Annotated in this window: 65 protein-coding genes, 1 tRNA gene and 1 riboswitch (2 of these 67 running past the window's edge); of the genes, 41 read left to right on the plus strand and 25 right to left on the minus strand. The window is 47.6% G+C overall.

Going from position 1 to position 55,701, the window contains the following annotated elements:
* From flgK to EP073_RS02235, 10 genes are all read right to left on the minus strand, one after another.
* On the minus strand, positions 1–290 hold the start of the coding sequence (gene flgK / locus EP073_RS02190) for a flagellar hook-associated protein FlgK (protein ID WP_128465533.1). 1,468 nt of this gene lie to the left of the window's left edge; only the first 290 of its 1,758 coding nucleotides appear in the window; it begins with the start codon at positions 288–290; the stop codon falls past the left edge of the window.
* A 9-nt stretch (positions 291–299) separates the two neighbouring features.
* Positions 300–779, minus strand: coding sequence for a flagella synthesis protein FlgN (locus EP073_RS02195; RefSeq protein WP_128465534.1), 480 nt, complete (start codon positions 777–779; stop codon positions 300–302).
* 48 nt (positions 780–827) lie between these two features.
* Positions 828–1,124 (minus strand): flagellar biosynthesis anti-sigma factor FlgM, encoded by a 297-nt coding sequence (gene flgM / locus EP073_RS02200; protein ID WP_128465535.1) that lies wholly within the window; start codon positions 1,122–1,124, stop codon positions 828–830.
* A gap of 111 nt (positions 1,125–1,235) precedes the next feature.
* Positions 1,236–1,640, minus strand: a complete 405-nt coding sequence (locus EP073_RS02205) for a rod-binding protein (protein WP_128465536.1) — start codon at positions 1,638–1,640, stop codon at positions 1,236–1,238.
* Positions 1,640–2,725 carry a flagellar basal body P-ring protein FlgI gene (locus tag EP073_RS02210; RefSeq protein WP_128465537.1) on the minus strand — a complete coding sequence of 362 codons (1,086 nt, stop codon included), beginning with the start codon at positions 2,723–2,725 and terminating at the stop codon, positions 1,640–1,642. Before EP073_RS02210 ends, EP073_RS02205 begins: the two co-directional genes overlap by 1 nt.
* Before the next feature lie 11 nt (positions 2,726–2,736).
* Positions 2,737–3,471, minus strand: coding sequence for a flagellar basal body L-ring protein FlgH (locus tag EP073_RS02215; protein ID WP_128465538.1), 735 nt, complete (start codon positions 3,469–3,471; stop codon positions 2,737–2,739).
* A 557-nt stretch (positions 3,472–4,028) separates the two neighbouring features.
* Positions 4,029–4,895 carry a flagellar basal body P-ring formation chaperone FlgA gene (flgA, locus tag EP073_RS02220; protein WP_128465539.1) on the minus strand — a complete coding sequence of 289 codons (867 nt, stop codon included), beginning with the start codon at positions 4,893–4,895 and terminating at the stop codon, positions 4,029–4,031.
* Positions 4,896–4,910: 15 nt separating this feature from the next.
* Positions 4,911–5,699 (minus strand): flagellar basal-body rod protein FlgG, encoded by a 789-nt coding sequence (gene flgG, locus EP073_RS02225; RefSeq protein ID WP_128465540.1) that lies wholly within the window; start codon positions 5,697–5,699, stop codon positions 4,911–4,913.
* 12 nt (positions 5,700–5,711) lie between these two features.
* On the minus strand, positions 5,712–6,476 hold the full coding sequence (flgF, locus tag EP073_RS02230; RefSeq protein WP_128465541.1) for a flagellar basal-body rod protein FlgF: 765 nt from the start codon (positions 6,474–6,476) through the stop codon (positions 5,712–5,714).
* A 3-nt stretch (positions 6,477–6,479) separates the two neighbouring features.
* Positions 6,480–7,337, minus strand: a complete 858-nt coding sequence (locus EP073_RS02235; protein ID WP_128465542.1) for a hypothetical protein — start codon at positions 7,335–7,337, stop codon at positions 6,480–6,482.
* Positions 7,338–7,400: 63 nt separating this feature from the next.
* Between EP073_RS02235 and EP073_RS02240 the strand changes: the two genes are divergently transcribed.
* Complete coding sequence (locus tag EP073_RS02240; RefSeq protein ID WP_128465543.1) at positions 7,401–8,222, plus strand: nitroreductase family protein; 822 nt, start codon at positions 7,401–7,403, stop codon at positions 8,220–8,222.
* Between the two features lie 23 nt (positions 8,223–8,245).
* On the opposite strand, the gene EP073_RS02245 is transcribed toward EP073_RS02240, so the two are convergent.
* The 3 genes from EP073_RS02245 to EP073_RS02255 form a co-directional block, all read right to left on the minus strand.
* Entirely contained in the window at positions 8,246–8,617 is a 372-nt protein-coding gene (locus EP073_RS02245; protein WP_128465544.1) for a PilZ domain-containing protein, read from the minus strand.
* A 149-nt stretch (positions 8,618–8,766) separates the two neighbouring features.
* The gene (locus EP073_RS02250; protein WP_128465545.1) at positions 8,767–9,039 is read right to left on the minus strand and encodes a type II toxin-antitoxin system RelE/ParE family toxin; all 273 of its coding nucleotides are present in this window, start codon (positions 9,037–9,039) and stop codon (positions 8,767–8,769) included.
* Positions 9,029–9,319: a type II toxin-antitoxin system RelB/DinJ family antitoxin gene (locus tag EP073_RS02255; protein WP_128465546.1), complete on the minus strand. Its 291-nt coding sequence runs from the start codon at positions 9,317–9,319 to the stop codon at positions 9,029–9,031. The genes EP073_RS02250 and EP073_RS02255 overlap by 11 nt, the downstream gene beginning before the upstream one ends.
* A 140-nt stretch (positions 9,320–9,459) precedes the next feature.
* Between EP073_RS02255 and EP073_RS02260 the strand changes: the two genes are divergently transcribed.
* Positions 9,460–10,068, plus strand: coding sequence for a hypothetical protein (locus EP073_RS02260; RefSeq protein ID WP_128465547.1), 609 nt, complete (start codon positions 9,460–9,462; stop codon positions 10,066–10,068).
* 112 nt (positions 10,069–10,180) lie between these two features.
* Here the strand turns inward: EP073_RS02260 and EP073_RS02265 are convergent, their stop codons facing one another.
* Complete coding sequence (locus EP073_RS02265) at positions 10,181–10,495, minus strand: helix-turn-helix domain-containing protein (protein WP_128465548.1); 315 nt, start codon at positions 10,493–10,495, stop codon at positions 10,181–10,183.
* Between the two features lie 456 nt (positions 10,496–10,951).
* Here EP073_RS02265 and EP073_RS02270 point away from each other — a divergent pair, with 456 nt between their 5' ends.
* From EP073_RS02270 to EP073_RS02300, 7 genes are all read left to right on the plus strand, one after another.
* The gene (locus tag EP073_RS02270) at positions 10,952–11,341 is read left to right on the plus strand and encodes a hypothetical protein (protein ID WP_128465549.1); all 390 of its coding nucleotides are present in this window, start codon (positions 10,952–10,954) and stop codon (positions 11,339–11,341) included.
* Between the two features lie 28 nt (positions 11,342–11,369).
* Complete coding sequence (locus EP073_RS02275; protein ID WP_128465550.1) at positions 11,370–11,654, plus strand: hypothetical protein; 285 nt, start codon at positions 11,370–11,372, stop codon at positions 11,652–11,654.
* Between the two features lie 74 nt (positions 11,655–11,728).
* On the plus strand, positions 11,729–12,388 hold the full coding sequence (locus tag EP073_RS02280; protein WP_128465551.1) for an HAD hydrolase-like protein: 660 nt from the start codon (positions 11,729–11,731) through the stop codon (positions 12,386–12,388).
* A complete protein-coding gene (locus tag EP073_RS02285; protein WP_128465552.1) occupies positions 12,381–13,004 on the plus strand; it encodes an amidophosphoribosyltransferase in 624 nt (207 codons plus the stop codon). Before EP073_RS02280 ends, EP073_RS02285 begins: the two co-directional genes overlap by 8 nt.
* 55 nt (positions 13,005–13,059) lie before the next feature.
* Entirely contained in the window at positions 13,060–13,956 is an 897-nt protein-coding gene (locus tag EP073_RS02290) for a DNA-processing protein DprA (protein WP_206617488.1), read from the plus strand.
* Between the two features lie 312 nt (positions 13,957–14,268).
* A complete protein-coding gene (locus tag EP073_RS02295) occupies positions 14,269–14,550 on the plus strand; it encodes a type II toxin-antitoxin system RelE/ParE family toxin (RefSeq protein ID WP_128465554.1) in 282 nt (93 codons plus the stop codon).
* Between the two features lie 12 nt (positions 14,551–14,562).
* A complete protein-coding gene (locus EP073_RS02300) occupies positions 14,563–14,874 on the plus strand; it encodes a HigA family addiction module antitoxin (protein WP_128465555.1) in 312 nt (103 codons plus the stop codon).
* 82 nt (positions 14,875–14,956) lie between these two features.
* Here EP073_RS02300 and EP073_RS02305 read toward each other — a convergent pair.
* From EP073_RS02305 to EP073_RS02330, 6 genes are all read right to left on the minus strand, one after another.
* A tRNA-Met gene (locus EP073_RS02305) sits at positions 14,957–15,030 on the minus strand.
* A gap of 72 nt (positions 15,031–15,102) precedes the next feature.
* The gene (locus EP073_RS02310) at positions 15,103–15,579 is read right to left on the minus strand and encodes a Crp/Fnr family transcriptional regulator (protein WP_128465556.1); all 477 of its coding nucleotides are present in this window, start codon (positions 15,577–15,579) and stop codon (positions 15,103–15,105) included.
* Positions 15,580–15,589: 10 nt separating this feature from the next.
* Positions 15,590–16,417 (minus strand): SIR2 family NAD-dependent protein deacylase, encoded by an 828-nt coding sequence (locus tag EP073_RS02315; protein WP_128465557.1) that lies wholly within the window; start codon positions 16,415–16,417, stop codon positions 15,590–15,592.
* Between the two features lie 44 nt (positions 16,418–16,461).
* Entirely contained in the window at positions 16,462–16,929 is a 468-nt protein-coding gene (locus EP073_RS02320) for a methylated-DNA--[protein]-cysteine S-methyltransferase (protein WP_128465558.1), read from the minus strand.
* A gap of 1 nt (position 16,930) precedes the next feature.
* Positions 16,931–18,046 (minus strand): 2-iminoacetate synthase ThiH, encoded by a 1,116-nt coding sequence (gene thiH, locus EP073_RS02325; RefSeq protein ID WP_128465559.1) that lies wholly within the window; start codon positions 18,044–18,046, stop codon positions 16,931–16,933.
* 1 nt (position 18,047) lies between these two features.
* Positions 18,048–18,824, minus strand: coding sequence for a thiazole synthase (locus EP073_RS02330; RefSeq protein WP_128465560.1), 777 nt, complete (start codon positions 18,822–18,824; stop codon positions 18,048–18,050).
* Positions 18,825–19,029: 205 nt separating this feature from the next.
* On the opposite strand from EP073_RS02330, the gene EP073_RS02335 reads away from it, so the two are divergent.
* The 24 genes from EP073_RS02335 to truA all read left to right on the plus strand — a co-directional run bounded on the left by EP073_RS02335 (position 19,030) and on the right by truA (position 46,717).
* Positions 19,030–20,154, plus strand: coding sequence for a DegT/DnrJ/EryC1/StrS family aminotransferase (locus tag EP073_RS02335; RefSeq protein WP_128465561.1), 1,125 nt, complete (start codon positions 19,030–19,032; stop codon positions 20,152–20,154).
* 189 nt (positions 20,155–20,343) lie between these two features.
* Entirely contained in the window at positions 20,344–21,678 is a 1,335-nt protein-coding gene (locus tag EP073_RS02340) for an RsmB/NOP family class I SAM-dependent RNA methyltransferase (protein WP_128465562.1), read from the plus strand.
* Positions 21,668–22,939 carry a L,D-transpeptidase family protein gene (locus EP073_RS02345; RefSeq protein WP_164885244.1) on the plus strand — a complete coding sequence of 424 codons (1,272 nt, stop codon included), beginning with the start codon at positions 21,668–21,670 and terminating at the stop codon, positions 22,937–22,939. The genes EP073_RS02340 and EP073_RS02345 overlap by 11 nt, the downstream gene beginning before the upstream one ends.
* On the plus strand, positions 22,936–24,426 hold the full coding sequence (locus tag EP073_RS02350; RefSeq protein WP_128465564.1) for a M99 family carboxypeptidase catalytic domain-containing protein: 1,491 nt from the start codon (positions 22,936–22,938) through the stop codon (positions 24,424–24,426). Before EP073_RS02345 ends, EP073_RS02350 begins: the two co-directional genes overlap by 4 nt.
* Positions 24,426–24,698: an acylphosphatase gene (locus EP073_RS02355; RefSeq protein WP_128465565.1), complete on the plus strand. Its 273-nt coding sequence runs from the start codon at positions 24,426–24,428 to the stop codon at positions 24,696–24,698. The genes EP073_RS02350 and EP073_RS02355 overlap by 1 nt, the downstream gene beginning before the upstream one ends.
* Before the next feature lie 2 nt (positions 24,699–24,700).
* Positions 24,701–25,351 (plus strand): HAD family hydrolase, encoded by a 651-nt coding sequence (locus EP073_RS02360; protein ID WP_128465566.1) that lies wholly within the window; start codon positions 24,701–24,703, stop codon positions 25,349–25,351.
* Between the two features lie 29 nt (positions 25,352–25,380).
* Positions 25,381–26,286 (plus strand): DNA adenine methylase, encoded by a 906-nt coding sequence (locus tag EP073_RS02365; protein WP_206617489.1) that lies wholly within the window; start codon positions 25,381–25,383, stop codon positions 26,284–26,286.
* Positions 26,287–26,499: 213 nt separating this feature from the next.
* Positions 26,500–26,811, plus strand: coding sequence for a Fic family protein (locus EP073_RS02370; protein ID WP_128465568.1), 312 nt, complete (start codon positions 26,500–26,502; stop codon positions 26,809–26,811).
* A 165-nt stretch (positions 26,812–26,976) separates the two neighbouring features.
* Positions 26,977–27,079: riboswitch (TPP riboswitch) on the plus strand.
* A gap of 99 nt (positions 27,080–27,178) precedes the next feature.
* On the plus strand, positions 27,179–28,456 hold the full coding sequence (gene thiC / locus EP073_RS02375) for a phosphomethylpyrimidine synthase ThiC (RefSeq protein WP_128465569.1): 1,278 nt from the start codon (positions 27,179–27,181) through the stop codon (positions 28,454–28,456).
* Positions 28,417–29,061 carry a thiamine phosphate synthase gene (thiE, locus tag EP073_RS02380; protein ID WP_128465570.1) on the plus strand — a complete coding sequence of 215 codons (645 nt, stop codon included), beginning with the start codon at positions 28,417–28,419 and terminating at the stop codon, positions 29,059–29,061. The genes thiC and thiE overlap by 40 nt, the downstream gene beginning before the upstream one ends.
* Positions 29,058–29,921 (plus strand): thiamine-phosphate kinase, encoded by an 864-nt coding sequence (thiL, locus tag EP073_RS02385; protein WP_128465571.1) that lies wholly within the window; start codon positions 29,058–29,060, stop codon positions 29,919–29,921. The genes thiE and thiL overlap by 4 nt, the downstream gene beginning before the upstream one ends.
* A gap of 246 nt (positions 29,922–30,167) precedes the next feature.
* Positions 30,168–31,454, plus strand: a complete 1,287-nt coding sequence (locus tag EP073_RS02390) for an AAA family ATPase (RefSeq protein WP_128465572.1) — start codon at positions 30,168–30,170, stop codon at positions 31,452–31,454.
* Entirely contained in the window at positions 31,451–32,053 is a 603-nt protein-coding gene (locus tag EP073_RS02395) for an HNH endonuclease family protein (RefSeq protein ID WP_128465573.1), read from the plus strand. Before EP073_RS02390 ends, EP073_RS02395 begins: the two co-directional genes overlap by 4 nt.
* A 109-nt stretch (positions 32,054–32,162) precedes the next feature.
* On the plus strand, positions 32,163–33,803 hold the full coding sequence (locus EP073_RS02400) for a ribonuclease J (RefSeq protein ID WP_128465574.1): 1,641 nt from the start codon (positions 32,163–32,165) through the stop codon (positions 33,801–33,803).
* The gene (locus EP073_RS02405) at positions 33,804–34,595 is read left to right on the plus strand and encodes an undecaprenyl-diphosphate phosphatase (RefSeq protein WP_128465575.1); all 792 of its coding nucleotides are present in this window, start codon (positions 33,804–33,806) and stop codon (positions 34,593–34,595) included. It abuts the gene before it with no gap.
* A complete protein-coding gene (locus EP073_RS02410; protein WP_128465576.1) occupies positions 34,586–36,832 on the plus strand; it encodes an FtsK/SpoIIIE family DNA translocase in 2,247 nt (748 codons plus the stop codon). Before EP073_RS02405 ends, EP073_RS02410 begins: the two co-directional genes overlap by 10 nt.
* A gap of 505 nt (positions 36,833–37,337) precedes the next feature.
* On the plus strand, positions 37,338–38,318 hold the full coding sequence (locus EP073_RS02415) for a dihydroorotate dehydrogenase-like protein (protein WP_128465577.1): 981 nt from the start codon (positions 37,338–37,340) through the stop codon (positions 38,316–38,318).
* A gap of 9 nt (positions 38,319–38,327) precedes the next feature.
* The gene (gene trkA / locus EP073_RS02420) at positions 38,328–39,668 is read left to right on the plus strand and encodes a Trk system potassium transporter TrkA (protein ID WP_128465578.1); all 1,341 of its coding nucleotides are present in this window, start codon (positions 38,328–38,330) and stop codon (positions 39,666–39,668) included.
* Positions 39,669–39,670: 2 nt separating this feature from the next.
* The gene (locus tag EP073_RS02425) at positions 39,671–41,122 is read left to right on the plus strand and encodes a TrkH family potassium uptake protein (RefSeq protein ID WP_206617490.1); all 1,452 of its coding nucleotides are present in this window, start codon (positions 39,671–39,673) and stop codon (positions 41,120–41,122) included.
* On the plus strand, positions 41,119–43,347 hold the full coding sequence (gene hypF / locus EP073_RS02430) for a carbamoyltransferase HypF (RefSeq protein ID WP_128465580.1): 2,229 nt from the start codon (positions 41,119–41,121) through the stop codon (positions 43,345–43,347). The genes EP073_RS02425 and hypF overlap by 4 nt, the downstream gene beginning before the upstream one ends.
* Positions 43,348–43,541: 194 nt before the next feature.
* A complete protein-coding gene (lnt, locus tag EP073_RS02435; RefSeq protein ID WP_164885245.1) occupies positions 43,542–45,017 on the plus strand; it encodes an apolipoprotein N-acyltransferase in 1,476 nt (491 codons plus the stop codon).
* 49 nt (positions 45,018–45,066) lie between these two features.
* Positions 45,067–45,273: a twin-arginine translocase TatA/TatE family subunit gene (gene tatA / locus EP073_RS02440; protein WP_128465582.1), complete on the plus strand. Its 207-nt coding sequence runs from the start codon at positions 45,067–45,069 to the stop codon at positions 45,271–45,273.
* 33 nt (positions 45,274–45,306) lie between these two features.
* Positions 45,307–45,990: an energy-coupling factor transporter transmembrane component T family protein gene (locus EP073_RS02445; RefSeq protein WP_128465583.1), complete on the plus strand. Its 684-nt coding sequence runs from the start codon at positions 45,307–45,309 to the stop codon at positions 45,988–45,990.
* Positions 45,983–46,717 carry a tRNA pseudouridine(38-40) synthase TruA gene (truA, locus tag EP073_RS02450; protein WP_128465584.1) on the plus strand — a complete coding sequence of 245 codons (735 nt, stop codon included), beginning with the start codon at positions 45,983–45,985 and terminating at the stop codon, positions 46,715–46,717. The genes EP073_RS02445 and truA overlap by 8 nt, the downstream gene beginning before the upstream one ends.
* A gap of 402 nt (positions 46,718–47,119) precedes the next feature.
* On the opposite strand, the gene EP073_RS02455 is transcribed toward truA, so the two are convergent.
* Together EP073_RS02455 and EP073_RS02460 are read right to left on the minus strand one after the other, a co-directional pair.
* Complete coding sequence (locus EP073_RS02455; RefSeq protein WP_128465585.1) at positions 47,120–47,686, minus strand: hypothetical protein; 567 nt, start codon at positions 47,684–47,686, stop codon at positions 47,120–47,122.
* Positions 47,687–47,698: 12 nt separating this feature from the next.
* On the minus strand, positions 47,699–47,932 hold the full coding sequence (locus EP073_RS02460; protein WP_128465586.1) for a hypothetical protein: 234 nt from the start codon (positions 47,930–47,932) through the stop codon (positions 47,699–47,701).
* Positions 47,933–48,046: 114 nt separating this feature from the next.
* Between EP073_RS02460 and EP073_RS02465 the strand changes: the two genes are divergently transcribed.
* From EP073_RS02465 to EP073_RS02500, 8 genes are all read left to right on the plus strand, one after another.
* Complete coding sequence (locus EP073_RS02465; RefSeq protein ID WP_128465587.1) at positions 48,047–48,886, plus strand: zinc dependent phospholipase C family protein; 840 nt, start codon at positions 48,047–48,049, stop codon at positions 48,884–48,886.
* Positions 48,887–49,109: 223 nt separating this feature from the next.
* Entirely contained in the window at positions 49,110–49,853 is a 744-nt protein-coding gene (locus tag EP073_RS02470; protein WP_206617491.1) for an HNH endonuclease, read from the plus strand.
* Between the two features lie 169 nt (positions 49,854–50,022).
* Positions 50,023–50,832 (plus strand): sulfite exporter TauE/SafE family protein, encoded by an 810-nt coding sequence (locus EP073_RS02475; RefSeq protein WP_164885246.1) that lies wholly within the window; start codon positions 50,023–50,025, stop codon positions 50,830–50,832.
* Positions 50,833–50,837: 5 nt separating this feature from the next.
* Positions 50,838–51,155 (plus strand): DUF1634 domain-containing protein, encoded by a 318-nt coding sequence (locus EP073_RS02480; protein WP_128465589.1) that lies wholly within the window; start codon positions 50,838–50,840, stop codon positions 51,153–51,155.
* Between the two features lie 2 nt (positions 51,156–51,157).
* Positions 51,158–51,940, plus strand: coding sequence for an enoyl-CoA hydratase/isomerase family protein (locus tag EP073_RS02485; RefSeq protein WP_128465590.1), 783 nt, complete (start codon positions 51,158–51,160; stop codon positions 51,938–51,940).
* Complete coding sequence (locus EP073_RS02490) at positions 51,940–52,587, plus strand: enoyl-CoA hydratase/isomerase family protein (RefSeq protein WP_128465591.1); 648 nt, start codon at positions 51,940–51,942, stop codon at positions 52,585–52,587. The genes EP073_RS02485 and EP073_RS02490 overlap by 1 nt, the downstream gene beginning before the upstream one ends.
* A 210-nt stretch (positions 52,588–52,797) precedes the next feature.
* Positions 52,798–53,172 carry a hypothetical protein gene (locus EP073_RS02495; protein WP_128465592.1) on the plus strand — a complete coding sequence of 125 codons (375 nt, stop codon included), beginning with the start codon at positions 52,798–52,800 and terminating at the stop codon, positions 53,170–53,172.
* A gap of 69 nt (positions 53,173–53,241) precedes the next feature.
* Positions 53,242–53,919 carry a TrmH family RNA methyltransferase gene (locus tag EP073_RS02500; protein ID WP_128465593.1) on the plus strand — a complete coding sequence of 226 codons (678 nt, stop codon included), beginning with the start codon at positions 53,242–53,244 and terminating at the stop codon, positions 53,917–53,919.
* Here the strand turns inward: EP073_RS02500 and EP073_RS02505 are convergent, their stop codons facing one another.
* From EP073_RS02505 to EP073_RS02515, 3 genes are all read right to left on the minus strand, one after another.
* Positions 53,920–54,435, minus strand: a complete 516-nt coding sequence (locus EP073_RS02505) for a hypothetical protein (RefSeq protein WP_128465594.1) — start codon at positions 54,433–54,435, stop codon at positions 53,920–53,922.
* 124 nt (positions 54,436–54,559) lie between these two features.
* A complete protein-coding gene (locus EP073_RS02510; protein ID WP_128465595.1) occupies positions 54,560–55,225 on the minus strand; it encodes a cytochrome c biogenesis protein in 666 nt (221 codons plus the stop codon).
* Positions 55,226–55,228: 3 nt separating this feature from the next.
* Positions 55,229–55,701 carry the 3' portion of a heme exporter protein CcmB gene (locus EP073_RS02515; protein WP_128465596.1) on the minus strand. 205 nt of this gene lie beyond the right edge of the window, so the window shows 473 of its 678 coding nt (coding positions 206–678); the start codon falls outside the window, past its right edge — the gene reads right to left on this strand; its stop codon occupies positions 55,229–55,231.

Genomic DNA, 55,701 nt, shown 5'->3' on the forward strand with positions numbered 1-55,701 from the left:
TTTGAAAGCGTCGTCTGGACTGAGGAGTAGAAGCTGAGCTGAGATTCTTCGTTACGGATGCTTTCCGCCAGAATCTCGTCATATACCCTTGTGATTGACGTTATCTGAACGCCTCTTCCGTATACCTGTGAGCCGGATATATTGGGAGTCTGGGTGGTGAGGCTCACTGTCTGTCTGGAATAGCCTGCGGTATTGACATTGGCTATGTTGTGCCCTGTCACGTCTATGCCCGCCTGAGAAGCCATGAGACCGGAAACACCGCTGTTGAAAATGCCGAAAATATTGGACATGGCGTCCTCCTATCCTCTTTTGTCGAGCAGGGAATTAACGCCTCTGGACTTGCCGTGCGTGCCGTAAGTGCTGCCTGCGGTGATGCCCAGTCTGTCGAAAAAGTCGTTAACGAGACCTATGTTTGTCCTGTAGAGGATTTTGAGGGCGAGGTTTTCGTCATTAAGCCTGTGCATTACGTTTTTCAGGTCAGTGCGCACCTGATTGAATTCCCGCTTAAGTCCGTCCTCGTCCATGAGGGCTATAATATCGGTCAGAGACATGTCATCCCTGCCTTCATCCATGCTGATTTTTTTGATTATTGTGCGTCTGGCTTCTTCAAGGAGTTTCTCCTTGTACACAAGGGTATCCTTACGCTTGGTGAGCTCCAGCGTGTCATCGACATTCCATCTGGCTACGGTTTCTTTCTCAATAGCCATAACGGACGCAAGCTCAGAATAAAGCTCGCACTGCGACTTCAGTATATCAAGAAGGTTTCTGAATCTGTCCATCCCTTGCCTCCATATGCGGGGGTTTGAGATGTGCGGGAAAGGGCTTGTTTAGAAAATATCGTCTATGGCAGCATTGACGACTTTTTCCGCGACCTGCTTGCCGGAGACCTCATAGGTTCCGTTTTCGATTTTGCCGCGGATTTCGTTCACAAGGTCAATGCGTATGTCGGAAGCCGCCTTAAGCTTCTTGGAAACGGCAACTGCTTCTTTGGCGCCGGAGGATAAGGAGACACTGTCAGTTTCGGCAGACTTTTTTACAGAGGAAGATTCGCTCTTCTTTGTTTTTGTCTGTTCAGACTGTTCTGTCTTTTTCAGCGAGAGGCTGATTTTGTCTTCGATCCTCATGATAATGCTCCTCCGATGTCTTATATATCGGCAGATTACATTCCGACTTTAGCAGTATTTGCCTTCAGTTTCCACTGAAACTTGCCTTTCACGCAATCTCGTTCGTATTTATTAAATAGCAACGTTTATGCCATTGCCTTTCCTGTTGTTGATCAGCGTGTTTGCGCCGTTATAGGGGCTTTTGAGATCAGTTTTCTTTTCCCCGTGGTAATTGTTTCCCTGATCCGATCCGGGAATATATTTCTTCATTTGTTCAAAAAGCATGTCGCCTATGCCGCCCTTGGACTCTTCCGCGGCTTTTTTGGACATCTCGGTATCGAGCATCTCGGTGAAGTATTTTTCGCCTGCGCTCTTTTTGATCAGGTCTGATTCCATTGTGGCTTTTCTCATGGTTTTGTAGATCATGTCATAGAACATAGCCTCAAAGTCCTGACAAACCTCTTTCAGTCTTTTCTCCTGATCTATGGTTGTGTAGCCGTCAAAGCTGCGGGCTTCCCTTACTGTCTCTGCGAACATTACATCACCTCAAGCTCGCCGTGCAGAGCGCCGGCGGAGTTGATTGCCTGAAGAACGGATATTAAGTCTCTGGGGGTTACACCTATGGAATTCAGCGCCTTCACAAGGTCGCTTATGCTTATACCTTCGGGAACAACCATCAGCTTATTAGGCTCTTCCTCAACCTGAATATTCGTGGTTTCCGTTGTTGTCTCCTCAAAGGGGTTGAAGAGGTTGCGCTCGGTGTCAACTGTGCTGCTTATGGTTATGGTGAGGTTTCCGTGAGATACGGCGACAGTGCTTATTCTCACATCCGCGCCCATAACGATTGTTCCCGTGCGCTCATCAACAACAACTTTCGCTTTTCCGGCGGGTTCAACAGGCACGCTGAGAACCGAGTCCATGAAGTCATAGAAGTTGGTGCGGAAAACATCCGGTATATCAACTTTGATGCTGGTGGGTGAGGTGATTGACGCAACTTCTGAACCTATATAGGCGTTGATGGCGTCTTTTGCTCTTACCACGTTTGTCATGTTGTATGTGTTAAAGGCTATTTCAAAGAAGTTGGTATTCATCTGGAAATCTATTTCACGCTCGACAAGCGCCCCGTTGGGGATCATGCCTACAGTCGGGTGGTTTTTTATCGCTCCAGCTCCGCCGGAGGAAACATTCATGCCGCCCACGGATATGGGTCCCTGCGCAACGGCGTAGGTCTGCCCGTTTGCCGCTGAAAGTGGAGTCATAAGAAGTGTTCCTCCCTCAAGACTTTTCGCGTCCCCGATGGAGGAGACTACAACATCAGTCTTGCTGCCGTTTTTAGCGAAGGCGGGAAGCTTGGCGGTGACCATGACCGCGGCGACGTTTTTCACCTTAACGTCATCCTTGTTTACCGTAATGCCCATTCTCTCAAGCATGTTTACGAGAGACTGAATGGTGAACTCCGTTCCGGTTTTATCTCCTGTTCCGTTAAGCCCCACAACGAGACCGTAACCGATGAGCTGGTTGTCTCTGATCCCTTTTACGTTTACAAGGTCACGGATTTTGACATTTGCTGAAGCCTGAAGACTTATGAAAAAAACAAGCAGAATTACGGTAAATTTCTTCATTCCATCAGCTCCTAGAACGGCCATACCCAGCCGAGAACCGTTCCCAGCCAGCCTTTTTTGTTGGAATCGGATAATATGCCCTTGCCGCTGTAAGATATGCGGGCATCGGCTATGGCTGTGGAGGCTACGGTGTTTTCCGCGCTTATATCCTTCTGCCTTATTATCCCTGTGAGTTTTATTATCTGTTTTTCCTGATCGACTATTATCTCGCGGTTGCCCTCTATGACGAGGTTGCCGCTGGGAAGAATCTCTATCACCCTTGCGGCTATTGTAGCGCTCACTGTGTCGGATTTACTTTTGCTGCCGTTGCCAGCGAAGGATTCGGATGTATTTGTGCCTATGGTCGGGTTAAATTCGTTGCCCGTGCCGAGGAAGTTGTTCATGCCGAGGTTAAGAGGAAGCCCGAGAGCGGCGGTTACTGAGGAGTTGTTGCTGCCGGATTTGCTGGTCTGTGTGGAGTTGGAGTTGCTGGCGGAGGATGATTCCACAATGTTCACCACGATGAGGTCGCCGACCTGACGTGCTTTGTAATCCAGAAACAGAGTTCCGCGCACGCCTGAATCCGCCCAGAGGGAGGCAGTCGGAACCTTTTCTCTCTGCTGCTTGGCGTAGAGTTCAAGGTCTTCTTTATAGCTCGGCGCATACGCTTCAGGTTCAAAGTCGTATTGCTTCGCGCAGCCTGAGAATATGAAAAGGGCAGTGAGAACCAAGACCGCCGTGAAAAATTTTCTCTTCTTTGTGCTCATAGGACACCTCTGTTAAGGATTCAGTGATGTAATAGAAAGAAACGTGCCAAAGATGTTAAATTCATGGTTATCAGGTGTTTAAGATATAAGGTGATTGGAAGGGGGAATATATTTCCCTGTTTTAATGAGACGCTGAGAGACCGCTTCACCCCCGAGGGTTCGCTGTGATGCTTTTCAGAGCATGCGGGTATATCAATAAATCCCCCTCAGTCCCCCTTTAATAAAGGGGGAAGCTGTTGTTAAAACTAAAGCCTCCGTGTGGGAGTTTACCGCGAACGTGTACATTAAGTCAGAACTCCCAAGGACGGGAGTTCGCCGTGCGGAGCGAAGGCGGGTTTATCCCGCCGTGAGCGTGTATCCAAAATTTCCAAGGATGGCAAATTTTGGATGTAAAGACAGGATGTGCGGTTTGATGTTATTAAGTCAGAACTCCCAAGGACGGGAGTTCGCCGTGCGGAGCGAAGGCGGGTTTATCCCGCCGTGAGCGTGTATCCAAAATTTCCAAGGATGGCAAATTTTGGATGTAAAGACAGGATGTGCGGTTTGATGTTATTAAGTCAGAAATTAACCAGCGCCGTTCTGCCGCCCTGATACTTTGCGGTGACTATTTTACCCGAGTCGGCGTTTTTGACTTTAACCACATTGCCGGAGAAGGCGTTTTCCTGAAGTATTCCTCTTGTCTCAAGCTGCATTCCGCTTCCCTTATAAACCAGTTTCACCGCTGCGCCTTCGGGCAGATCCGGCTGCTCTGAGACGAACTCACCGGTCAAAGGAACGCCCGCGCCGATGCCTCGTGTCGCGATCAGTCCCTCAGGATTTGTTATAGGCTCACCACGTAATCTTGAAAGCTCAACCTTTTCTGTTTTTATGTAGTTCTCCACAGTGTCGCCCTTTCTGATTCTGTCTGTGGTAACAAAGACTTCCATATAGCCCTTCACATAAACAGTGAAGCCTGTATCCTTGAACCCGTTGTTCAGTCTGCCGTACATGCCGCCGATTCTGGGGTTTGATATATCAATGCTGAATTTTCCGTCTTCTGCTGTGTATATGTCGCTCTGTATGCGGATTTTGTCTATCTGAAGCTCCGCATGGGGGTAAATCTGCGAGAGTCTTTCATATATTTTCGCCTCTATCTCTGTCTGCTCTATTTTTCTGCCCTTGCGGTTGAAGTATGCCTCACCCGGGGCTGCCTTGATGTTGTATTTATTGATGATATGCGTGGCGAGCTGAACGCTGAGCTTTCTTGTTTCACCATAATCAAGACCGCAGAAAACCTGATCCTTTATGCCTATGTTCGGGAAAATGTCCTCCACGGTTACGCATTCATTTTCAATAGAAATGACATTTGCCGCATGTGCGGAAAAAGATGCCGCCGCCGTAAGCACGGAAAAAAGGAAAAGGGTCATAATTGTCTTGGCTTTCATATCATACTCCGTTTACTAACGTTTTAGGTTGTTGACTATCTGGAGCATATCATCTCCGGTCTGAACCGCTTTTGAGTTGATTTCGTACGCTCTCTGTCCGGTAATCATCGCCACCATCTCTTCCACAAGGCTTACGTTGCTCATTTCCAGAATATTCTGCGCGAGAACACCGAAGCCGTCCTCTCCGGGCACACCAACCTGAGGATCGCCGCTGGAGCCTGTAACAAGGTACAGGTTTTTACCCATTGCGTGCAGACCTGAGGGGTTTATGAAGCGGGCGAGCTCTATGGCGCCTATCTCAGTCGGTTCTTCATCCCCCGGGAGAACAACGCTCACCGTGCCGTCTTCGGCGAAGGAGATTTCCGTGGAATCCTCGGGAACAACTATAGCAGGCTCAAGGAGATAGCCGTTCGGTGTGGTCAGGTTGCCGTTTCCGTCTATCTGGAATGCTCCCGCGCGGGTGTAGGCTATGTTGCCGTCAGGCAGCGCTATCTGGAAATATCCGTCGCCTTCTATTGCCACATCCATGTTATTGCCGGTGTACTGGAAGGAACCCTGAGAGTGTATTTTCTGTATTGCGGTAACTTTTGTACCGAGACCGATTTCTATGCCGGTGGGGTGTTCAAGCCCTGCTGCCGTGATGGCACCCGCGCGTCTGACCTCCTGATACATCAGGTCGTCAAACAGCACTCTGGATTTTTTGAAACCCACGTTGTTTACGTTTGAGAGGTTGTTGGCGATTGTGTCCACGTTTGTCTGCTGAGCCGTCATGCCTGTGGCGGCTGTCCAGAGAGTCCGCATCATGTTATATGCTCCTTACACCGATTTGCCGACGGTGTTGATTGCTGTACCGTTGATTGAGTCTATACTCTGTATTACTTTCTGGTAGGTTTCAAAACCGCGCATGGCGTCTATCATGCGCACCATTTCCATTACCGAGTTAACGTTGCTTCCTTCTATGTAGCCTGCCGTAACACCGGGGTTTTCCGCCTGTTCGGGGATTACGTCCACTGCTGCGTAGAGGTTATGACCGACTTTCTGAAGGTTGTCGGTATCCTCAAAATACGCAATGCCGAGCTGATCCTGCGCTTCTCCCTCCACCAGAATAACGCCCGTTTCGCTTACCGTATAGTTATCCGGCAGAACGATGGGCTGCGGGTTGTCATCATCTATATTGGAGAGTACGGGGTAGCCCTCAGCAGTTACAAGCTCGTTATTTTCGTTTATTGTGAACGCCCCGTCACGGGTGTAACGGATGCCGAAAGGAGTGTCCACTGTGAAAAAGGTGTTGGGGTCGGTGAGAGCGAAGTCAAGTTTGTTGCCTGTCTCCCGAAGGTAGCCAATAGAAAAATCCGTTTTGTTTTCAGACATTTTCACTGTGGAGTTCATCGCCTTGTTGTAATCCGTGGTGCGTATGAAATTCTGCGGGAACTCCTTCTCCGTGGGGAAATACTCTGTGAACACGGGCACATCTTTTTTGTAGCCTGCTGTGTTCACGTTGGCGAGGTTGTTTGCTATGTTTTCCACCCGCCTGCTCTGCATCATGAGCCCGCTGGTGGCTACATAAAGTCCGTTCAGCATATTCTATTCCTCCTCTGAGGATGTTGTATCGTTATCAAGACTTTTAAGATATTCATCAAATTCCTTCTGCCACTGTTCCTCTTTTCTTATTGCTTCCCCTTTTTCTTCAAGCTCACGGATCTCCTGCTGCTCGGTTTCGGCGGCTTTGCCTGCCTTCTTCGCTTCCGCCCGTTCTTTCATACGTTTTTCAAACTTCTCCATCTTGGTCACTGGAATGCCGTAAGCTCTGGGGAGGGCAACGGCGAACATCTGTCCCATCGCTTTCATGGAGAGCGTGCTGGAGGGGATAGCCTGTTTCGTGGGGTAGTACCAGAAGTTTGCGTCTGCCTTGCTTTCGAGTGTTATCACGCTTGAAAAAACGGGAATGTCGCTCTTGGTCATTATGCTGAGCACAACTGTGCTGGTGTTTTTGTCGTAGCTTCTTTGAACGGATTCGTTCATGCGGGAAACTATAATATAGTCTGCCTGCTGAATTTTGTCGGTCACTCTGCCCAGTTTGGAAAGCTGAAAATAGTTCCGCATCATTCTTCCGGTTTCTTCGTCGTAGTATGTTTTACCTTCCCTTGTGATTCTGGCGGGGAGGATGTAGTATGTCTTTCCGATGGGGAGCGTCTCATGCGCCTGCGCATAGAAGGTTGTGACCTTCTCCTTTGTTTTGTCAAAAATGAGGGAGGATATGTTTGAATTTGCCTCAAGGCTTATGAGAACAAACAGAACGCCGGAATCCAGACGGGTTGTCAGTTCTATAACCTCGGTCAATGTATCGTCAATGCTTGAAGCCAGCTTGCCGGGGTTTGTCACCTTTGAGGAACAGCCGACAAATAAGGCAAGCGCAAGCAGCAGGGGAAATATTTTCTTCATCCGATCCTCCGTCATTGGGTTATAATCAAGAAGCGTGCCAATATCCTGTTAGTGAGGTGATTTATGCTAGAATTTGTCATTGACCGCAAAAAATGCAGACGATGTTCTCTCTGTGTGGAGGATTGCCCTGTTGGGATTATAGAGAAGGATCGCGATGGCTTCCCTGTCATATCTGAAGAAAAGGAGACTGTCTGCATCCGCTGTCAGCACTGTCTGGCTATCTGTCCTGACGCGGCTTTGTCGATACTCGGCAAAAAACCGGAGGACAGCATGCCCGCCTCAGACATGCCCACAGCGAGGCAGGTTGAGGCGCTTATCCGCAACAGACGCTCCGTGAGGCATTTCAAAAAGTACGACGTGGAATTTGAGACGATCCGTTCACTGCTCTGCGTTACGGCAAACTGCCCCACTGGGGAGAACAGGCGGGAGCTCACTTTTACCATAATAGACAACCGCGCGGACATGGATAAATTTGTCGAGAAGGCATACGCTCTCCTTGAGAAAAGGGTGGATGAAGGCACTCTGCCCGATGAGTTCAGATTTTACGCAACTCTTCTCAAAAGATACAAAAACGGCAGGGATATTATTTTCAGGGGCGCTCCGCACCTCATAGTCGCCTCCGCCCCCAAAGGAGAGGGAACGCCCGCAGCGGACTGTTATATCGCTCTCAGCTATTTTGAGCTTTACGCATACAGCCTCAAGGTGGGCACTGTGTGGCTGGGTTTTCTGGCGTTTATGTTTGAGTTCATGCCGGAGATAAAGGATGTTCTGGGAATCCCCGCTGACCACGAAGCGCCTTATGCCCTCCTTTTCGGCAAGGCGAAATATAAATATCCCCGAGGTGTTCAGAGGGACGATTTCAGGATAAGCAGACCGGAGTTTTGAGGCAGGTATAGCTGCCTCTGTCTTTATTTATACGGAACATTTTCCTCATAGTCTTTGAGAAATTCATCTATAAGATGCTTGTCGACATCGGAAATTTTTGTGAACTGGAAGGCGACGAAGCGTTTTTTAGCGCTGATTTCATCTTTGTTCGCCTCAATACGCCAGACCACGGCGTGGGCGTGGATAACATCCTTCACTCCGTGGTTGGGGAACTGTATCTTCGCTTCGTAATCGTCATATATTTCAAACGATATGCCCGTGTTGGAGAGAAAACCGCCGATGCTGATGTCTAATAGCTCAATAAAAGTGTATTCCCCGTCCTTTTTCAAATAAAGCTTGAGAGGCACACCGCTGTACCGTTTGTGCCTGCGGCGTTCCTGTTTCTTTTTATACATGGTTAATCCCCTGATAAAAATTGTGTAATAATAATTATGACATCTAAAGGATAAACTTTCCAGAACAATTGTATAGAGGATGGGAAATTAATTATGAACATCTATGAGGAGAGTGTGATTAATTCAATTCTGTTTATGGGTTTGATTTTTTAAGGCCATTGCTGCCTGCTATGAAGAATGCGCAGAATATCTATTATATTATCTTTTTCTGCATAAATTAATATGTAGCTGGGATGAATGATTAGTTCACGTGTATTTTTGACCCGTCCTTCTTTATACATTTGAGGATAAAGGAGCAATCCGTTTACTTTTTCATCTATCAACTCTTTCAGTGCCTGAGAGGCTTCTGTACTATCATCAGCAATATATGCAAGTATGGTCAGCAAATCCTCAACAGCCTTGTCTTTCCACTCAATACGCACATTTTTTCCGGTTTATTAAGATCTGGGCTTTATTCATTACTTCTTTATGCTCTTCTGACTTTGTACTTTCAAGAGCTTCCCTCACTTTTGCATGAAACCAGAGATCATACGCTTCCGGATCACTTGTCAATCCGATCGGCAGTGCTCCTTCTTTAACAATGCGTGTCAAGAGGATTCTTACGGCATCTGAAACAGTTAGCCCGAAATTGGCGAGCGTTTCAGCAGCCTCGGCTTTTAAATCTTCTTCAATTCTGACATGCAGCATGGATGTTTTAGGCATAAGAACCTCTTTATATTATCTTGTATCTCGTTTGAGATACTGTCAAGGGCTCTTTTATCGCATACTGTTATAAGTCATTTTTCAATTGCGGGTCTCAGTTTTTTTGAAGTATATTATTTCTGAGTTTTCAGGAAGGTGTTATGGCTTCAAATCGGAAAGTATTTGATTCTAAAATGTTTATGGATAATTTAAATATTTTTATTAATTCTCATTATGAATTTAAATGCAACAGCAAATATAAGGGTTTTTTCGGAAGGATTAAGGCTCAATTAGACAGAACAGAGGCAGAGGAAAAGGAATCAAGAAAATCAGGCGAGTCATGGATAGACGATCCTGTTATCTACTTTTCTGATCCTTTAAGTGAAGAAGAGTACCGGAGACACATTGAGCTCAGTCTTGCCAAAACACTTGAAAAGTCTTTCTCTGCAACACTTATGAAGATTATTGAAGCAAAAGATCAAAACCACATAGACATTTATAAAAAAGCAAATATTGACCGTAAGCTTTTTTCAAAAATTCGCAACGAAAAGCGATACATACCCAGTAAACGAACGGCTATAGCTTTGGCGGTGGCTCTAGAGCTTTCTCTCAGCGAAACGCAGGATCTTCTGAAACGAGCGGGTTTTACCCTTTCACGCAGTATTTTATTTGATGTAATTATCGAATACTTCATAACACAGGGCAATTATGACATCTACCAGATAAATGATGCGCTTCATTCCCATAAGCAACCCATTTTAGGCGGTTGACACAGCATGCTCTAAAATATCAAAAAAACTTTCTTTTGTCGCTTTCAGGGCGACCACTTATCCTTTTCTTGGTGGTATGTTCTTTTTCATCGGTATTTGTGCAGATGAGCAGCTATAGCTGTTCCTGCAGCAAACCCTTGATATAGGCTGTTACCTTGTCTTTTTGCGGCTGAGACAGGCGTGACCAGTTTTTCAGGAGTTCATTCTGCTCTTCTGTCAGCGTTGAGCTTGTGACATCTGAGAAAAATTGAGCAAGTGATATACCGAAGGCATCGCATAGGGCACTTAAAGTGGCAATAGTGGGAGAATTTTCACGGCTGTAAAGATTTGAAAGCGTGGATTGAGGGATATTAGCATTTTTTGCGAGTTTGTATGAGCTCCATCCCCGTTCATTTTTTAGCTGTGTGATTTTTTCCAATATGTCCATAGCATCTCATTCTTTTCAGTAATGTACTACACAAATGAGATGCGCATTACATCAATTAAGAGTTGTATTTAGTTCACAAAAGAGATATAAAGTTGTATAAAAAAACAATAGTTCAGGAGGGCTTTATGAAAAAGCTTTTAATAGTAATGCTTTTATTGATGTTTTCAGTGTCTGCTTTTGCAGCAGTTCTTATGTCGCAATGGACTGAAGGACTGAATAGGTACTGTAAATATAGTGACGGGATAATAATCACTATAAAGTCTTATTCTCTTTGTCCCTTGTCAAAATAAAATGCTGGAATTTGTCCTTATATTAGCAATTTTGCCTTTTGCGCTTTATGGGGCAGTTTTGCTTGTTATGGCAGCACTTGGTATCACAGGCGGCGTTTTAAGTCTGATTGCCAGCCTGTTCAAGTCTAAAGACAATTATTAATTTATTAAATTTAAGGGGTTAAACATGAAAAATTTTTTAGCAATATTGGCAGTAATATTTATTTTGTCTGCTTGCGGCGGGAGCAATGGCGGGGGAGAACTGCAGGGTGACGAATTTCCTCTCAGTAATCTTGAATGCAGCGGGACTATCGCTGGTGTTGACAGCGGCAGTTTTGAGCTGGACTATTTCTATGAAACAGAAACTATCGCTGTTTCAACTAATACAAAGAATCTTGGTGCAAGAACTTTTCAGGGAACAATAGACTACAATGGCGGTGTTTACATTTGGCAGACAAATCTCCATATAGGGAAAGTAGCATTTAATGAAGATAGTTACTCAATAACCGGAACTTGGAAAAACACTAATGACGGCGCAACAGGCACAATGAAAGGGACGTGCAGCGAAATCGAGTAACCTGCTGACAAAATAGAAGGAGATTTATATGAAGCTTAAATTGATTGCGGTTATGTTGCTTGCTTTAACCACTACGGGGTGTCTTGCATCAAAAAACAGGGCAGTCCTCAAAGCACAAACTGTTACAGACTTGAGAGGGTGCACAAAAATAGGAAGAATAGAGTATTCGGGAGGTCAGGTTTTTGCCGTTCTCATGCTCGGTCGTGTTGCCGCTGATGGTGCTGCAAGATCGACTTGCGAAGATATGGGAGGTAATGTCATACTCGGTGAGGATCTTTGTTACCATTGCTCTGATCTGGATACAGAGTATTGAAATCCGTAATAGTGTAGACGGCAGGACATCACACAGGCAAAGTATTTGATTTTATCAAATAAGGGAACAATATAATGTATAAAATTAACAAAGAACTGCATGATTACATCTATCGAGCTATTGGGGCAAAATATTATTATAATAGACAGGTGGGCGATAATTTTAAATTTATGAAAATAACAGATACTCATTTCTTATTTTTTGACTTGGATGGAACATTGGTTGATACCGATTACGCCAATTTTTTATCATATTCAGAAGCTATTAAACAAGTATTGGGAATAAATGTTGATTACAACCCCAATGTACGATTTACTCGTGAAATAGTTAAAAAGATAATACCAAATATTACTGATAAAACATATGAGAAAGTGGTTAAACAAAAAAACTCTTTTTATAAAAAAAATCTCTCAATGACAAAAATAAATGATTCTATTGTAAAGATACTGAAACAATATAGTGAGACGAACAAAACGGTCTTAATAACTAATTGTCATGCAGAAAGAGCTATAATAACACTGGATTATCACGGACTTAGCAATTTTTTCTATCATAAAATATTTAGGCAAGAACCTCTTGGGAATATTAGTAAGTATAAGAATGCGCTGGACTTACTTAGAATTCCAGCAAAGTGCGTATTTGCGTTTGAAAACGATAAAACAGAAATTGAAGCAGCTGTTGCTGTAGGAATTCCTCGATGTCAAATACTATGTGTTGGAGTCAGTAATGAATGAATTTACAATTTCGTCTAATAAATACCTGAGTAAAAATATTAGAGCCTTTTACCATATTAATTATGTGCGCATGGGTAATCCAGGGAACCCTGATTACCTTAATGTATTAAAAAATACTTATAATAAGGAACACAGTGCAAAACTAAATAAGGCTAGTGAGAATTTAAGAAATGTTTTGAAGGAGGACTTGCCCAAACTGCTACTTGAATTGAAGCTTAAAATGCTAACAGTATGTGTTGTGCCTAGGGCTAAGTCAGAGTCTGCTTACGAAGCAGACCAGTTGCTTTTTAAATCAACTGTCAGAAGTGTGATAAGTGGGTTAATAGGTTTTGAAGATGGTACAGATTATATCGTTAGATATAAAAACACAAGAACAACACACTTCTATAAAGATATACCAAATTATGATAATGACGGTTCATCTCCATATCCAGGAATTTCACGTGATACTTGTCACATTGCACCCTGCGTAAAAGGTAAAAATATTTTATTAATTGATGATATATACACTAAAAATGTAAACATAGATGAAGATGCTATTCAAGCATTGTTTGTTCATGGAGCATCAAATGTATTTTTTTATTCAGTAGGCAAAACAAATGAACTATTCGGATAATGCAATAAATGTTTTATCTGTGAAATCTTACAGGGGTGTCGGTAGAGCATGGATAATGAAAAACATGAAAGGAAATGAGTCTATAAATACAATCGTTGATTTGTTGAACCAGCATTTAAAAGAAACTATTACCGTTGAAGATTTCTATACAACAAGACAACTTATGGTTAATAAAATTATGAGATTAAAGAACCATATTGATGGCGTTGTCGCTATTGGTGATGACAACTTCCCTTCACATAGAGGCAATGTCAAACAGAGTGAACAACCAGTGGTGCTATTTTATCGTGGAGATCTAAGTTTATTAAATAAGAGTAATAAAAATATTGCTGTTATCGGTTTGTTAACCCCCGACAGTAATATTGAAGATATTGAAAAAAAAATTGTTTCAGAATTAATAAAACATAAAATAACGATAGTTAGCGGGCTAGCACTAGGCTGCGATTCTATTGCCCACAAGCAAGCAATAGACTCTAATGGGACAACAATTGCAATTCTACCAAGTTCATTAGATGATATTTTGCCTGCATCAAACAAAGTCTTGGCTAAAGAAATAATAAGTAAAAATGGTTTATTAGTGACTGAATACTATGAAAAAGCTAAATCCAAACAGGAGTTAGCCAGTAGATATCAAGATAGGGATAGATTGCAAGCCTTATTTAGTGATGGAATTATTTTGTCAGCAAGCTATGCAAAGAATGATCAAGGAAACGATAGCGGTTCTCGATTGGCAATGAAGTATGCCTTGAATTATTCAATTCCAAGAGCTGTTTTATACAACTTTCAAACCAATGGCAACGATCCTAAATATGATCTCAACAGGCAAATAATAAACGAAGATAGTAACGTTATAGTTATAAATTCCGAAAATCTTACGACATCATTAAAAATCATAATTGAGAAGACTCATCGTGTAATATATAAACCGCTGAGCATCACTGATTTTTTATAATTTCTTTCACCTATCTGAGAAATTTTATAAATGGTAACGTTTAACTGGGGTGGTCTAAGTGAACCTAAATATCATTATGTTATTTAGGTTCAAAAAGGCTTCTCTGATTTCTCAAAGAAGCCTTCAGAACCCGTGTTAATGGCGGTACAGGTAATTGAATTTAAGTAAATTACTTTAATACATTCAAATAGGTGTTATATGTGTTGCGTGATTTTACATAAAAAACTGCCTGTAAAATTAAATGATAAATCAATAGCATTTATTTGTTTTTAAAAACATTGACTTATAACCATGTAGGTTATAATTCATTAAATGATCAAGTCTTTCGGCGATAAAGAAACTGAGAATGTATTTTATGACGGGAAAAGCAAGAAGCTGCCGTCAGATATTTTGTCCAGAGCCGCAAAAATACTGGACAGGATAAATGCCGCCGACACGACAGATTTTCTCCGGCTGCCGCCAAGCCAGAGACCGCATAAGTTTTTTGGCTGTTTAGAAGGGTTTTGGAGTATCAGCATCAATATGCAATGGCGTATAATCTTCTGGTTTGAAGAGAGTGATGCCTTTGATGTTGAAATAGTCGATTACCACTGAAAGGAGGATATTATGGCTATTCGGAGAGATATATACAGAAAGACGGAACACCAGCCCGAGCATCCGGGAGAATATCTTTCTGAAATCATTGAAGAAACTCATGGGCTCACGCAGAGCAGTCTGGCTGTTTCCCTTGGTGTATCTTTCAGGACTATTAACCAGATATGCAATAAACGCAGAGGCATAAGCCCTGAAATAGCTCTGAAACTGAGTAAATTTTTCGGAACCACACCGCAGAGCTGGCTGAATATGCAGCAGGCTTATGATCTGTGGAAGGCTGAGCAAACCACTGATGTAAGCCATATTCAGACCTTATCCGCCTGACACCCATACACCTGAAAAAAGACAACACCAAATAAAAAAGGCTTCTCTGATCTCTCAAAGAAGCCTTTAGAACCCATATTAATGGCGGTACAGGGAATTGAACCCCGGACACTGCGGATATGAGCCGCATGCTCTAACCATCTGAGCTATACCGCCTTATATCGGGATTGATTTATTAAACTATTTTCTCTTCTTAGTCAACGTAATTTTGGTTTTGTCAGTAAATTTTTAAAGGAAATTTTCCGAAAGTGAGGCGTTGAGAATCCCTGAAAGCCTCTCCTCCAGCTTGAACATTCTTTCTGATACTGTTTTTGCCATTATCCACACAAACTTACTGAAAATAACAGGATGTGCCGTCTTCATCTCCGTGAGTCTGTCAGCCGTGATGGAAAGGATTGCCACCATTGTGGACGCGGTCGCGTTTGCCGAGCGGGGGTAACCGGTAAGGATAGCCATTTCCCCGAAAAAATCCCCGGCTTTGAGATTGTTGAGAAAAATGCACGTCTGATCATTCACGTCTTTAGATATGCCTACCTCGCCTTCGGCTATGATGCAGAATCTGTCACCCTTGTCCCCTTCCTTGAGGATAAGTCTTCCTGCGTTATACGATTCCTTTGTGAAATAGCTTAAAAACTCCTCCATCTCCGCTTCCGAAAAATCGGCGAATTTGGGATTCTTTTTCAGTATCGCTGCACTTGTTTTCAATTTCGCACCTTCAATGATATTTTATTCCCAGTCCGTCTGCTATCGCCGCCAGTGCTTCTTTGGCGCCTGTCTGTATGAATACGTCGGGCTTGCAGACCTTCAGGGACGATTCGTCGGGGTTTATTGTGATTATCCGGCTGCCCGATGCCTGAAGGCGCAGAGCGAGGTAATCGTTTGTGGGCACACTGCCGCTGGAACCTATGAGCAGGGTAACATCGGGTATGCCCGCCCGCTCAAGGAAGTCACGGAAGTTGTTGTACTGATAGGCATGCTCCACATAGTCAAAATCGCCGAACATCAGTACATTCGGGCGCAGAAGCCCGCCGCATTTGGGGCATACGGGCAGGTTTGAGGCGGTCATACTCTCGCAGTCCAGTCCGCAGAGGGGAACATCGTCATTTTCCTCATACGTATAACTGCACCCCAGCCCCGCCATACACTGGAGCCGCCAGATGCTGCCGTGGATTTCGTAAACATGGTCGGCGGATGTGCCTGAGATCATATGGAAGCCGTCAGTGTTGGTGGTGTGTATGAAAGAGTTTTCAAAGTGGTTGTCAATGAGGGAGTTTATTACGGAGTAACCTTCGTGGGGCTTGTTTTCGCGGGCATTGCGCCTGCGCCACTCGTAAAAAGCCCACGCATGGGCGGGGCGGGTCTTGAAGCTTCTGGGGTTGGCAAGCTCCACAGCCTCAAGGTTAAGGTTTTTGTAGGCGGGAAAGTTCCGCCAGTAGCCTTCTTTGTCCCTGAAAGTCGGAATGCCCGATTCGGCGCTCATTCCTGCGCTTGTCAGAAAGAGGCAGCTTCGGGAGCCGCATATGATGTCCACTGCTTTGTTCATGGAAGCACCGCCGTTTTTCTGGTAATTTTACCAAAAAATTCCCGTTATTTCCAGTGAGCTCCTTCCGCTTCGAGAAGTTTTACTTTTTTATGTACTCCGCTGGAATAGTTTCCCAGAGAATCCGACCGCACAACCCTGTGGCAGGGAACGATAAGCGGATAGGGGTTTGTTCCCATTGCCGTGCCCACTGCTCTTGCGGCTTTTTTGCTTCCGCTGACTTCGGCGAGCCTGCCGTAGGTGATCACTTCACCTTTGGGAAGGTTGAAAAGGTTTTTATAAACCGTTTTGTGAAAATCGCTTCTGCCTTCAAAGACAAGCTCATCAAATTTCAGAGGGCATTCCCCGTCGGGGTATGATTCCAGATAGGCGCAGATCTCTTCGTGTTCCTTCTTAACGGGTTTAATGTCGAACTCCTCAGGGCGGATAAGGCAGACCTCCGTGAGCCTGTCAGTATCGTCAAACACGGGGAAAACATCGCATATGTGCTTGTTTGTCAGGTGAACCATGTACATATTAAGACCTCACGAGGAAGTTTTTGTCCCAGTCCTTCATGACGGGGTCATAGCCCTTGGAGCGGAGCATTGCGCAGAATTCCGCAACGGTTCTGTCGTCTTCTACTTTGAACTGCTTGCCGTCGTGCTCCTTGTTATAGCCGCCGGGTTCGGTTTTTGAGCCTGCGCTCATCTGAGTAACACCGAGAGGGAGAAGATGCTCCCTCATCCCGGCGGGCTCACGTGTGGAGATAACAAGCCCGGCGTCATGGAGGAAAAGCCGTAAGGCGAGCATGGACTGAACGAGGTTTTTGTCTTTTATAAGCTCATAGGGCGTAAAGTTGCCCGCTGCAAAGCGTATTCGGGGGAATGACACGGTAACGTGGGTCTTCCAGTACTGCTTCATAAGATAGCGCGCGTGGATGCCGACGAAAAATTCCTCAGTGCGGAAATCCTCAAGTCCCATCAGAGCGCCGATCCCCACCGTACGGTACCCTGCTTCCGCTCCTCTGTCCGGTGTTTCAAGGCGCCATTCAAAGTTACGCTTTCTGCCCGCCGGATGCACTCTTGCGTAGGTTTCCCTGTTGTAGGTTTCCTGATATATGGTCAGTCCGTCGGCGCCGGAGCTGCGCAGAGCCGTGTATTCACCTGTGCTCATAGGGAAAACCTCTATGGAGAGTGAGCTGAACATATCCCGCAGCATGTCGCAGGTTCTGGCAAGGTCGGAAACGCTTACGACTTTCGGCGATTCTCCCGTAACCAGAAGGAGATGCTGAATCCCCATATCCGCTATGGTTTTTGCCTCGGCGAGTATCTCCGCATCGGTCAGGGTGACTCTGGGGATTTCGTTATGTCTGTTGAACCCGCAGTAAACACAGGAGTTTGTACATTCGTTGGATGTGTAGATCGGTGCGTATATCTTGATGGTTCTGCCGAATCTCCGCAATGTGATGCTGCTCGCCTCCCTTGCCATCGGCTCCAGAAATTTTTCCGCGGCGGGGGAGAGGAGGACGGCGAAGTCCGTCTCGGTTATTGTCTCCTTGTTCAGCACGGCGGCAACGTCATCTGCCGTCCTTGAATGGATGAAGCTTTTGATCTCGTTCCAGTCGTATTCTTTATGTATCTGTGTGAATGTCATCTTAATCTCTTAAAAATCCTGTGAGCGGGCTTGACGCTTCCGCCTTATCCTTCTGTGAGGGCATTCCTGCATCCCTTGCCAGCACAGCGGCGTCAACCGCCAGCTTAAACGCCGTCGCCATTTTCACGGGGTCTCCCGCTGTGGCTATGGCTGTGTTTACGAGAACGGCGTCCGCCCCCATCTCTATGGCGAGAGCCGCATGACTGGGAGCGCCTATTCCTGCGTCCACAACCACGGGAACATTAGCCTGCTCTATTATTATGCGCAGGTTGTCTGCGGTTCTGATTCCCTTGTTGCTGCCTATAGGCGCACCGAGAGGCATGACTGTAACCGTGCCTATCTCCTCAAGGCGTTTGCAGAGAACGGGATCGGCATTAATATACGGCAGAACCTTGAAGCCTTCCTTCACAAGTATCTGTGCCGCCTTGAAGGTTTCAATGGGATCGGGCAGAAGGTAGTACGGATCCGGTGTCACCTCAAGCTTGATCCACGGCTCGCAGCCTGCGGCACGGGCGATTCTCGCCAGCCTTACCGCTTCCTCGGCGTCTCTGGCGCCGGATGTGTTGGGGAGGAGGAGGTATTTTGATGTATCTATGTGGCTGAGTATATCATCCTGAGGGTTATTCACGTCAACTCTGCGCAGGGCGACAGTAACTATCTCCGCTCCGCTGGCTTCGGCAGCTTTCGCCATGACATCGCTTCCGGCGAACTTGCCTGTGCCGACCATGAGTCTGCTTCTGAAGGTTCTTCCGTCTATAACAAGATTTTTTGAGAACATGCTCTTTTACCGCCTGAGTATTGAATGTATTTCAATAGTAATAGCCGTGGATTAAATGTCAACAATATATTGATAGATAAATATTGTCCCCGATTCGCCTGAGCCTGCCCCCGAATACCCTTGCGAAAAAATAAAATCGGCGTAAACTTAGTTGCGTAAATTTTGTCAGATACAAGACGAACAATAAACCCGCGAGGATTTCCAGATGGATTTTTGCAATCTTAAAAGCCAGTATTCATTAGTAAAAGAAGACATTGACCGCCGTGTTCTAGCCGTTTTTGAGCACGGAAGATACATTTTCGGTCCCGAAATAACGGAACTTGAGAAAAAATGCGCCGAATTCTGCGGGGTTAAACACGCCCTTGCTGTTTCATCCGGCACGGATGCCCTGCTCATGGGGCTCATGGCTTACGATGTGAAGCCCGGTGATTACGTTATCACCACCCCTTTCACATTCATAGCAACCGCCGAGATGATAGCCCTTCTGGGCGCTGTGCCTCTTTTTGTTGATATAGAAGAAACCACATACAACCTTGATCCGGCAAAGCTTGCGGAAATGCTGAAAACCCCACCCGTCGACAAGGCTAAGATAAAAGGCGTTATCGCCGTTGACCTTTACGGTCAGATGCCCGATTACGAGGCTATAGAAAAAGTCATTGCCGACAGCGGGCTCGACCTCTTCCTCATTGAGGACGCCGCGCAGAGCTTCGGCGCCGTTCAGAGAGGCAAAAGGGCATGCGCCTTCGGTGATATAGCCGCCACATCCTTCTTCCCCTCCAAGCCCCTTGGCTGCTACGGCGACGGCGGCATGGTCTTTACAAACTGCGACACTCTCGCGGAGAAAATGGGCTGGATCAGAAACCACGGACAGAACGAAAGATACCGCCACAAAATAGTCGGCATCAACGGCAGGCTGGACAGTGTTCAGGCGGCTGTGCTTCTCGGCAAGTTCGACCTTTTTGTTGATAAGGAGATAGACGGGCGTGACAGAATCGCCGCTATTTACACCGAGAAACTTTCCAAAATAAAAGGTGTGAAAACACCCGCAGTCACGGACTTCAACCGCTCTGTGTGGGCTCAGTACTCCATAGTGGTTGAAAACAGGGACGCACTCGCCGCTCACCTCAACGCAAAAGGCGTGCCCACTGCGGTTCATTACCCCATACCCCTGCACATGCAGGAGGTTTTCGCCGACCTCGGCGTGAAGAAAGGAGCGCTCCCCGTCTCCGAAAAAATAGCCGCTCACATCATGAGCCTGCCCATGTGCGCATACAAAACGCAGGAAGATACAGATACTGTGACGAATGCCGTTGCGGAGTTTTTTAAATAATATTTTAAGCTTTCAGATAACAGAGAAACCCTTTTTTACATCGAAAAAAAAGGGTTTCTCTGATTCTTCCCCAAAAACTGAATTTTTCTCATACAGTCTTTTGAAATTAAAAGTTTCCCCGTACTTTTTAAAAAGCACAGGAATTTGATTTTTATTGACTGCGATCCTTTTTCAGGCTTTACTTTCCGGATGGAAAAAAACCGCGCATTCATAGAGCATTTCAGCAGAATTTTTGGCACAGATTCCGAGGCGTTTTTCGCTTCCCTTGAACGGCTGCCCTCTAAACATGTACGCATGAACACCAAGCGGGGCATAAACTACCTGCCTGAAATAGCGGAACACGGCATAATTCTTGAGAATGACAGGCGTTTCCCCGCAGTTTACAAGGTGCTTGGAGGGGCGGAGAAGCTCACTTCGACCGTCTCTTTCCAGACAGGCGGTTTTTATATCCAGAATCCTTCGTCAGTTTTTCCGCCGGATGTTCTGTGCAGGTTTCTGCCTGAAAACCCCGCCGTTATGGATGTTTCCGCCGCCCCGGGGGGCAAAACGGTGGCATTGTGTGATATGCTTAAAAACAGCGGTGTGGTTGTAGCAAACGAGCCTTCGTCAAAAAGGCTGAGGTCACTGGAATTTAACCTTGAAAAATACGGATGCTGGAGCGCCAAGACTGTCTCCTTTGACGGGCGGGTGCTCCACAGGCATCTGGAGGAAGCCTTCGACGGCATACTTCTGGATGCTCCGTGCAGCAACGAAAATAAAATTTTCCGCAACGAAACAGTGAACTCCTCATGGGAGCCTGCCCTTGTGGAACGCATGGCGAAGCTTCAGCGGGAGATACTGGAATCCGCTTTCAAATGCCTTAAGAAGGGCGGGGTGCTGGTCTATTCCACATGCACTTTTTCAGCGGAAGAGAACGAAGGCGTGATAGGCTCATTTCTTGCGGATAATGACGAAGCGGAGCTTCTGGACATCTCCGAGGGGGAAAACACGTTCGGCATCAGCGGCAATGTCGTTGTGGATGAAAAAGTGCTCAGGGTTATGCCCCATAAGCTCCCCTATGACGGCTTTTTCATAGCCGCTCTGAGACGTAAAGGTGACAGAGCGGACGGCTGCGCGGTGAAGGTGAAGAGGGATAAACAGCTTGATTCGCTTTTTTATGAGCTGCCCGCAAACCTTTCCGTTTCTCAGGGGTCAAGTACCGCATACATAGAGACGGGCTGCGTGCTTGAGGCGAGACCGCATCTAAGCAAGAGCGGCATCCGCCTATGGAAGCGCGCCCCCGAACTCAGCGCCCAGAGCGCATGGGAGCTGGGCGGCAGCCTCAAAGAGGAATACCGCGCCGAAACAGGCATGGAAGGGGCATTGCGTTATTTAAAAGGATTTGACACGGATAAGACGTCCGACTATCATACTCCGGTTCTTTACTACGGGGAAATTCCCGTGGGAACAGTGAAAACCGTTGACGGTAAATTTAAAAACAAGCTGGACAGGTATTTTTTGTATGGAAAAAACATTGAGTTCTAAACTTTCAGCACTCTTCATCTTATTGGCGGTGGTTTTTGCCGCATTCAGCGCTCAGGCGCAGCAGCAGCTTTCGGGCAATGTTTTTGCTTATAAAAGCGAACCCTTCGTTGCCGTAGTGGTGGATAAAAGTACCAGCATTCTGTACATAGTCGAAATGAAGGACGACAGACCCGAGATAATAGCAAAAACCTCTGTCCTTGTGGGCGGCGGCGGAGGAGATAAAAAAGTCTCCGGCGATATGAAAACCCCGGAAGGCGTCTATTACATTACAGGCTTCCTCTCCCCCGAGCAGCTCCGAAAGGCTTACGGCAGCACTGCGGACGACTACGGCACCGGAGCCTTCCCGCTGAGCTACCCCAACTTCTTTGACCGCATCAGCGGTAAGACCGGCAGCGGAATCTGGATTCACGGCAAAAGAGTGGACAGAAAGGAACAGACCACAAGAGGCTGTGTGGCTCTTGAAAATGATGTTCTTGATAAATATAAGCAATATCTCAAAAGAGGCGTTCCCGTTGTGATAGCGAGAAAGGTGAACTTCGAGCAGCTTCACAATTATGAGTCGGAAAAGGCATTCCTGAAAGAGAAGCTGGACGGTCTTGTGGCATCGTGGGAAGGGCTTGACTATGACAGCTTCGCCTCAAATTATCATATACAATTCAGGAGCGGTTCCGGCGAGAACTACGCTCAGTATCTCAGGAAGAAAAAAGTCCTCATGGGACTTTACCCTGAGCGAAGTATAGAAATATCTTCCGTGAGAGCCTTTAAGGAGAACGGAGACGAGTTTCTTTACGACTTCAACCAGCTTTACTGCGCTGACAATCTTCTGGCATACGGGAATAAAAAGCTCTACCTGAAAAAAGAAGTGGATGAGCTGAAGATCATTGCCGAGGAGTTTTTCTCCGAATCCTATGAGCCTGTGGTGCGCGCCAGAGTGGCAGAGTTTCTTGAAGAGTGGAAAATATCATGGGAGAGTATGGACATCGGAAAATACATGGCGGCTTACTCTTCCTCCTTCTCCTCAGACGGGTTCAGCTATGAAAGCTGGAAGGCTGACAAGACGGATAAGTTTCAGAAATACTCAACAATTAAAATAAATATAGACAATATAAAAATTTCGCAAGTATCCCCGAAAAGGGTTAGAGTGAGCTTCATTCAGCACTTCATCGGAGACTCCTACAGTGACACGGGGATCAAAACCCTTGAGCTTGAGGGATGCCCCGGGGACTACAAAATCAGGAGCGAACTCTGGAGAGCTAAATGAAAAAAACTCTGACGCTTTTTATTCTGCTGTTTGCTGCCGCTATGTCGTTTGCTCAGACACGTCCCTACATCAAAAACGAGGTGTACTTTAAGGGCACGGAGTACGAGCTTGACGTTTACAGGATATACGGCAGGCAGGACGGCAAAACCATGCTGATCATAGGCGGTATTCAGGGGGACGAACCGGGAGGGTTTCTTTCGGCGGATCTTTATGCGGAAATGCGTCTTGAAAAAGGCAATCTCATTGTTGTTCCCAGAGCGAACTTCAAGTCCGTAATCCTTTTTGACCGTGAAACCGAAGCGGATATGAACCGCCGCTTTACAAAGGATCTGGGCGTTATGGAGATGGACAAGGTAGTGGAGGTTATCATCAGCCTCATGGAGGAATCCGATGTGTTCCTCAATCTGCATGACGGCTGGGGATACCACAATCCGAAATATATTGATCAATGGCGCAATCCTGCCAGATTCGGACAGTCGATCATCACCGACGCTGATGTATTCACCTGCGACGACGGGAGTATGCTTGATCTGAAAACTCCTGCTAAAAAGGTTCTGGAGGCGGTAAACAGAAGCATAGGCGAGGAGCAGTACTTTATGCACTACTTCAACACCAAAACCGAAGATCCGCTGACGAAGTTCACCGACATGCGGAAAACTGCCACTTACTATGCCCTGAAGCATTTCTGCCTTCCGTCCTTCGGCGTGGAGTCCTCAAAAAACCTTCCGTCAGTTGAGCTTAAGGTGCTTTACCACAACTATGTTGTGAATGAGTTTATGAAATATTACGATATAGTTCCCGAACATCCTAGGATTTTTCTGAAAGCCCCTCAGCTTAATTATGCCGTGATCAGAGTTAATGACGAAGTCGTCACTGTCGAAAACGGAAAAACACTTTACGCTGACAGGGGCGATATAATCGAGATAACGAATGTTGACGCAAACTACGACAGGGGCATATCCTGCGATATTCTCGGCATGGGCGACCTCAACGACTGCGGCAAAAGGGTGGAGGTCAAGGGTGAATCCCGCATAGTTTTCCGTAAGGACAACCAGAAAATGGGTGAAATAAGACTCTCGTACAGGACAAAAACAGCCGTCTCTCCCGCTAAGCCCCAGCCAAGAGTTCCGGCGCCGTCCGGCGAGGAAAATCTTGTACCCTCAAAGACAAATGTTGTCTTTGTTATGAAGGTGAACGGGATTGAAAGAAGTGTTGCCTCCGGCAGCTCAGTCAAACTGAAAAAGACCGATACTATTGAATTTATAGAAGCTCTCGGCGGTGATTTCGGTTCGCCGGATGTGCCTGTGAACGTGAAGGGGTATGTCCCGTCCGGAGCGGTAAACAGCGGGGATGACAGAGGTTATAAAATACGCATGACAGACTATTTTATGCTGAAATATTCCCGTGACGGCAAAGGGAAGGCTTACCCTGTGATAGCGGGCAACAGCCGCAACGAGATAGGCGGGATCTGGCTAGAGATAGAGTAATGAAACGGCTTGAAATACGTGTAAAAGGAAGAGTTCAGGGAGTCGGTTACAGGGCGTTTGTGCACAACGGTATAGTTCCTCTCGGCGTGGGCGGATATGTCCGCAACATTGCGGACGGAAGTGTTGAGATAATCGCCGAGGGCACGGACGCTCAGCTTGCTGAGGTGCTGAAAAAAGCCCGCGCGGGCTCGCCCTTTTCCGAGGTGACGGACATGACCGTTTTGGAGGAAAAGCCCACGGGCGAGTTTTCATCCTTTGAGATAAGACACTGAGAATGGATAAATATAAACTTCTGATATTCGACTTTGACGGCACACTCGCCGCAACCGAGCCGGCTATTCAGTTCTGCATGAAGACGGCATTTGAGGATTACGGACTTATTCCTCCTCCCGAGAAGGCTGTGCGGGCAGCCATAGGCATTCCGCTTATGAGGATGATAGCAAATCTCGGCGGTCTGGACGATGCTGCAGCACGGGAAGTAACTGATATTTACCGGAAGTACTACCGCAAAGAGGGGATGGAGATGACGAGACTGTTTCCTTCCGCCTTTGAGACTGTGGAAAGGCTTCACTGTACCGGTTACAAAATCGCCGTTGTCAGCAATAAAAACCATGCCGTGGTGGTGCAGTCTGTGGAGATTACGGGGCTTATGCCCTTCTGCGGGCTTGTTGCGGGGGAAAGGGACGGACAGTTTCAGAAACCCCATCCACAGGCTTTTACGGAAATAATTGTGCCCTGTTTCGGTGTGGCGGCGTCTGAATGCTTAATGATAGGCGACGCTGTGCAGGACACGGGCTTTGCCCTTAACTGCGGCATGGATGCGGCATGGGCTTCATACGGTTTCGGGAATGAAACTGAGTGTATGAACGAAAATGTTAAATTCGTGCTTAATGATATTTCGGAGCTGACCGATATACTTGGTTGACAACGTTTTTTACGGAGATTTCATTGAGTGTGAGACAGGCGATACAAATCAGGGAGGATGCGTTTCGCCCCCGTCCGTTTTTAAAATGGGCAGGCGGCAAAAGTAAACTCATTCCTCAGCTTGAACCGTTTTTCCCCAAAAAGAGAACGGTTTACTTTGAACCCTTCATAGGCGGCGGCGCGGTTTTTCTCCACCTTGCGGCGAAGGGGCTCATAAAAAAAGCGTTCCTCAATGATCTTAATTCAGATCTTGCAGGTCTTTATTCAGTCATAAAATACACACCCGCAGACTTCATAGAATCATGCTTGGCTTTGTCCTTTGAATATCTTGCTCTGGATGATGTAGAGCGTGCTGAATACTACTACGATAAAAGAAAGCAGTATAACGCGGGAACAGGCTTTGAATCCGTAACCCGTGCCGCCGCAACGGTTTTTCTGAACAAAACCTGCTTTAACGGTCTCTTCAGAGTGAACAGCAAAGGCGAATTCAACGTTCCGGCGGGAAGGTACAAGTCCCCCACCATAATCGATCCGGAAAATATATACGCAGTAAGCAGAGCCCTCACAGAAACAGAGGCGGAGATTACCTGCGCCGATTTTAACGAGGCTCTTGATGGGGCTTCAAAAGGCAGCTTCGTATACTATGACCCGCCCTACAGACCGCTGAACAAGACGGCGTGCTTCACAACCTATTCCACAGGCGGCTTCGATGACGGCGAACAGGTGCGTCTCGCTTCCTGCTTCCGAAAACTCGCAGACAGAGGCGCCGTGCAGATGCTCAGCAACTCCGACCCGAAAAACGCAGACCCCGCAGACAGCTTCTTTGAGGAGCTTTACGGGGGCTTCCGCATCCGCAGGGTTAAAGCCGCCCGCAATATAAACAGCAGCGCGGACAAACGGGGCTCAATCAGCGAGCTTCTGATAACGAATTACTGACATTTCGCTTTCTAACCTCTTACTTTTCAATTAAGCTGTTTATAATAAAAATATAGGTTTGCAAGATGGGTTTTAAAGCTGATATTCCTTATAATGATTTGCCTCTGCTTCCGCCTGATTCGGATATTGAAAGTAAAGACGTTCTGAAAAAAGCGATTACAGCCAACAAAGCGTTGGCAGAATTGAAAGGGCTGGGAAGCATGGATTCTTTATATGCTCGACGCTGTCGAAAAGTCTGCGCTTGATGCACGGAATAAAATACTCCTGATTAAAGAACTGATGTGCAAGGTTTCTGAAAGGGTTAAAAATGAGACGCCAAAAATATATTCAAAAGACTTGATCGAAATACTGTTCAGGCAGCCTTACTGTAAAATTAAGTTTTTACAGGATGAAGGAGTAGGGAACAGGCAGACGGCATCATCGTATCTTAAGGAGCTTGAGGTGCTCGGAATTCTTGCTTCATTTAAACAAGGGCGGGAACTGTATTATGTCAATACTGATTTTTTGAAGCTTCTTGCAGAATAGATATGTTTGCCGAACAAACATATCATCTGGACATGTATAAAAAAGGCTTTTTTTTCGACATATCTAAAAAATATGTTTGTTTGGGAAACATATCATATTTTCAAGCCATTGTCAGAAAACTATCACTTATCCTTGCATTCGCTCAAATCAGAGTGTAAGTTAAACCAACATCCGTGGGGGTGCTTGCCGGTTAAAAAGGGCAGGCTGAGAGAGTCCCCGTAACCTGATCCGGATAATGCCGGCGTAGGGAAACGGTTATCTTCTTTGGTCTTTTCGCTTAAGCTCTTTTCCCATTAATCCCTTGACGGAATATTATCGATGGTTCAAAAAAACTGATTGATGAATATTAATATACGCAGGTGATTTTATGACTCAGCTTGAAGCAGCCCGCAAGGGCATCATTACCCCCGAAATGAAAAAAATAGCCGCAGACGAATTCATGGACGCCGAAAAGCTCATGAGCCTCATTGCGGACGGAAAAGCAGTTATTCCCAAAAATAAAAACAGAGATTTCGCACATGTTATGGGCATAGGGCGTGGTCTGCGCACCAAGGTAAACGCCAACATCGGCACATCCGGCGACCGCCCGTTCATAGACTGCGAGCTGGACAAGCTCAAGGCAGCTCTTGACGCAGGCACGGACAGCGTAATGGATCTCTCCACAGGCGGCGACCTTGAGGCTGTACGCAGGGCGATACTTGAGGCTTCCCCCGTTATGGTGGGCGCTGTTCCGCTTTATGCCGTTGCCGCCGAGCTTGCCATGGCTGACAAAAACACAGAGATGATGGATCCCGAAGTTCTGCTGCGCAGCATAGAAAAGCAGTGCGAGCAGGGGATAGACTACATCACTGTGCACTGCGGCGTTACCAAGGAATCAGTCGCCAGAATGGACAGAACCGACAGAGTATGCGGAATCGTCAGCAGGGGCGGCTCAATCACCGCCAACTGGATACGCAGAAACGGTAAAGAAAACCCGCTTTACGAATATTATGAAGATCTTCTGGATATAGCCTATAAGTATGACGTAACACTGAGTCTTGGTGACGGCTTCCGTCCGGGAGCAATTGCGGATGCCAGCGACAGAGCCCAGATAGACGAGCTTATCATTCTCGGTGAGCTTGCCAAAAGGGCAAAGGAGCGCAATGTTCAGGTTATCATCGAGGGTCCCGGGCATGTGCCCCTTAACCAGATTGAGGCTAACATGACATTGCAGAAAACCCTCTGCGACGGCGCTCCTTTTTATATTCTCGGTCCTCTGCCCACGGACATAGCCCCGGGCTATGACCACATAACCGCAGCCATAGGCGGAGCCATAGCGGGCGCAGCGGGGGCGGATTTCCTCTGCTATGTGACCCCCGCCGAGCACCTCTGCCTGCCGGATGAAAACGATGTGCGTGAGGGAGTTATAGCTTCCCGCATAGCCGGACACATAGCGGACATAGCAAAAGGCTACCCGGGAGCGATGGAACGTAATATACTTATGAGTAAGTACAGAAAAGAGCTTAACTGGGAGGGGATGTTTGCCCTTGCCATTGATCCGGTTAAGGCGAGAGAAAAATTTGAAAGGAACAGGGACGTTGATTCCTGCTCCATGTGCGGGAAATTATGCGCAGTGAAGATAGACAAAAAGCTGCCGACTATTTAAGGCTTTACCTCGTTTTTGAGGAAGATATGCTCCTGATGCCGCTGGATGAGTTCATTCCGGCGGTGATTGAGGGCGGCGTAACGGCAATCCAGCTCCGCAACAAGGGGGCTGATCTCCGCCGGACGCTGATTAGCGGACACAGGATTATGGAGCTCATAGAGGGCAGAGATATTCTGTTTGTGGTGAATGACCGCATAGATGTCGCGCTGACTCTGGGCGCTGAGGCTGTGCATCTGGGGATAAAGGACATTCCCCTTGAAACGGCGGTAAGCACATGGGCTGAGATGGTTTACGGCTATTCCTGCAACTCGCTTTTGGATCTGGAAACGGCGGTGAACGGCGGTGCATCATATATCGGTGTGGGTCCGGCGTTTAACACTGATACTAAAAAAGATCTCCGTCCGGTTATCGGACCGGAGGGGATAAGACTTATAACGGAAAGAAGCCCGCTGCCCGCCATAGCCATAGGCGGCATAAAGGCTTCAAACATAAAAAGTCTCAAAGGCATGGGGCTCTCCGGCGTGGCGGTTTCTTCCGCCCTTTGCGCCTCGGGTGACCCTTACTGCGATGCCAAACTTATGCGTGAGCTTGCGGAGGAGCTTTGAAGGAATTTGCCTTTATCAAAAGCCTGAAAAACCTGAGCTCTGCGGACGGTCTCCATGGAATAGGCGATGACGCCGTGCTTACGGATGGTCTGCTGATCGCTAAGGATATTGTCGCTGAAGGTGTTCACTTTACTAAATACGCACCGTTACAGAATATAATTTTCAGGCTGTTCACAGCAAACGTAAGCGATATAGCGGCGATGGGCGGACAGGCGGAGAAGGCTCTTCTCGGTGTCGCCCTGCCCTCTACCCTGAATAAAGAGAAGCTCACTGAGGCAGTACGCTACGCATGTTCATACTATGACATAAAACTCATCGGCGGGGACACCACGTCTTCAATATCTCACTTTTTCGCATCCCTCACCATAATCGGCTCTCCTTCGGAGAATATCCTCACCAGAAACGGGGCGAAGGAGGGGGATGAGGTGTATCTCTCCAGACCGGTGGGCGGAGCTGCGGCTATGCTTGCCCGTGAGCTTGCGGGGGAGAGGGTTTACGAACACTATCTTTATAAAGCGGAAACGGAGCTTGGGGAGTATCTCGGCGGATTCGGCGTTAATTCCTGCATAGATATAAGCGACGGTCTGGGACGGGACGCTTCTCACATAGCCGAAGCAAGCGGAGTGCGCATTGAGCTTGATTCAAGACTTATTCCCGAATACGGAATCTCTGATGCCGTCAGCTCCGGTGAGGAATTTGCCCTCCTGTTCACCGTGCCCAAAAGCCGTGCCAAGGAGATGGAGGAACTCATCCACCGTGACCTCAAACGCCCTGTTTACCGCATAGGCAAGGTGAAAAAAGGGGCAGGCGTGTTCATGGACGGCGAGGATATTTCAGAAAAAGGGTGGGAGCATGGGTAGAATATAATGAAATTTCAATATACATCTTTGGTTTTGAAATAAACTCAAAACATCAACTTGACTTTTGATTTCACCATTTATAAATATGTATATTTATTTGAATGATTTTGTATGTAGTTTTAATCTGATACAAAATATTATGTGTGACAAGTATATTAACATCGGTTAAACTTGATATTGAGTAAGAAAACTTCCATTTATAATATATACTAGCATATCGCCAAAAGATTTAAGGGAGAATCAGGCATGATCCAGAATCTCAAACTAAATAATGTTGGGCCAGCATCAGAAATGGCGATGGATTTTGGTAAAAGACTGAATCTGATTACTGGTGATAACGGATTAGGTAAAAGCTTTTTGCTTGATATAGTTTGGTGGTCACTTACACGTAAGTGGGCATCTGAAATTAATCCAAAACTGACCACAGGAAATAAAGCACGCCCCAGTTCCAAAGGTGAAGCGAAAATCAGTTTTTCGTTTGCTGCAAAAAGTAAAAAAAAACTTAGTTACGAAAGCATATTTCACAGAGAGGAGCAATCGTGGCTCGGAACACGTGGACGACCTGCTAATCCGGGTTTAGTTCTTTATGCCATGTCTGATGGAAGCTTTGCGGTTTGGGATCCCCATAGAAACTACTGGATTACCCGCGGTGGTGTGGATATTCAGGAACGTGTTCCTGCTTATGTATTCAGCCCCAAAGAAGTTTGGGACGGCTTGCAGGACGATCGAGGTAATTGGCTTTGTAACGGATTGATACGTGACTGGGCAGGTTGGCAAAAAGAAAAAGGTAAATCTTTTAAGCACCTCAAACAGGTCTTAAGTGTCCTGTCTTCTTCCGATAATGAAAAGCTTGAACCCGGTGAATTGGCAAGAATAAGTCTTGATGATGTTCGTGATATTCCTACTATTCGTATGCCTTATCAAAAAGATGTGCCGGTTGTACATGCTTCGTCGGGGATCAGGCGAATCATTGCTCTGGCGTATTTTCTTGTCTGGGCATGGGAAGAACACGGAAAAGCTGCTAAACAGTTGGGTAAACAGTCTACTGCACAAATTACATTTCTTGTAGATGAGATTGAATCACATCTGCACCCAAGCTGGCAGAGAAGGATTATTCCTGCGCTGCTTTCTGTTATGAAGGAATTAACAAAAAGTCCTGAGGTGCAGTTAATCACTGCAACACATTCTCCTCTGATAATGGCTTCTGTTGAACCCTTGTTCGATGAAAATCAAGATGCCTGGTTTGATTTGGATTTTGAAAATGAAAAGGTTGTTTTACGTAAACGCGAGTATGAAAAACGTGGCAATATTGCAAACTGGTTAACTAGTGAGGCGTTTGATCTCCCCAGTGACAGGGGTGCAGTCGAGTATGAGCGTCTTGTTAATGAGGCATCGGAGCTTTTGAAACAAGTGCCACCATCAGAACAGCAAATAGAATCTATGAATGATAAACTGGTAAAGGCTTTGAACCCTAAGGATGATTTTTTATTCCGCTGGCGGGCTATCTGCTATAAGAAAGGATTGCTTAAATGATACCAGTGACTCTTCAGCCTGAACCGGAGGATTTTAATAAAGAAGTTCGTCAGAAAGGACTTAAGTGGCTTGAGGAGAAGGGAATAGATCCTGCTTCCGCTCCGACGGAAGCATCCGAATTACCCAACTACTGGCGTCATTCCAATAAACAGCTTTGGGAGGCTTATTCAGGTATTTGCGCTTACCTTGCTATTTATTTTGAGTGGGGCACAGGGGCAAGCTCAACAGATCATTTCATAGCAAAATCTGAAAATGCTGGACAGGCATATGAATGGTCAAACTATCGTCTTTCATGTTTAGGTTCTAACCGGAATAAGCATAAATTTGACGATGTTCTTGATCCTATAGGGCTGCATCCTGATACGTTTTTTATTAATTTTGTTTCAGGAGAAATTTACCCTAACCCGAGTTTGAATCCAGATGAACTTGCACTTGCTTATAAAACAATCAAGCGCCTGAAATTAGACAGTGCCGAAAATAATAAAATGCGTGCGGAACGTTATGGCACATATGTTTCTGGAGATTGCTCGTTGAATTTTCTTTTGAGCAAATCTCCTTTTGTATATGCAGAAATTGTCAGACAGAGGTTGACGATTTAGAACTGCCTGAAAACTGTCTCCCCCATTCTCTTCCCTTAACATTCCTTGCCTTTTCATTTAATTGCGTTTACCTTAAAATATCCGTTATCCAGAGAAATTAAGGAGCAAGATGAGGGCATCAGTTGCCGTACTCGGCGGAGTAGGCGAAATCGGCATGAATATGTATGTTTATGAGACCGAAGACACTGCGGTGATAATCGACTGCGGCGTAATGTTCGCGGACTACACCTATCCGGGCGTGGATTACATAATTCCCGACTTTACATATATTCGTGAAATAGAGCATAAGCTTAAGGCGGTTCTCGTTTCCCACGGGCATGAGGATCATATAGGCGCACTGCCCTATTTCCTCAGCGAGTTTAATGTTCCCGTCTACGGCGGAAAGCTTTCTCTGGGAATACTCGCAGCCAAGCTCGGCTCCAAAAAAGAGAAGCTGAACCTGATCTCCGTTGAGGCGAGAGAAACGGTAAAAATAGACGGCTTCTCCGTAACATTTCTTCCGGTGACTCATTCCATAGGCGATACTTTCGGCATTTATCTCAAGCACGGCTCATTCTCAGCGCTTCACTGCTCGGATTTTAAGATAGACTACACTCCCGTTTCAGGAGAACCCTTCAACGAGGATGACTTCGCTCCGCTCGCAGAAGGCGGGCTTACATGTCTTCTGCTGGATTCCACCAACTCCCAGAATGAGGGTTTCACCAACTCCGAATCATCCATAAAGGCGGAGCTTAAAGACATAATGCGCAGCTCACCCGGGCGGGTGTTTTTTACCACGTTCTCCTCCAATCTGGACAGGCTCAGGCAGGTGATAGAAGCCGCCGAGGAGCTTGGGCGCAAAGTGGTTCTGGAAGGAACCTCCATAGAGCGTAATGTGGATATAGCCAAGAAAATAGGGCGTCTGGAGATACCTCCGAAGGCGGTTGTTCAGCTCTCCACCGGAAAAAAAATGCCGGACAACAAGATTGTATACATCATCACCGGATGTCAGGGAGAGACGCAGAGCACCCTCTACCGCATAGCCTCACGGGAGCGCAAGGATCTGAAAGTAGAGCCCGGGGACACCTTCATAATATCATCAAGGGTTATCCCGGGAAATGAGAAGAACCTCAACAGGCTTATAAACCTGATCTATGAAAACGGCGGCGAGGTGATAGATGTAGCCGCACGCAAAATACATGTCTCCGGTCATGCTTCCAGAGGGGAGCTGACAAAAATGATGAACCTTACTAAGCCTTCGTACCTCATACCCGTACACGGTGAGGAGATGCACCTTGCTCACATGCGTAAAACGGCGATGAAGACGGGGCTCTTTGAGCGTGAAAGCGTTCTGCCAGTTAAGGACGGCATGAAAGCGGTTTTTGAGGGCGGAAAGCTGGTAGCCGTTGACGATATACCCCACGGAGCTGTATATATTGACCTGCGGGGCAGAACCGTCATAGACGAAGAACTGCTGAAGGATCGTAAAAGCCTTTGCAGAGACGGCGCGGTGTCTGTCGCGGTGCTTTACAGCCCGCTTTACGAAGCGCTTGAGACGCCCCCCGTGGTCAGGGTGAAGGGCTTCCGGATTGACGATCGCACAACATTTGAGCTCAGGAAGTACCTGAGCGATAACATGGCAAGCCTCATAGAGGAAGCGGGCGGGGATTACACCCTGCTTGAGGATTTTATTGAAAAACTCGTCAGACGTTTTTTCAGAAAAAGTATGGACAGAAGACCTGCCGTTTCGGTCGCTGTCGTGGAGGTATAAATGACAACGGGTATGGCTGTTCTGCTCGGGCTTATTCAGGGATTCACCGAGTTCCTTCCTGTGAGCAGTTCGGGGCACCTTGTGCTTGCCCAGTCCCTTATGGGCGGTTTCTCCCAGCCGGGGCTTCTTTTTGATACACTGCTGCATCTGGCGACTCTTTTCGCTGTTCTCCTTTTTTTCAGGGAGAGGGTGAAGAATCTCATGCTCGCCTTTTTCGGCATATTTTTTCAGCAGTACAGGATAGTCTACTACCAGAACAAGAACTTTCTCTGGGGTATAATTATAGCCAGTATACCGACGGCGGTGATAGGTCTTTCTCTTGAAAAATCAGCGGAGCATTTCTTCACAACGCCCTCATTTGTGGGCTATTTTCTGATTCTGACTTCTCTGCTGCTCGTTTTTTCGGATAAGATGAAGCCGAGGGGCGAGCTCACTCTGCCCCAGTCTTTTATAATAGGCATAGTGCAGGGAATAGCCGTTATACCGGGCATATCCCGCTCCGGTTCCACAGTCGCCGCAGGTCTTTTTCTCGGCGTAAAAAGGGAGGACATGGCGGAATTTTCGTTCCTGATGTCCGTTCCGGCGATATTCGGCGCGGCACTTCTTCAGGTGCGCCATTTGGAAACCCTGCCCACCGATCAGCTTCCCGCTTACGGCGCCGGAATGCTGGCGGCTTTCATAAGCGGGCTTTTCGCCATAAGCTTTATGGTGTATTTTATAAAGAAGGCGAACCTTAAGATATTCGCCCTTTACTGCCTTGTGCTGGGGATAACAGCTATAATATGGATGTAGAAAACAAAAAAAGCCTGCCGCTCGACATAATTTTTATTCTGAGTGTCGCCGCGCTGATTTTTCTGACGCTGTCCATATATTCCTATTCTTCGTCCGATCCCTCGTTTTCTCACATAATTTTCAGTGACTACGAGCTCAGGGTGAATAACCTTTTCGGCAAAACCGGAGCCTATTTTGCAGATCTCACCGGAACCTTCTTCGGGTGGGCTGCTTTGTGCATTCCCGTATTTTTCACAGGCACGGTCTACAGGCTTTATCTGCTCAGAAGCGGCAGGGAGGAAGGACGCTTCGGCGCTGTGTACTCCTTTATGGCAATGACTGTTTTCGTGTTCCTGCTGTCTGTAATGTCGGGCTTTTTCGGCGGACATGATTTCTTCTTTGATTCGCAGTACACTGGCGGCATCTCCGGCAAGGCGTCTTCGGATATTCTGGTCTCTTTCTTAGGCAGGGCAGGAGGGATGATTGTAACCTTCTTTCTGCTCGTTATTTCCTTCATGCTGTTTTTCGCCGTGACTCTGAGTGATATGAAGCAGGCTTTTTTACGGGTCAAAACCGGAGTTAAGGACGGAACCGGAGGTAGGAGCTTCAGGGGCATGTTCATAAACGCCGGACGCACTGTGGAAGCGGCGGAGACCGAGAGCGCGGGCGGCGGAATATATACTGAGCCGGATGAGGGTTATGTGCCTGTGACCAAGCCGCTGAGTGATGATTATTTTGAGCCGGTGCAGCCGGAAATACTTCCGGAACCGATGGAAGAAGATGAAGAAGTTTTTGAGGTTCCCAAGCCTCAGGCAAACGGTATAGATATTAAGCCCAAGGAAACGGTGGAGCAGACATCTGTTAAGTATGATGTTCCGCTGAGCCTCCTTGATAAGCCTTCGGGCAAGATAAAGGGTGAGAGCGACGAGGAGCTTAAACATAAAGCATCTATCCTTGAGCAGAAGCTTAAGGATTTCGGCGTTCTGGGAAAAGTGCGTGAAATACGCCCGGGACCGGTTGTCACTCTGTTTGAGTTTGAACCCGCTCCCGGAATCAAGATAAATAAGATAGCAAATCTGTCAGATGACTTGGCTCTCGCCATGAGCGCCCTCAGCGTGAGGATAATAGCCCCCATCCCCGGAAAGTCCGTGGTGGGAATAGAGCTTCCCAACGAAAACAGGGAGTCTGTGGTTCTCAGTGAGCTGCTGACTTCACTGAGATTCGCAGAGAGCCAGTCGCCGCTGACATTCGCCATGGGTAAGGACGCTTCCGGCAAGCCGTACATCTCTGATCTTACCAAAATGCCCCACCTGCTCATAGCGGGCACAACGGGCAGCGGTAAGTCCGTCTCAGTGAATGCGATGATCTGCTCTGTTCTGTATAAATCCTCTCCACGGATGGTGAAGTTTGTAATGATCGACCCGAAAATGGTGGAACTCAGCATATACGAAGGAATTCCGCATCTTGCTGCCCCTGTTGTCGTGGATGTGCGCAAGGCGGCTACTGTGCTTAAGAATGTCGTTCAGGAGATGGAATCCCGCTACAGCTTACTTGCCGAATCAAAAGTGAGGAACATCGATTCCTACAACCAGAAGTCCGAAACGGACGGGCACCCTAAAATGCCTTATCTTATCGTGGTTGTGGACGAGTTTGCGGATCTTATGATGGTTGCGGGCAAAGAGGTGGAGCAGTCGATCATCCGCATAGCCCAGATGGCGCGCGCAGTGGGCATACACCTTATTCTCGCCACCCAGAGACCGTCTGTAAACGTCATCACGGGGATTATCAAGGCGAACATGCCGGCAAGGCTCTCGTTCAAGGTTTCTTCAAAGATTGACTCCCGAACCGTCATAGACTCCAACGGCGCTGAGCTCCTCCTCGGTAAGGGCGACAGCCTTTTCATACCCCCGGGCACGAGCGAGACTGTGCGTGTCCACGGCTGCTTCGTGAGCGATGATGAGGTGGGCAGAATAACAGAACACCTCAAAACGCTCGGTGAACCGGAGTACAATATGGATCTGGTTAAGGATGAGGACGCCGGACTTGATGAGATAGACGAATCCGAAATAGACGACAAATATTTCGAGGCGCTTGAACTGGTCAGACAAAAAGGCTTCGCCTCAATATCAATGATACAGCGTTACCTGCGCATCGGTTACAACCGTGCCGCCCGCATAGTGGAAATAATGGAACAGAAGGGCATAGTCGCCCCGTCCGACGGCACCTCCAAACCCAGAGAAGTGCTCAAAAGAGATTAACAGGTATTCCCAAGGAAGGGAATGCGCCGTGCGGAGCGAAGCCGTGTTTATCACGGCGCGAGCGTGTGGAATAATCCGACAGGATGTACGGATTATTCCGGTAAGACAGAGATTAGCAGGTATTCCCAAGGAAGGGAATGCGCCGTGCGGAGCGAAGCCGTGTTTATCACGGCGCGAGCGTGTGGAATAATCCGACAGGATGTACGGATTATTCCGGTAAGACAGAGATTAGCAGGCATTCCCAAGGAAGGGAATGCGCCGTGCGGAGCGAAGCCGTGTTTATCACGGCGCGAGCGTGTGGAATAATCCGACAGGATGTACGGATTATTCCGGCAAGACAGCGATTAACAGGCATTCCCAAGGAAGGGAATGCGCCGTGCGGGATTCTTCACCCTGTTCAGGATGGCGTACTGATGGTAACTGTATTTTCATACGGTATTTCTGGCTTTACTGTTCATAACACAATATAATAAATTACCTGAAAAACTCATTTAAGGAAGGAACTATGGCTGATTTAAGCGTGAACTACATGGGGCTCAAGCTGAAAAGTCCGATAATTCTCGGCAGCTCCACCATGTCCAAAACCACTGAGAATATGAAAGCGGCGGAAAACGAAGGGGCAGGCGCCATTATTCTCAAATCTCTTTTCGAGGAAGAACTCAGGCAGGGGGATGCAGGCTACGGCGACAGCTTCCACCCGGAAGCCTATGAATATATAATGAAAGACGCTCTCATGGTTTACGGAACAAAAGGTTACACCGAAATCATCGAAAAAACCAAAAACACTGTTCAGATTCCCGTTATAGCCAGCATAAACTGCATGGGCGGCAAATGGTGGGCGGGATTCGCGAAGGATATAGAAAGTGCCGGCGCTGACGCTGTGGAGCTGAACATTGCCTACGTCCCTTTCAGTATCAAAGACGATCCCCGAGATGTTGAGCAGAGGTATATTGACACCGTAAGGGCTGTGAAGGCTCAGGTGAAGATTCCTGTTGCGGTCAAGATAGGTCCGAACTTCACCTCAATTCCCTATATGGCTTCAAAACTTAAGGAAGCGGGCGCGGACAGCCTCACCCTTTTCAACAGATACTACCAGATGGCGATAGATACTGACACGCTTAAGCTTAAGCCTGTGCATTACTACAGCACAGAGAACGAGACGTATAACGTTCTTCGCTGGGTTTCCGTGATCACCTCTCAGCTCGGTATAAATGTCAGCTCCTCAACAGGGGTTCACTCCTCATCTGCTGTGCTTCAGCATATTCTCGCCGGAGCCTCCGCGGTGCAGATGGTTTCAGAGGTTTATAAAAACGGCTTCGGGCGAATCTCCGCGGTACTGGAAGAGGTTGACCAGTGGCTTGAGCTCCGCAAAAAATCTTCTCTGGCGGAAATCCGCGGGCTCGCCTCCAAGAAAAACGCCGGTGAGCACATGGGTTTTGAACGCACCCAGTACATGAAGATAGCAGAGGCGATGCTTGTTCAGTAGGCTTTACCCATGAAAATATTCATAGCGGGCGCAGGCGAGGTGGGGTTCCACATCGCCGAGCAGCTCATACTTGAAAACCGTGATGTAGTCGTAATTGAGCGTGACAAGGAGCGTGCGAAGCATGCCTCCAATCACCTTGACTGTCTGGTGATAAACGACGATGCCACCAACATCGAGGTTCTGAAAGACGCGGGACTTGCCAGAGCATCCGCCTTCATCTCTGCAACCGATTCCGATGAGGTGAACATGATAAGCTGCTTTGTCGTTGCCAGTGAATTTAACGTTCCCCTTAAAATTGCCCGTGTAAAAAGCCTTAAATACACCGGAACCCGCATTTTCAGCGGCGGCTATGGAGTTGACTACATAGTTAATCCGGAGATTGAGGCTGCTAAGGCGATTGTAAACAACATACAGCACGGCGCTACCAGCGATATTTTCAGCTTTGACAACAGCGAAATACAGCTTCGTGATCTTTATATGGACGATGAGCACTTCCTTCTCGGTAAAAACCTTAAGGCAGTTAAAGGAACACTTAAGGAGGAGTTCATAGTCGCCGGTATAATCCGTGAGGATGAAATAATAATTCCCGACGGTGAAACGATTATCGAAGAGGGGGATCACGTTTTCATAGTCGCCTCCGTATCCACTTTTGAGAAGATACTCGCCAAGACGGGCACTCCCAAGAAGCGCATCAGGACTGTGGTTATAGTCGGCGCCGGAAGAATGGGCAGATACGTTACGGAGAAGCTTCTTAAGCTCGGACGCAGCGTAAAGATTGTGGATAGGGATTATGAGCTGTGCAAGCAAGTGGCCTCGGATTTTCCGAACGCTCTTGTTATCAACGGCGACATATCCGACAAAAGTGTCTTTGATGATGAGCACTTTGCGGATAACGATCTGATCGTTACCACCACCAGTAATGAGGAACTCAATATACTCACAGCGATCTACGCCAAATCTCTCGGAGTGAAAAAGGCTATTGCCTTGGTAAACAAGACAAATTATCTTCATATCTCCGCTGAGCTGGGACTGAACGCCACAGTGAGCCCGAAGATAAGCTCCGTAAACGCTATTCTGAAATTCATGCGTCAGGGGAATATTCTCAATGTCTTTAAAATATTTGACGGGCGGGCGGAGGTAACCGAATTCAGTCTTGCCTCAAACAATGAGCTCTGCGGCAAGACCCTCAAGGATACAAAATTTCCCTCCGGTTCCCTTGTGGCGGCTGTCTCCAGAGGGACAAAGCACATCATCCCCGATGGAAATTTCGTTTTCAGAGAGAAGGACAGGATAGTCACCTTCTCGGCGAAGGAAGCCTCTTCCGCTCTGTCTGAGATGTTTTCCGGCTGATTATGCACTTCAAGGTAATTTTCAAAACTGTTTCGGTTCTTATACTTATTCTCGATATTTTCCTTCTCCTCTGCGCCGGAGTTGGCGCTTACTATGAGGAGTGGGCGGCTGTCCGCAGTTTTCTTTTGTCCATCGCAATAAGCGGCTGCATAAGCTTCGGCATTCTCTTTGTTTTCAGGCACGAGAAGCAGAAGACTCTCTCCACCAGAGACGGGCTCATCACCGTTACCCTGAGCTGGCTTGTGGCGTCTACCGTCGCCGCTTTTCCGTATATATTCGACGGCGGCATGCTGACGGTCACGGACGCTTTTTTTGAAACAATGTCCGGCTTCTCCACCACAGGGGCGACTATTCTGACGGATATAGAAAAAATGCCCGGTTCCCTCCTTTTGTGGCGTTCACTCACTCACTGGCTGGGCGGTATGGGCATAGTGGTTCTTGGCGTCGCCATTCTTCCACTTTTGGGAATCGGCGGTATGCAGCTTATGCAGGCGGAAGCCCCCGGGCCTTCAGTTGATAAAATAACTCCCCGCATAGCGGAGACCGCCAAGTACCTCTGGTATGTTTATGTAGGCTTCACCGCTCTTGAAACCTTTCTGCTTGTCTGCGGCGGCATGACCTTTTTCGATGCTCTTAACCACAGTTTCAGCACTCTCGCCACGGGCGGGTTCTCCACAAAAAATTTAAGTGTAGGGCATTATGATTCGGCTTATATAGACGGCGTTATCACCCTTTTCATGGTGATAGCCGGAATGAACTTCACGCTCCATTTCAGGCTGATGAGCGGAAACTTCAAGGGTATTTTCCGGAATACCGAGCTGAAGGCTTATCTGCTTGTGTTCTTCGCCGCCAGCGCGGTCATAGCTTTCAGCCTGCATGGAAAGATATACGGCAGCGTCTGGGAGAGCATCCGCTACGCTTCCTTTCAGGCGGCTTCCATACTCTCAACGACAGGCTTTGCCACAACGGACTATGAATACTGGACATACCTCGGTCAGGTAACGCTTCTGGTGCTGATGTTCGTGGGGGGCTGTTCGGGCTCCACTGCAGGAGGGATAAAGGTTGTGAGGATAGCGACGCTTCTTAAACAGGGATTTAACGAAATGAAGTTTCTTGTGCATCCCAGAGGAGTATTTATTCTGAAAATAAGCGGCTATCCCGTACGGAAGAACATAGTTTACGCCATAAGCGGCTTCTTCTTTCTGTATGTCTGTACCCTTCTGGTTGTAACATCAGCTCTCGCAGCGTCGGATATTGATCTGCTCACCTCATTTACTGCCGCCTTGGCGACAGTGGGCAACATCGGTCCCGGGTTCGGCAACGTGGGTCCTGCGGAAAATTATGCCTTTCTGCCGGATCATGTGAAATGGATTCTCAGCTTTGCCATGATGGCGGGAAGGCTTGAGCTTTACACCGTGTTCGTTCTGTTTACGCCCATGTTCTGGAAGAAATGACAAAGACTTATATAATCAGGATCAAAGGAATTGTGCAGGGAGTGGGCTTCCGCCCGTTTGTTTATAACCTCGCCGCAGAGCGGGGGCTTAAGGGTTATGTGCTGAACGACTCAAAGGGTGTGCAGATAGGGCTTGAGTGCTCGTATGATGCCGCCCGCTCATTTGCGGAGGACGTCAGGCGGCTTGCCCCGCCGCTTTCGCACATCATTTCGACTGAGATCACCGAAGGCAGCGAGAGCGCATTTAAAGGCTTTGAAATCCGTGAATCAGTGGATACGGACGGACTGACCCTTGTTTCTCCTGATGTGGCTCTCTGCCCCGACTGCCGCAGAGAGCTCTTTGACACATCGGACAGACGCTTTAATTACCCGTTCATCAACTGCACAAACTGCGGTCCGAGATATTCCATAATAAAATCCATCCCCTACGACCGCAGAATGACTACCATGAGCGCATTTGACATGTGCGCCGACTGCGCGTCCGAATATAAAAATCCCGCCGACAGACGCTTCCACGCCCAGCCGGACTGCTGCCCCGTCTGCGGACCTCAAGCTTACGGATTCGGACTTGAGGGTGACGCGGCTCTGAACAGGGCGGCGGACGCTGTAAACTCCGGTGAAATACTCGCTATGAAGGGTCTGGGGGGGTATCATCTCATATGTGACGCTCTGAATGAGGCTGCGGTGGGAAAGCTTCGTGAACTCAAGCGCAGAGGAGAAAAGCCCTTTGCCGTGATGTGTGCGGATGTTCAGACTCTTGAAAAATACCGCACCCTGAGTGACACGGAGCGGAACATAATCGCAAGTCCTCAGGCTCCGATCCTGCTTCTGGACTGGGAAAATCCGCCTTTTCCTGATTCGGTGAACCCTATGGGAAGCAATATAGGCGTGATGACCGCTTACACTCCGCTGCATGCTCTGCTGATGAGCCGCCTTAATACGGATTTCATAATAGCCACCAGCGGCAACCTGCGGGATGAGCCTATCTGCATTGACGAAGCGGACGCACAGCAGAGGCTAAAATATTACACTGACAATTTTCTCCATCATAACAGAGATATACATAACAGAGTAGACGATTCGGTTGTTGCCGTGGCGGGCGGATTCCCCTATGTGCTCCGCCGTGCACGGGGCTTTGCGCCTTACCCTGTCATGCTCCCTTTTGAGGCTGATAAGCAGGTCGCTGGAGCCGGAGCGCATCTTAAAAACGGAATATGTTTCGCTTCCGGCGCTTATGCCTTCCCCAGCCAGTACATCGGTGATTTGGACAATCCGGAGACGAGAGATTTCTATACCGAAACATGGGGCAAGATGAAGAATCTCCTCGGCATCGAACCGCAGACAGTTATTACAGACATACATCCCGATTATTTCAGCACCCGCTATGCCGCAGAAACAGGGGCGGAAGTTGTGACATTACAGCACCATCTGGCGCATTTTTACGCCGTTCTCGGTGAAAACGGACACAAGGGCGACGCCCTAGGTCTCATACTTGACGGAACCGGCTTGGGAACAGACGGCAGGATTTGGGGCGGAGAACTCTTTGTCAGGAAAGATCAATATGTGACACGTGCCGCCCGTCTGCCTTATATTCTCCAGCCCGCCATGGACACGGCAGCCAAAAAGCCCGCCATGATGCTTGTGTCTGTTATGAAATCCTACGGGCTTGAAAAATATGCAGACTTCCTCTACGGCAGGTTCCCTGAAATGCGGGCGGCTCTCAGACTCACCGAAAAAATGGTGGAAACAGGGTTCAACTCCATAGAAACATCAAGCACGGGAAGGCTTTTTGAAGCCGCCGGAGCATTGGTTTCAGGCATTGCGGAAAACGATTTTGAGGCGCATCTTGCCATCAAGCTGGAATATATGGCTGATAAAACTGTCACTGACTCTTATCATACGGAACCCATGAACCCCGCAGGGCTTTTTGACGGTCTGTTCAGCGACCTTGCCTCCGGTACGGATTCTGCCGTATGCTCCGCAAGGTTCCACAACGGGTTCGCCAGAATGCTCACTGCTGCCTGCATAAAATACGCAGCAGGGATAAAAACTGTCGCCCTCTCCGGCGGAGTGTTCCAGAATATGCTTTTGCTGGACAGGGTTACAACTCTGCTCCGCCAAAATGGGTTCACTCCCCTCATTCACGGACGCATCCCCGCCAATGACGGCTGCATCTCACTCGGTCAGGTCTGCGGGTATGTTTACGGTGACGATATAAAATTATGATGTAATTGCAAAATATATTGAGTTTTGGGAAGGGTTTCTCCTGTCTTGGGAAAACTTTTTATAAAAAGCTTTTCCCAAACCCTTTCAAAAATTTTAATCTGCTTCGTAAAGGTGCAGCAACGGATGCGGAATGTCCGTCTTTACCTTGGGTTTTCCTATGGCGGTATATATTAATTATGAACAATAAGGCAGATATGAATAACCTGTTTCATGCGGCGGCGCTGCTGTTTGTATCGGTAATGCTTCTCATTCTGGCATCTCCGGGGATGGACAGAGGGTTTTTGGCGTGGTTTGCTCTTGTGCCTTTGTTTATCCTTGCGGAAAAAAGATACATCCGCCCTTTTTGGGCAGGGCTTCTGTTCGGAGAGTTTTATTACTTTTTCGGAATCTCATGGCTGTCGTTTCCTCTGACGGATATAGGCAGTGCGCCCCTTTTTGTATCATGGATAGTTACTGCGGTTTTTGCCGCCTATCTCGGTCTGTATTACGGGCTGACGGCGTATGTTTTCGCACGGAGCAGGGGCTCGCTGCTTTTTGTACCTGTTGTTTTTGCCGCGGGAGAGTTTTTCAGGGGGATTTTCCTCACAGGCTTTCCGTGGCTGACGTTGGGGCAGACTCAGTATCTGTATCCCGAACTTCTTACCGTGACCTCGTTTTTCGGGGAATACGGGCTGAGCTTTCTGATAGTTACCGGAAACCTTCTGGTTTATCACGGCATACGCGGCAGAAGGCACATTCTGTTTGCTGCGGGTATTTTTCTTCCCGTTCTGCTGTATCTGGCGGGTTCCGCTATGCCGGAGCCTGAGAGCGGAGGCACGGCGAAAGTACGTATGATCCAGACTGGCGTCGCGCAGGAGGAAAAGTGGGATGAGGAACGGAAAGAGCGGGTTATAAGCACGGTTCAGCAAATGCTTCTGGGGAGCGGGTTTAAGGATTTTGACCTGCTTGTTCTGCCGGAAACGGCTTATCCTGTTCTGGTGCAGGATGACGCTATAATAGATCTCACCCTCTCCACCATAGGGGAGGACACTCCGGTTCTCATAGGCGTTATGCGCAGGGAAGAGAACGGAGACGAAAGAAAATACTACAACAGTGCAGCTCTTTACGCAGGGCAGGGTTCCGCCGTTTACGACAAGGTGCATCTTGTCCCCTTCGGCGAATATTTCCCTATGAGCGGGCTGTTTAAGGCTATAGACGACTTCTTTTTTAACGGAGCTCATGATTACAGCAAGGGCGAACGCCTCAGCGTGTTTGATCTCGGGAAAATGAAGATAGCACCCATGATCTGCTATGAAGGCGCTTTCTACCGCCAGCTTGCGGCACAGGCAGCCGCAGGAGCGAACATGGTCGTTATAATTTCCAATGACAGCTGGTTTGGCTTCTCCCACGGGCGTTATCAGCACCTTGCCGTGGATGTTATGCGGGCAGCGGAATTCGGCAGATGGATTGCCCGCTGCACACAGTCCGGCATATCTGCCTACATTGACCCCAAAGGACGCATAAAGTCCGTCATGGGTGTGGGTGAAAGCGGTTATCTGGACTATGAAGTGAACCTTGTTCAGGGGCGGACGTTCTTCGGTTTATACGGCTATACATGGCTTGGAACGCTATTATTTGTGAGCTTATCGGCAGCACTTATAAAGCGGATTCGCAGACATAATAAGCCTTGAATAAATAGACGATGTGTATTAATGTTCATACATCTTTAGGAGGCAAAGTATGGGTTCAGTAGGTTCTCAGCAGATTCTGATCATCCTTATAATCGCTCTGGTTATATTCGGTGCGGGCAAACTTCCTCAGATCGGTGACGGTCTCGGAAAAGCCATAAGGAACTTTAAAAAGTCCGCAAAGGATGCAGAAGACGCCCTCGATATTACTCCGGAAACGGAGAAAAAGAAAATCGAGAACGAAAACAAAGACGCCTGATCACATCAGGGCTGTCTGACGGTGCGGTTTTAAGTGGCTGGCGGAACTTTCGGTTCTTACATAGATACGGATTCCCCTCTTCATAGGCTGCATCCCGCTGTTAAGGCGGTTTCTGTTATTATATTGACGATTACGGCCGGAACGGTGAAGTCATCTTCCGGTCTGTTTTATTTCGGAGCTGTTTTTCTTGCGGTTCTCTTTGTCTCAAAGATTAAACCCCTGTTTTTTCTGAGGGCGCTTGTGCCGCTTTCTCCTGTTCTTGCTGTCTCCTTCGCCAGTCACTGGTTTTTCGGTGTGAGGGATACGGAGTATTCCCTTTTCATAGTGTTCAGGCTCACGCTTCTTATCTTTTTTTCATCCCTGCTCACGTTTCTTATCAGAACAGATGATCTCACAGCGCTTTTTTACCGTGTGTTCCGGATTATCCCGTTTACCGATGCCAAGGGATTGAGCGTTTCCCTCGGCTGTGCTCTCAGCTTTGTTCCTGTGTTCTTCTCCTTTTTCAAGCCCTCAGGCGGAAGGCGCATAGGCAGGCTCTTCTCCGTTAAGGAGTTTCTGGCTCCGCTGGCGGAGAAGGCACTCAGTCATTCAGGAGATTCGGTTCAGGCTATGTTTGAGAACTTTGATGAGCGGATGCGGCTTCCGTATATGAAAAAGGCGGATTATACTGCCGTCTTTTGCATAATCATTCTTTCCGCCGGCGGGTACTATGTTTAACAGAAAATGTATTGTGGAATATGACGGAACGGACTTCTGCGGCTGGCAGGCACAGAAGGAAGTGCGTACCGTTCAGATGGAGATAGAGAACGCTCTTGAGACGATGTATAAAGACAGGCTTTTTGCCATAGGTTCAGGGAGAACGGACGCAGGGGTGCATGCCCTGAATCAGGTTTTCAACTTCCGCACGGATAAGCACATTCCCTTAAGCGGCTTTGTGATGGGTATCAACACGCTTCTTCCCAAAGATATTGCGGTGAAGCATGCTGAGGATGTACACGAGGACTTCCATTCCCAGAAATCCGCCGTGAGCAAAACATATATGTACAGGCTCCTTGTCCGCTGGACACCTTCGGCTCTGGATAGGAACAGAGTCTGGTGGCTTAAGAAAAAACCGGATACGGCACTGATCAGGGAGCTTCTGAGGGCTGTTGAGGGTGAGCATGATTTCGCCTGCTTCTGCGCTGCGGAGGGGATGAAGGAGAATACGGTAAGAACGATTTATCATACAAAGGTGTACGAAGACGGAGATTACATCAGCCTTGAGATAAACGGCAGCGGTTTTCTGCACATGATGATACGGATTATAACCGGAACAGTTGTCAGGGGCGCTTTTCGGGGGCAGAAGCCTTCGGATATGCTGGAGATTATCCGCGGAAAGGACAGACGAAAGGCGGGGATGACCGCTCCCGCCTGCGGGTTATACTTAAAGGAAGTATTCTATTAGATAATCAGAAACGGCACATCCTGTTGCCTTAATTATCCAAAATTTACCATCCTTGGAGATTTTGGACACACGCTCGCGGACGGATAAACCGTCCTTCGCTCCGCACGGCGCAGCATCTGTTTTGCCGCTCCAAAAACTACATCCTGTGTTTTTTCCGCACACGCTCGCGGACGGATAAACCGTCCTTCGCTCCGCACGGCGCAGCATCTGTTTTGCCGCTCCAAAAACTACATCCTGTGTTTTTTTCGCACATGCTCGCGGACGGATAAACCGTCCTTCGCTCCGCACGGCGCAGTTCCATCCATGGAACTGTTTGCGTCATTGCTAACGGAAGTTATATATTTAGAGACTGCTTCGTCGCTTCAGCTTCTCGCAGTGACACAGCAACTAGTCAGCGTTTAGTCACTTGTGGAAAATGTCCTTTACCATGCCGTTTTCGTCAAAGCTTATGTATGTCTTCTGGAACAGGTTCAGGTGATAAATCCAGCTTTCGCTGTTCAGTGACGGAGTAAGATCAACGGGCGGCGTACCCAGCGCCTTCAGCAGCATATCCTTCGTCATGCCTTTTGCCGCTTCACCGTTGCGGATAAGATCCTGCGCCTGCTCGGGATAGGCAGACAAATCAGCCTTAGCCGCTCCTAGGAGCTTGTTGCGGTAATCCGTGAGGCTCATTCCGCTGTTGTCCTTATCGTTGGACACCACAATCTTATGCCTTCCGTCAACTGTCCTTATCTCAAAGGATTCGTCTCCGGTGAGGTCATAACCGCCGATAGAGCGTATCTTCACAGGAGTATTGATCGGTATAAGAGTGCCTTCACGGTAATTGGCGGATTTATGGATACCCGCTTTATAGAAGAACGAGTACTGAGTGTAGTAGGTGGTGTCGTCCATGGATGTGGTTTTCTTCCCAACAGTAACGCAGGCGGCAACCGAAATCAGCACCGCCAGCATCAGAAGTATCCGCTTCATTAGCTTTCTCCCTTACCCTTCGCAGGGTTTTATGAAAATTTTGGTTTCAACGTCGATGTACTCCGAGTACCATGCCGCAAAACCGTTCTCAATCCACTTTAAGTCAGCCTCGCTCATATTTTCGGTAAGTCTTTCGTACTCCGTTTCACGGTCTCTTGCTACCAGCTTTTCGCCTTCGGTAAGTTCTTCCCAGTCATCTTTCATGCGGGTGAATTCCTTTTTGAGTTCAAGAGCTTTTTCTTTCATGACAATTACCTCCGGTTAATGTTCATTTGTTAGCGGATATTGATACCATAATTATCTTAATATGTTTTGTCAACACCTCTTGCGGAAACGAATCGCGGCTACTACTATATTAGCATGAAAACTATAACGGTTCTGACCGCTGTTTTACTGTGCTTTCTGCCGGATTCCGCATTCGCTTGGGGTTTTCAGACTCACCTTGCGATCGCCAGCAATATTCTCTCGTCCGCAGAGGGGATAATAAAAGCATACCCCGCGCACTTCATGCTGGGCAACATTTTTCCGGATTTTTTCCTGTTTCTTAAGGATTTCTCACAATATAAACGCAATCTTGAAACACATTCATGGAAGACGGTTTCAGAGCTTTTCAACGGAGTAAAGAGCGACGGGGAGCAGGCTTTCGCCCACGGGTACGCCGCACATCTCTCTGCGGACATAGTGGCGCACAACCGTTTTGTTCCTCAGCATCTTATGTACATGGGGAAGGGGCGTATGGGTTCGCATCTTATGTTGGAATACGCAGAGGAAGCACTGCACAATAACCGCTACAGCGGAACAATGATGAAGCTCATGACCGAAGCGGAGGAGCTTGGGGAGTTGTTCATACGGGTTATGAACATTGACCCCGCCTTCTTCACTAAGGAGATGCACACGCTGCGCCTTGCCCTGAGCTATCAGAAAATGTTCAGACTCCAGAAGGCAGTGAAGGCGTATAAGCTTGCTACAATGCCCTCGTTTCAGGAGCACTGCGTCAGCTTCCGCATAGAGGCGGAAAAGCTTGCGGGGCTCTCTGTCTCCAAGGGATTTGAGCATCTCAGTGATTACGACCCCACAGGAAAGACCGCCATGGAAAAAGCGCGGGAAAAGCACGACAGGCTGGTTAAGAATGTCGGCATACGCAAGATGAAGGAACGCTACCGCAACGGGAATGTTTATTCATATACCCCGACGGATTAGCGGATGTTAGGATTTGTAACTTTATTATTCAATATGACTCAGGCTAAATATCTATTTTCTATTCTTTGTTAGTGCCATAATTATTGTTGATATTTTAATATATCATAATGCTAATTCATTGAAAGCAATTATGGTTGAAAATGATTGCCATTGTTGTTCAAATAGTGTTACTCTCAGAGAGATGTTAATGTTTTAATTTATTAAAATGTTAGAGGTTAGCTGTATGCCAGTGATAACTGAAACAATGATAGCAGCAGCGTATATACAAGGGAAGAAATTTTATAGTGGAGAGATATCAAGAAGTGAAGCCATTGATTATCTTATTGAAAATTATAAAATGAATCCAACTTCTGCAAGTCATTACATACAGGTGTTAGATTGTATGATGAAAGGAACTCGTTATTCGCGAAATATTAATAATTATTCGGCAAAATATTTCCTGAGAAAAATATTTGATGACTTTGGATATGAAGGGTTAAGTAAAGCGTTGAATGCCGTTAAAGCACATATTGAATACTATGCTAAACTTCCAAAGGGTGGGAATTTGGTAGCACTGCAAAAAATACTTGATGACTTTTCAATGCTGAAAAACTCTATGAATCAAATTGATATTCCAGAGGAAATACCTTTTGATGCTCCAATATATGAAGGTGCCAAAAAAACTATTACTGTTAACATTTATGAACGAGATCCTGCTGCAAGAGACAAATGTCTTGATACAAAAGATTATAAGTGCTTGGTTTGCGATTTCGAGTTTTATACATTTTATGGAGAGCTCGGAAAACAGTTTATTCATGTGCACCATGTGAAACCTCTCAGTACTATAGGTCAAGACTACATTGTTGACCCTATCAGTGATTTAGTTCCTGTTTGTCCAAATTGCCATGCTATGCTGCATAAAAAGAAACCTGAGCCTTATTCAATAGAGGAGCTTAAAAAAATGATTTTATCTAAAAAATTGAGTTAGCGGGGACTTTAACCAATTTCATTAATTTATATTGTATTTATTATTTAAAGAGAGCCCAACTCCAAAGATGGAATTGAGCCGTGCGAAGCGAAGGTTTGCTCAGCAAGGTGTGAGCTATTAAGTTGACTTTCATCCCTCATTAACCTATATCTGACAGATGATTGAAATAATGCAGCTTATCCCTGTCGGGATACTTGCGGGCATTCTCGGCTATCTGCTGGGCATAGGCGGCGGAGTGCTGATAGTTCCCGTGTTGGTTCTTATCTTCGGCTATCCTGTTCATACCGCCGTGGCGGCGTCCCTTGCGTCCATAACTGTGGGGAGCGTGCTCATATCCGCCTCCAACCTGAACAGGAATCTCGTCAACGTGCCTCTGGCGGTGACTCTTGAGACAGTGACCATTCTCGGCGCTCTCATCGGCGGCTATATCAGCGTTTCGGTGAGCGAAAGACCGATTCTCATAATGTTTTCCATCATTACTCTTATCACAGCCTATCTTATGTGGAAAAAAACCGTCAGCACCGAAGATGCTGAAACCCCTCCTGATGAAGGCAGCGGGTTCTACTCCGGCTCCTATACGGACGAGGTGCGGGGAAGGGTTATCCACTACAGGGTTAAGAGGGTTCATCTCTCCATGCTTGTTTCTTCTGCCGCGGGAGTAATTTCCAGCATGCTCGGCGTGGGCGGCGGCTTCTTCAAGGTTCCTGCTATGAATATTCTCTCCGGCGTTCCTCTGAGAGTCGCCACAGCCACAAGCAACTTCATGATTGGCTTCACCGCCGCAGCCGGTTCGGTGGCTTACATATTCCACGGCTACGTCCGCCCGCAGATCGCCGGGTCGATAATAGTCGGTGTTCTCATAGGTTCGGCGTTCGCAACGGCAAAGCTCCGCAAGGTCACGGATAACAGAATTAAGAAGATTTTTATAGCCGTTCTTCTGCTCATAGCCGTGCAGATGTTCATTAAGGCGCTGGGGTGAAATCCATGGAAAAAACTCTGGGCAGGCTTCTTAAATATATCGGTCTTTTCGGTGTGGGAATCGTTATCCTCGGGCTTACTGAAAGTCTTCTGGGGTTTGGTTCCGAATACGTCAGCAAGAGCATAGCGGGGCACATAGCGGGCGCATTAGCCCTGAACGGCGCGGATACCGTAATGACGGGCATCTGGATTGTGGTTGCCGCTCCTGCCGCGGGGATACTTTATGTCCTCCGGTACGGACTGAGGAGCAGGAATTACCGGCTCGCCGCCATGTGTCTTATTATAATTGCCATGCTCTGCGTGGTTATGGTTATAGGGGAATAATTATGAACTGCTTCAGTATTTCGGTTTCCGGCAGATCCGCCCTTATCCTCCTTGAGAAAAAATGCACGGATCCGCAAGCCCTCTGCCGTGTTCTGGAGGATGCCGAAGCGGACAGAGGAATAGACTTCATTCGTCTGAGAGGCGCAGACGGCAGCTTCACTATCGGACGTGCTGTCAGTGAACTTCAGACATTCGGAGAGAAAGAGGCGAGGGTATACGCCGAACGTGGGCAGCGGCTGGTGAAAACCATGCGCGGGCTTAAGAAGCTCATCATCGCCGAGATAGACGGTGAGGCGTTCGGTCCCGGGTTTGAGATTGCTCTCGCCTGTGACATTATATTCGCCACGGCATCGTCAAGATTCGCGTTTCCTGAGGTAAATCTCGGCGTTATCCCGGGCTTCGGGGGAACGCAGCTCGCCGCCCGCAGGGTTTATGAAACATTTGTGAAATACCTTGTCTTCACGGGTGATTCCGTCACGGCGGAGGAACTGTACGCAAAGGGCATCGCCAATGCGGTTTTCGCCGATGGAGCCTCAATGAACGCACACACAGATGCCCTCTGTGCAAGACTTTCAGAGAAGAGCAGCTTCATACTCGGGCTTGCCAAGGAAACATTGAACTCCGGTATTGAGATGGACTTTGACAAGGCGCTTCTCTTCGAGCAGAACGCATTCACCTTCTCATTCTCCTGTGAGGACAAGCGGGAGGGGATGGGTGCTTTCATAGAAAAAAGGAAACCGATGTTCAAAAACCGCTGGGAAGACCTGAGGTTTGAGGAGGAGTGATGATAAGCCTCACTCTGAAGGATGTTACAGCGATTGTAAGGCTCACTCCGCCGGAAGGCAGGTTCACCCTGCTTGACGCGCCCACCATAAAGAAAATAATCAGAACGCTTAAGGAAGTTTCCGAAAGCCCCGCAAAGGTTATACGCATTCAGGGAGGCTCCGGCTGTTTCGCTGTCGGTGCGGATCTCAAGACGATGTACGGCTATGACGGTTTTACCGCAAAGGGTTTTTCCATGCTTGGCAACTCTCTGTTTAATCTCATGCGCACTATGCCGCAGGTGATAACAGGGGAGATCGACGGTTACTGCATGGGCGGCGGTATGGATTTTGCCGCCGCGTGCGATTTCCGGCTTGCAACGGCGGAAAGCGTGTTCGCCCACCCGGGAACCAAGCTCGGCATAATCACAGGCTTCGGCGGAACTCAGGCTATACCCAGAATCATGAAGCCCGCTGCCTCTGCGGAATTTTTCTGCACAGGGGAGATGTTCCGCTCTGAGGAGATGAAGCGCGGCGGCTTTCTCACAGAGATTTTCCCTTCAGCGGCGGATATGGATTCCTATGCCGCGCACCTGTGTGCTAAAATTGCCGCTAAGGACAGGGAGCTTCTCAGTCGCATGAAAAGAGGCTTGTTCCACAAGGGGTTATAACTCTTATTATTTTTTTGTCATGTTTTGTAAAATCTTCTTAAGTTTTTTCCGTTTTAGCCGATAAGAAAGAAGCACGGATGCAATTATTTTACAGGGAAGTTGCCATAGAGGTGCGCCCGTGCGCAGAACCCCTTTCTTACCAGTGTTTTCAGGCTTTTCAGAAGGTTCCCGCACAGTTCCCAGCACCCCGGATTTTTCAGGGGGTCAGATATGAAAGTCGAACGCAGCAACGCAGTTGAACAGCAGGTGAGCCGCAATTCATCGGATGAGGTCGTTAAGTACAGCAACTCAGCCATAGCCGAAACCGTGAGCCGCATTGAGGATAAGCGCCTCATGCGCATAGCGGAGTATGATACTATAGAATATCACAAAGAGCTGAGAGTTAAGGACTTTAATAAGATGGAGAAGACAAAGACTCTCCGTCTGGCGGAATACGGCGAAATAATGGAGGAGCGGGCTGAGGTCAAGCAGCTGCTCGTAAAGCTTGAGGAAAAGCAGGAACAGAGGCTCACGAAGGAATACCGTGATCAGCAGTATCTGACCGAACTTTTCATGAAGGGACTGCATTTTGACGCTCTGGTCTGAAACCTTTTTCTTGCGGGGTTTGAAAAGGGCTGTTATAACTCCCTCTACTCATAAACAAAGGAAACTGACATGATAATACACGGCAGGAACACAGTTGCTGAAGCGCTTAAGCTCGGTCTTGTAAAAAACCTTTTTCTCCGCAAAGGCTCTACATTCAGGGAGAAGCCTGATGATCTTGAAGCGGCGGAGTTCGGCAGGAAGGAATTTGAGCATCGCTTCGGTGACGAGGCGCAGGGCGTTGCGGCTGAGATCAATGATATAGAGCCCAAAGACTTCGTCCGCCACAGGAAGGAGATAGAGGGGAATGTCCTGATCCTTGACAGGATTCAGGATCCGCACAACTACGGAACCATAATCCGTGCGGCGAACTGTTTCGGCGTGAAGACAATTATCGTGGCGAGATACCATCAAGCGCCCATCACTGCCGCCGTCTGCAAGGCTTCAAGCGGGACGCTTTTTTACGCCGATGTTTACGAAACCACTAACATCAGCTCCGCTGCGGAGGATTTACAGAGAATGGGATATAAAATCTACGCCGCCGATATAGACAGCGAAACTGTACTGAAAGATGTGGAGTTCGCTGAGAAATCAGCAATTATTCTCGGCTCTGAGGGAAAAGGGATACGCCCGGGCGTGCTTGAAAAGGCGGATACCGCCTTCCGCATACCCATGAGCGGGGACATAGACTCTCTGAATGTTTCCCAGAGCGCGGCAGTTATACTCCACGCGCTGTACAGCTCAAAATAATTACTTAACCGATTCCTCAAGCTCATCGAACGCGTTTCCCGCGCGTTCGTGGGACAGGGAGTATTTCAGCTTCTCAAGCCTTTCCTCCTGATAGCTTAAGAGTTCGTTCTTCTCTATGCACGCCTTGGAGAAGGCTGTCCGTATGTCTTTGTCATAGACTATGTTTCTGAACTTCATCGTCTTCGTGATGAACAGAGGAAGCTCCGCGTCCTTCATGAACGCCTTTACGAACTCTTTCTCTTTCGGGTCTTTAAGCTCTCTGTAATTGTCATACACCGCAACCTGAAGTATGCCGTCTATCTTCTCCGCCATGAGGGTGTTTGATTTGCCCTTTAGAGCGTCCACGGCGTCATAGCCGCCCTGCTCATGGGTGAAGACGCATATCTCGCTTGGAGATTCCTTGTAGAACCAGCCGGGCGCGCCCTCTATCTTAACAATGGGTGTCGCCATTACGTAATATTTGAAAAGATAAGCGGCCAGAGCCTTCGCCAGAGCCAGAGCAATTGATTCAAACATGGGCGCACCGCCTGAGTAAGATGTCTATGAATGAATTATACAGCGAAAATGTATGCTCGGCAGGGTAATTTTTACAGATAAATGAAAAAGCCTCCGTATTTTTTGCGGAGGCTTCGGTATCTTATTAAGAGGCTCTTTCCAGAGCGTCGAATCTGCGTTTTGCCCTTGCGAAACGCACTCTCTTAATCAGCAGGCTTAGATACAGCAGCGTGAAGATCAGGAGCGCAAAGAACATTGCGTGGAGCATCATGGGATGAAGTCCGCCGCCTCCTTTCTGTACCACGTTGGGGTGTATGGTGTTTTTCCAGATGCGGATAGAGAAGAAAACGATCGGCACATCAATAAAACCGATTATGCCCACAGCGGCGGCGAATCTCGCCCTCTTGCTGTCCTCATCTATGAACTTTCTCAGCATTATGTAGCCCACGTAAATGAACCAGAGGATAGCCGTGGTGGTGAGCCGCGGATCCCATGTCCACCATGCGCCCCATGCCGCCTTGCCCCAGATGGGTCCGGTGGTGAGAACGATCGTGCAGAAGAGCAGCCCGATTTCGGCGGAGCTCTCGGCTATATCGTCAAAGCAGAAGTCGTCCTTGATCAGATAAAGAATGCTTGTGCAGAAGGTTACAAAAAACGCGAAAAACGAGATCCACGCTGACGCCACGTGAAAGTAGAATATCTTCTGGTTCGGTCCCAGAGATTTTGCCACGGGCGCATAGATAAAAGCCATATAAAGCCCGACGGGAACAAGGAGAATAAGGGCTGCATCAAGAATTTTTTCTTTGTTCATAAGCTATTCCTCTACTATGAAGTCGAACACCGCGAAAACCACAGCGGTGAAAATGATGTCGAATATTAAAAGGATTTTCAGCCACGGGTACGCCAGCGCATGGTCATGACCGAGAACGAAAATATTAAGACTCTGCACTGATGCGAGAATTACCGGAACAAGTATCGGCAGAAGCAGAAGGGGAAGCATGACCTCTCTTGTTCTGGTGTTTACGGATATGAGTGAGAACAGCGTTCCCAGCACGGCAAATCCGTATGTTCCGAGGAAGAAGACGGCAGCCGTCAGAGCGCCGCCGGCGAATACGTTTACATTGTACAGCACGGTGAAAATGGGGATTGTGATTATCTCCACCATCGCCATGAACGTGAAGTTGCTCAGCACCTTGCCGAAGAAGATAGAGCTCGGATCCACGGGAGAGAGCAGAAGCGCCTGAAGGTTGCCCCCCTGAACCTCTGTCATCATCGATTTGTTCAGCC

The sequence above is a fragment of the Geovibrio thiophilus genome (assembly GCF_004087915.1).
Classification (GTDB): Bacteria; Chrysiogenota; Deferribacteres; order Deferribacterales; family Geovibrionaceae; genus Geovibrio; species Geovibrio thiophilus.

Coding starts and splice junctions, on each gene's coding strand:
- EP073_RS02255 (WP_128465546.1), bottom strand. CDS start 9,319: ATGCCTAAAACATCCATGCTGCATGTCAGAATTGAAGAAGATTTAAAA.
- EP073_RS02510 (WP_128465595.1), bottom strand. CDS start 55,225: ATGAACAAAGAAAAAATTCTTGATGCAGCCCTTATTCTCCTTGTTCCC.
- EP073_RS02295 (WP_128465554.1), top strand. CDS start 14,269: ATGATCAAGTCTTTCGGCGATAAAGAAACTGAGAATGTATTTTATGAC.
- EP073_RS02415 (WP_128465577.1), top strand. CDS start 37,338: ATGGCTGATTTAAGCGTGAACTACATGGGGCTCAAGCTGAAAAGTCCG.
- EP073_RS02215 (WP_128465538.1), bottom strand. CDS start 3,471: ATGAGCACAAAGAAGAGAAAATTTTTCACGGCGGTCTTGGTTCTCACT.
- EP073_RS02455 (WP_128465585.1), bottom strand. CDS start 47,686: ATGAAGCGGATACTTCTGATGCTGGCGGTGCTGATTTCGGTTGCCGCC.
- EP073_RS02485 (WP_128465590.1), top strand. CDS start 51,158: ATGAACTGCTTCAGTATTTCGGTTTCCGGCAGATCCGCCCTTATCCTC.
- EP073_RS02265 (WP_128465548.1), bottom strand. CDS start 10,495: ATGGACATATTGGAAAAAATCACACAGCTAAAAAATGAACGGGGATGG.
- EP073_RS02260 (WP_128465547.1), top strand. CDS start 9,460: ATGGCTTCAAATCGGAAAGTATTTGATTCTAAAATGTTTATGGATAAT.
- EP073_RS02425 (WP_206617490.1), top strand. CDS start 39,671: ATGCACTTCAAGGTAATTTTCAAAACTGTTTCGGTTCTTATACTTATT.
- EP073_RS02320 (WP_128465558.1), bottom strand. CDS start 16,929: ATGTACATGGTTCACCTGACAAACAAGCACATATGCGATGTTTTCCCC.
- EP073_RS02505 (WP_128465594.1), bottom strand. CDS start 54,435: ATGTTTGAATCAATTGCTCTGGCTCTGGCGAAGGCTCTGGCCGCTTAT.
- EP073_RS02235 (WP_128465542.1), bottom strand. CDS start 7,337: ATGAAGAAAATATTTCCCCTGCTGCTTGCGCTTGCCTTATTTGTCGGC.
- EP073_RS02315 (WP_128465557.1), bottom strand. CDS start 16,417: ATGAACAAAGCAGTGGACATCATATGCGGCTCCCGAAGCTGCCTCTTT.
- EP073_RS02495 (WP_128465592.1), top strand. CDS start 52,798: ATGAAAGTCGAACGCAGCAACGCAGTTGAACAGCAGGTGAGCCGCAAT.
- EP073_RS02470 (WP_206617491.1), top strand. CDS start 49,110: ATGCCAGTGATAACTGAAACAATGATAGCAGCAGCGTATATACAAGGG.
- EP073_RS02410 (WP_128465576.1), top strand. CDS start 34,586: ATGGATGTAGAAAACAAAAAAAGCCTGCCGCTCGACATAATTTTTATT.
- flgM (WP_128465535.1), bottom strand. CDS start 1,124: ATGAGGATCGAAGACAAAATCAGCCTCTCGCTGAAAAAGACAGAACAG.
- flgG (WP_128465540.1), bottom strand. CDS start 5,699: ATGATGCGGACTCTCTGGACAGCCGCCACAGGCATGACGGCTCAGCAG.
- EP073_RS02475 (WP_164885246.1), top strand. CDS start 50,023: ATGCAGCTTATCCCTGTCGGGATACTTGCGGGCATTCTCGGCTATCTG.
- flgA (WP_128465539.1), bottom strand. CDS start 4,895: ATGAAAGCCAAGACAATTATGACCCTTTTCCTTTTTTCCGTGCTTACG.
- truA (WP_128465584.1), top strand. CDS start 45,983: ATGTTTAACAGAAAATGTATTGTGGAATATGACGGAACGGACTTCTGC.
- EP073_RS02360 (WP_128465566.1), top strand. CDS start 24,701: ATGGATAAATATAAACTTCTGATATTCGACTTTGACGGCACACTCGCC.
- thiC (WP_128465569.1), top strand. CDS start 27,179: ATGACTCAGCTTGAAGCAGCCCGCAAGGGCATCATTACCCCCGAAATG.
- hypF (WP_128465580.1), top strand. CDS start 41,119: ATGACAAAGACTTATATAATCAGGATCAAAGGAATTGTGCAGGGAGTG.
- EP073_RS02460 (WP_128465586.1), bottom strand. CDS start 47,932: ATGAAAGAAAAAGCTCTTGAACTCAAAAAGGAATTCACCCGCATGAAA.
- EP073_RS02300 (WP_128465555.1), top strand. CDS start 14,563: ATGGCTATTCGGAGAGATATATACAGAAAGACGGAACACCAGCCCGAG.
- thiH (WP_128465559.1), bottom strand. CDS start 18,046: ATGACATTCACACAGATACATAAAGAATACGACTGGAACGAGATCAAA.
- EP073_RS02370 (WP_128465568.1), top strand. CDS start 26,500: ATGCTCGACGCTGTCGAAAAGTCTGCGCTTGATGCACGGAATAAAATA.
- EP073_RS02400 (WP_128465574.1), top strand. CDS start 32,163: ATGAGGGCATCAGTTGCCGTACTCGGCGGAGTAGGCGAAATCGGCATG.
- EP073_RS02280 (WP_128465551.1), top strand. CDS start 11,729: ATGTATAAAATTAACAAAGAACTGCATGATTACATCTATCGAGCTATT.
- EP073_RS02340 (WP_128465562.1), top strand. CDS start 20,344: ATGGAAAAAAACCGCGCATTCATAGAGCATTTCAGCAGAATTTTTGGC.
- trkA (WP_128465578.1), top strand. CDS start 38,328: ATGAAAATATTCATAGCGGGCGCAGGCGAGGTGGGGTTCCACATCGCC.
- EP073_RS02270 (WP_128465549.1), top strand. CDS start 10,952: ATGAAAAATTTTTTAGCAATATTGGCAGTAATATTTATTTTGTCTGCT.
- EP073_RS02390 (WP_128465572.1), top strand. CDS start 30,168: ATGATCCAGAATCTCAAACTAAATAATGTTGGGCCAGCATCAGAAATG.
- flgF (WP_128465541.1), bottom strand. CDS start 6,476: ATGCTGAACGGACTTTATGTAGCCACCAGCGGGCTCATGATGCAGAGC.
- EP073_RS02285 (WP_128465552.1), top strand. CDS start 12,381: ATGAATGAATTTACAATTTCGTCTAATAAATACCTGAGTAAAAATATT.
- EP073_RS02350 (WP_128465564.1), top strand. CDS start 22,936: ATGAAAAAAACTCTGACGCTTTTTATTCTGCTGTTTGCTGCCGCTATG.
- EP073_RS02480 (WP_128465589.1), top strand. CDS start 50,838: ATGGAAAAAACTCTGGGCAGGCTTCTTAAATATATCGGTCTTTTCGGT.
- EP073_RS02335 (WP_128465561.1), top strand. CDS start 19,030: ATGGATTTTTGCAATCTTAAAAGCCAGTATTCATTAGTAAAAGAAGAC.
- EP073_RS02290 (WP_206617488.1), top strand. CDS start 13,060: ATGAAAAACATGAAAGGAAATGAGTCTATAAATACAATCGTTGATTTG.
- thiE (WP_128465570.1), top strand. CDS start 28,417: ATGCGCAGTGAAGATAGACAAAAAGCTGCCGACTATTTAAGGCTTTAC.
- EP073_RS02500 (WP_128465593.1), top strand. CDS start 53,242: ATGATAATACACGGCAGGAACACAGTTGCTGAAGCGCTTAAGCTCGGT.
- EP073_RS02195 (WP_128465534.1), bottom strand. CDS start 779: ATGGACAGATTCAGAAACCTTCTTGATATACTGAAGTCGCAGTGCGAG.
- EP073_RS02210 (WP_128465537.1), bottom strand. CDS start 2,725: ATGAAGAAATTTACCGTAATTCTGCTTGTTTTTTTCATAAGTCTTCAG.
- EP073_RS02330 (WP_128465560.1), bottom strand. CDS start 18,824: ATGTTCTCAAAAAATCTTGTTATAGACGGAAGAACCTTCAGAAGCAGA.
- EP073_RS02275 (WP_128465550.1), top strand. CDS start 11,370: ATGAAGCTTAAATTGATTGCGGTTATGTTGCTTGCTTTAACCACTACG.
- EP073_RS02205 (WP_128465536.1), bottom strand. CDS start 1,640: ATGTTCGCAGAGACAGTAAGGGAAGCCCGCAGCTTTGACGGCTACACA.
- EP073_RS02240 (WP_128465543.1), top strand. CDS start 7,401: ATGCTAGAATTTGTCATTGACCGCAAAAAATGCAGACGATGTTCTCTC.
- lnt (WP_164885245.1), top strand. CDS start 43,542: ATGAATAACCTGTTTCATGCGGCGGCGCTGCTGTTTGTATCGGTAATG.
- EP073_RS02405 (WP_128465575.1), top strand. CDS start 33,804: ATGACAACGGGTATGGCTGTTCTGCTCGGGCTTATTCAGGGATTCACC.
- EP073_RS02465 (WP_128465587.1), top strand. CDS start 48,047: ATGAAAACTATAACGGTTCTGACCGCTGTTTTACTGTGCTTTCTGCCG.
- EP073_RS02395 (WP_128465573.1), top strand. CDS start 31,451: ATGATACCAGTGACTCTTCAGCCTGAACCGGAGGATTTTAATAAAGAA.
- tatA (WP_128465582.1), top strand. CDS start 45,067: ATGGGTTCAGTAGGTTCTCAGCAGATTCTGATCATCCTTATAATCGCT.
- EP073_RS02245 (WP_128465544.1), bottom strand. CDS start 8,617: ATGTATAAAAAGAAACAGGAACGCCGCAGGCACAAACGGTACAGCGGT.
- EP073_RS02490 (WP_128465591.1), top strand. CDS start 51,940: ATGATAAGCCTCACTCTGAAGGATGTTACAGCGATTGTAAGGCTCACT.
- EP073_RS02355 (WP_128465565.1), top strand. CDS start 24,426: ATGAAACGGCTTGAAATACGTGTAAAAGGAAGAGTTCAGGGAGTCGGT.